Source organism: Halomicrococcus pelagicus, assembly GCF_050954125.1.
Genome location: NZ_JBPBWC010000003.1, coordinates 268961 through 324536 on the forward strand (window position 1 = coordinate 268961; position 55576 = coordinate 324536).

Sequence of the window (55576 nt, forward strand, 5' to 3'; positions counted from 1 at the left end):
CATCCTCATCTACGCGACGCCGGACGGCGGGCGGTACTTCCGGAAGGAGCGAGCCCTGCCGAGCTTCACGGGTGCTGCCCGGCCGACGCTGGCGGCGCTGAACGTGGCCCCGGAGCAGACGGGGCCCGTCGAGAACGAGGAGACGCGCGAGCGCTACGCCGCGGAGGCGTCCCGGATGGCTGACGAGCACGACCCCGACGACCCGATTTAGGCGACCGGTGGCGTTCTGGCCTCCGCCGAATCGCGACCGGCGGGCTCGATTTTCCCCGCTGGCTCTCGCCCCGCCGGGGTCGAACCGCGGCACGGACGGCGAGAGGGTCCCGTCTCCGACGAACCGCTCCGTCGTCTGAATCCGTCAGTGCGTGTCCGGTGCGGACACGCCCGAAGCTATTTTGCCCATTGACAACACTGCCCGTTCGTGACCGACCGACCGAACGTCCTGTTCGTGATGACCGACCAGCACCGCGGGGACGCCATCGGCGCAGACCCCGCGTGTCCGACGGACGACGGCTACTCGATCGTCCACACGCCGAACGTCGACCAGCTCGTGGGCGATGGCGCGCTGTTCTCGCGGGCGTACACGCCGGCGCCGTCTTCGATTCCGGCCAGGCGCTGTCTCTGGACCGGCCAGACTCCGGCCACCAACGGCTGTACGAACTGGACGACCGACGACTGGGAGTTCGAGAACCCGCTGCCGAGGCTGCTGCGTGACGCCGGTTACCAGACGCGCCTGACGGGGAAGACCCACTCGCTCCCGCAGCGTAATCACTTCGGCTTCGAGCAGATGGAACTCCACGCCGGACTCACCGACCCCGACGACTACTCCGAGTGGATCGATGGACGGAGCGACGGCGAGTACGGCGAAATCTCGCACGGCATCGGACGCAACTCCTGGGACCCGCGACCCTCCCACCTCGACGAACACGAACACCCGACCAACTGGACGACGAACCGCGCCCTGGAGTTCTTCGAGACGCGCGACCCGACCCGTCCGTTCTTCCACTGCGTCTCCTACGTCCGCCCCCACCAGCCGTTCGACCCGCCACAGCGCTACTGGGACATGTACGCCGAACGTGATCTTCCCGTCCCCTACGAGGGCGAGTGGTCCGAGGACACGTATCGCGAGTACGTCCCCGAGTACCCGAAGACGTCGGCGTGGTGTGCCGACCTCTCGCCGACGACGATCCGCCGCGCTCGAACAGGCTACTACGGCTCCATCACCCACGTCGACCACCAGGTCAACCGGTTGCTGCGGAAGCTCTCGCGCATCGGCGAACTCGCAGACACGCTGGTCGTCTTCGCCAGCGACCACGGCGATATGCTCGGCGACCACCTCCTCTGGCGGAAGACCTACGCCTACGAGGGGTCGGCCCGGATACCGCTAGTGGTACGGTTCCCCGACGAAATGGCGGTCGAACGCGGGCGAGTCGTCGACCGTCCCGTCGGTCTCGAGGATCTCATGCCGACGTTCCTCGACGCCGCCGGCGTCGATATCCCCGACACGGTCGAGGGCCGGAGTCTCCTCACGCTCGTCACCGGGGACAGCGACGACCCCGACTGGCGCGACTGCTATCACGGCGAGCACGGGCCGATTTACCACGACGAAAACGCGACGCAGTATCTCGTCGGCGAGCGCTACAAGTACGTCTGGAATCCAGTCATCGACGACGAACTGCTCTTCGACGTCCGAGCGGACCCCGGCGAGGAGGTCGATCTCTCGGACGATTCCGAGTACGACGAGACGGTCGAGTCCTTCCGCGAGCGATTGATCGAACGACTGGCGGACCACCCGGAGGGGTACAGCGATGGCGAAGCGTTACAGCCCCGGGGAGCCGACCGGCCGTCCGCGTAAGCGAGGCTCGGTGACGGGTCCTATCGAACGCAGATGTGTTCCGCGACCAAGCGAGGTGCCGTCGGTCAGGTCGGGGCGGTCGAGGCGAGATACAGGATTCCGCCGATGACGATGCTGGCGAGGACGGTGACGGTGACGTGGATGAACGTCACGAACCCGGCGGTGCGCCACTTCAACCGGTAGACGAGATGGAAGACGGTGGCGTCGAGCGCGACGGCGATGAAGACGACGAGCGGCGGAAAGTACCGCTGGAGGAGGAAGGGAAGTATCGCGAGCGCCGGGCCGACGACGAGCGCACGCGTGAACGGCACGTCACCGAGGACGTTGCGCGCGGCAATGTGGCCCGTCAGCGTGAGAAACCCCGCCAGCAGGAGATAGGTCCCGACGATGGGGGTCAGTTCGCCCAGCAGTGGCATGTGTAAGACTCGAGAGCGGGACGGCTTGGGCGTGCCGATTTACTCCAGGAGACCGAGTTCTTCGAGCCGGGAGACGATCTTGTCGACCGCCTGCTCGGCGTCCTCGGGCTTCTTGCCGCCGGTGATGACGAGTTTGCCGGAGCCGAACAGCAACGCGACGACTTCGGGTTCGTCGAGGCGGTAGACGAGGCCCGGGAACTGCTCGGGTTCGTACTCGATGTTCTCGAGGCCGAGGCCGATGGCGATGGCGTTGAGGTTGAGGTTCCGACCGAGGTCCGCGCTGGTGACGATGTTCTGGACGACGATTTCGGGGTTCTCGTTCACCTCGATGTTGAGTTCGCGGAGCTTGTCGAAGACGATTTCGAGACTCTCGTGGACGTCGGCGGTGCTCTTCGCGCCGGTACAGACTATCTTCCCGGAGCGGAAGATGAGCGCGGCCGACTTCGGGTTCTGCGTGCGGTAGACGAGGCCCGGGAACTGCTCGGGGTCGTAGTCCGCGCCTTCCAGGTCCATGGCGACGCTCTGGAGGTCGAGTTCCTGCCCAATGCCCGTCGAGGCGACCACGTTTTCAATGTTGATGGTTTCCTTGGGGTCGGTCATACGCGACTTAAATGACGTATTTAAGGTTTATAAAGGTTGGTAGTCCCCACTGACAGGTCACGGACGTCGTTTATCAGGGTTTCTGCGGCTGGTTTTCCGGCGTCTCCTTTATCAGGGGTCTCGCGCGCCACACGCTCTTGCCGGCTTCCGGCGTCCAGCGCGAAACTGCGGGTGATGCGGGCTGACGGCCGAATGGCGCAGACCTTAACAGTACGCCGCCCCAATCGAGCAGTAATGACCGACGAGAAGGACCACCAGTTCTCCGAGGGTGGCGGGTTCGACGACCCGTACGAGGAGTTCGACATCGACCCGCCGGAACTCGACGTGGATCCGGACCAGGTCGACCCCGTCGACTCCCGCGTGGTCACCGACCTGCTGGACGAACAGGCCATCCCCGACGACGAGGTCGACGTCGAGAGCCTCATCGACGTGGGGCTGAACTACATCAGCATCAACCGCTTCGAGCAGGCCGCCGAGACGTTCGAGCGCGCGGCCCGCTACGCCGAGGACGGAAGCAGCGAAGAGCAGGAGGCCTGGGTGAACAAGGGGACGGCCCACGCCAGACTGGAGGAGTGGGACGAGGCCATCGGCGCGTACCGCGAGGCGCTACACATCGACCAGAAGACCGAGATAGAGCGCGACCCGGACGCCGCCGAGCAGCGCCTGCCGTCGGGCGAGCACGCCGCTGACGCCGAGACGAACCTCGCGTACGCGCTCTGGGAGTCGGGCCACAGCGAGAAGGCGCTCGAACACGCCGAGCGCGCGGTCGAGATCGACGAACGCTTCCCGCAGGCGTGGTACAACCGCGGCTTCTTCCTGCTGGAACGCGGTCTCGCGGAGGAGGCGCTCGACTCCTTCGACAACGCCATCCGTCTCGGACTGCGCAGCGCCGAGGTCCTCGACGAGAAGGCCCGCGCGCTCGAAGAACTGGGTGAGTACGACGAGGCCGAAACGGTCGCCGAGGAGGCCGAGGAGATGCGCGAGCGCGTCGAAGAGGAACTCGTTCAGGAGTCCGAACGCGCCCAGCGATGATCCTCCGCGAGCGCGAGACGGAAGAGGGGTTGCTCGTCGCGGTCTGCGACGACGACGTGCTCGGGGAGACGTTCGAGAACGGCGAGGTGTCGCTGACCGTCACCGAGGAGTTCTACGGTGGCGAGCAGGTCGACGCGGCCGAGGTGATCGACAGCCTCTCGCGGGCGGCCGTGGCCAACATCGTCGGCACGGAGGCGGTCGCGCTCGCAATCGAGGAGGGGTTCGTCGACGAGGCGAACGTCCTCGACCTCGACGCGACTCGGCACGCCCAGTTCCTCCGGATGTAGCTAGTCCAGTAGCGCGACGACGTTGACCGCGACCAGTCCGAGGAAGCTGAAGCCGGCGACGATGATACCGATGGGGGCCAGGCCGGTGTCGAACGCGAAGGCGAGGACGGTGTGGGCGACACCGACGAACCCGACGCCTGCGAACAGCAGGCTAGCGACGATTCGTCGATTGGAGACCATGTAGACGGATGGACCTGGAACGGCTTAACCGTGTTCTCCGGTTCGACGGGCCACGAAACCGCTCGGCGGGTCGGTGGCGTCGCGTTCGCCGGCACGCTGCCCGGTTCGCCGGCGAGCGTAACCGGTTTCGGTTTCGCGAGTTCTGCCGGACCGAAGGAGTGTTTTGACTCGAACGCTTAGGTTCGCCTAATGGAAACTCAACAGTCCGACGCGCTCGACGTCGAGCAAATTCGGGAGGACTTCCCTATCCTTCAACGAGAGTTCGAGGGGAACCAGGTCGTCTACCTCGACAACGCGGCGACGAGCCAGACGCCCGACCCGGTCGTCGACGTCATCGCGGATTACTACCGGAAGACGAACGCCAACGTCCATCGGGGACTCCACCATCTCAGCCAGGAGGCCTCCATCGCCTACGAGGATGCCCACGACCGCCTCGCGGAGTTCGTCGGCGCGAGCGGCGGTCGCGAGGAGATGGTGTTCACGAAGAACACCACGGAGAGCGAGAACCTCGTCGCGTTCGCGTGGGGGCTGAACGAACTCGGTCCCGGCGACGAGGTCGTCCTCACGGAGATGGAACATCACGCCTCGCTCGTCACCTGGCAGCAGGTCGCGAAGAAGACGGGTGCGGACGTGAAGTACATCCCCGTCACCGAGGAGGGGTACCTCGACATGGACGCCGCGGCCGAGATGATAACCGACGACACCCAACTCGTCAACGCCGTCCACGTCTCGAACACCCTCGGCACCGTCAACCCCGTCTCCGACCTGGCCGACCTCGCCCACGACCACGACGCGCTCTTCTTCGTCGACGGCGCGCAGGCGGTGCCGAACCGCCCCGTGGACGTGGAGGAGATAGACGCCGACTTCTACGCCTTCTCCGGCCACAAGATGCTCGGACCGACCGGCATCGGCTGTCTCTACGGCAAGAAGCATCTCCTCGAGGAGATGGAACCGTACCTCTACGGCGGGATGATGATAGAGCGCGTCACGTTCGAGGAGTCGACGTGGGCCGAACTGCCCTGGAAGTTCGAGGCCGGGACGCCCGTCATCGCACAGGGCATCGCGCTCGCGGCGGCCGTCGACTACCTCGAAGACGTCGGCATGGAGCGCATCCAGCGCCACGAGGAGCAACTGTCGGAGTACGCCTACGACCGCCTCACGGAACACGACGACGTGACGGTCTACGGCCCGCCGGGCGACGACCGTGTGGGACTCGTCTCGTTCACCGTCGACGACGTCCACGCCCACGACCTCTCCAGCATCCTCAACGACCACGCCGTCGCCATCCGCGCCGGCGACCACTGTACGCAACCGCTGCACGACAAGCTGGGCGTTGCCGCGACGGCGCGCGCGTCGTTCTACATCTACAACACCCGCGAAGAGATAGATAAACTGGTCGCGGCCATCGACGACGCCCGCCAGCTGTTCGCGTAGCGACTCCGAACTCCTTTCTGGCGCGGCAGCACCGCCGACCGCGCGGCCGTCGAGAGAACGAGAGCGACGCCGTCAGTGCGACTCGCAGACCGCGAGGAAGTTCTCGAAGACCGCCTCGCCCTCCTCCGTGTGGGCGACCTCGGGGTGCCACTGGACGCCGTAGAGGTCGCGGTCCGCGTCGCTCATCGCCTCCACGTCGCAGACGTCGCTGGAGGCGACGCGGTCGAAGCCCGACGGAACCCGTTTCACCTCGTCGGCGTGGCTGGCCCAGACGCGCGTCTCGGGCACGAGCGAGCCGACGACGGGGTCGTCGTCGTCGTCGATGTCGACGGTCACGTCGGCGTAGCCGCCGTAGTCGCCCTCGCCGACCTCGCCGTCGAGGACTGCCGCCATCACCTGCATGCCGAGACAGATGCCGAGCACGGGCACGTCCATGTCGAGGTAGTCCGGGCAGTTGCCGATGTCGTCCATCGAGGGGCCGCCGGAGAGAACGAGGCCGTCGGCGTCGACGTCCGCCGGCGGCGTGTCGTTGTCGATGAGTTCCGTCTCGACGCCCATGTCGCGGAGCGCCCGATGTTCGAGATGCGTGAACTGGCCGTGGTTGTCCACGACGAGGATTCGGGTCATTGCCGGGGCGTAGGGATGGCTGTCGTAAAAAGGGCTCGTCGTCGCGCTCGCCGGACTGCCGACCGAAACCTACTTTCGTGGCTGTCGTCACGTCCCAGAAGTGAAAGGTTCAGAACGCGTTCGGTTGGTCGTCGTCGCCCTCGTCGCCACGGTCCTCGCCTATTTCTCCCTTCTCGCAGCGCCGGACGTCGGCGTCGGTGCGGCCGGTCCGCTCGGGGTCGTCTCCCGGGACAAGTGGTTCCACGCGGCGGGGTACGCCACACTCGGTCTGGCGCTGGCGGCCGCGTTCCGGCGGCGAAGCGCCGTCGGGACCGCCGCGCTCGCCGCCGGCGGCGCCGTGGCCTACGGCGTGAGCATGGAACTACTCCAGGGGCCGCTGTCGGCGCGGACTCTCGACCCGCTCGACGCTACCGCGAACGCCGCGGGAGCGGTGCTGGCCGTGGCCTGCTGGTGGGCGCTCGGTCGCCGTCGGTCCGCCGCGTCCCCGTTCTCGCGGTCCTGAGGGAGACGACGAACGCCCTCGTTCGGCCCGTTTCGACGGTCGGTCGCCGCGGACTTCCGACGGCGACGGGTTTTTATCGTGGTCACCCATAACGGTGGGTATCGACCACATGAACGGAAACACCCCCTACGCCGGCGCTCCCGACGTCTCCGACGTTTCACTCGACGATCTCACTGCCGACCAGAAGCGTGCCCTCCGCGACAACGTGGCCGACATCGCCACGCTGACCCGGGAGTTCCTCCCGGACGAGTACGTCGTCGGCTCGAAGGTGACCACGAACGCGACGGGACCACAGGCCACTGTCTCCGTCCAGCCCCCCGTCGGTCGCCCCGTCAGTGCCGGGTTCGAACCCGACACCGGCGACCTGGACGGCGAGGACGCGCTCATCGGTGCGGACGAGCGCGACGAGGTCGCTCGCGGACTCGCGGCCAGCGCAGCCCTTCAGGTCAAGCAGGCGATGCAGAACAAGATCACGCCGACTGCCCGTTGATCGGCGGGTTACGGAAGACGGCGTCTGCGACCAGCAGCGCAGACACCACGCCCGCCGTGGTCACGCCGACTCGCAGCGGAACCGACAGCGTGATACCTGCGAACAGTCCGACCAGGAACGGGAGTGGGACCAGCAACAGGACGAGGTCGTAGTACGAGAACGTCCGCGTCCACCGGGCGATGCGACTACTGAATTTCGTGCGACCCGTCATTGTCCACCACCGTCTCGTACTTCTACCGCCGTCCACAAAAATATCACCCCTTACTTAAAGAAAGCGAGCGGTCGGTGACTCAGCGTTCGAGGACGATTCCGCCGGCACCGACCGCGACGTCGGTGTCACCCCGCACGACCGCCTTGAGGTTCTGGCCGGTCGGCGTCCGGTCCTGCGCCCACGTTCCGTTCGTCTGGTCGAAGAGCTTTCCGCCGCCGCCGACGGTGAATCCGTCGCCGTTCTCCAACTCGACGTCCCTCAGTCCGGCGTCACCGAGGTCGGTCGACCTCCACTGCGCACCGTCGTAGTGGAACACCTTCCCGCCGCCGCCGGACACCCGGACGTCGTCGAGAGCGTCGCTGTCCACGCCGTAGAACGTGACGTTGGCGTCGCCGATGCCGACGCCGTTCCAGGTCACCCCGTCCGTGGTCTGGAACACTCGACCGTTCGTGTCGACGGCGTGCCCCGCGCGCACATCGTGGAAGTCGACGGCGGAGACGGCGGAGCCGCTACCGGGGGTGACGTACTCCCACGTCTGGTCCTCGCCGTTCTCGAAACTGTAGTAGATCTTTCCCGAGTCGCCGGCGACGTAGACGTTCGCCTCGCCCGCCGGGCCGGTGACGGCCACGTCGTTGAAGTTGTTCGTGCTGTCCGTGGGCGCGGAGTGGCTCCGGAGGTCGCCGGTTTCGACGTCGTACTCGCCGACCGCACCACTCGCGCCGACGACCCAGAGGCGCTCGCCGTCGTCGGTCACGTCCGCGCCGTACAGCGAGTTACCGTTGCCCGTCACGCCGCCGTCGAACGCCGTCCGCCAGCCCTCGCCGGTTCGATGGAGGGCGACGCCGCCGGCACCGACCGCGTACGCCCGTCCGCGGTGTACTCCACGTCGTAGAGAGTGCTCGCCGTGGGCGTCTCCACGGTGGACCAGTCGCACTCGCTCGCACTCGCTGCAGGGACTGCACCGGCCGCGACGGCCGTACTCGACACCTGCAGGAAACGTCGTCTCGTTACGTCGTGTCCGTTCATCGTTCCGGTCGGCGGCAAGCGACGGCACCCATTTCAAACTGGAGCACCGTTCGCACTCTTCACACCTTTTAGAACCGGGTCAGGAACGCTGACACGTCCGGCAATCGGATTTTTCTCCATTCGAGGACCAGAAACCGAGTTCGATACGGAACGATAGATAAAAAATTAAGGCTCGAGCGGAGGCACCGACCCGTCCGCCGGGGTCACTTCCCCCAGAAGGGGTCGCGCTTGCGCTGCTTGTCCAGATACATCTGGAGCGCTTCGAGTTCGTCGACGGGGATGTCGTCGTCAAGTTCCTGCTCCAGTATCTTGGCGTGCTTCTCGGGAATCTCGATCCAGAGCTCGTCGCCCTCCTCTATCTGGCGGCCGACGGTCGGGCCGTCGATGGCGACGCTGACGCGGTTGCCGCTCCGGGCCTCGTCGACGTCCTCGCCCTGCTCCTGGATGCCCTTGATGGAGCCGACGCGCGTCGGCTGGTTCCCCTCGAACTTGGCGACGTTCGCGTTGTTCCGGACGGTCCCCGACAGCACCTCGACGCCGACGACCGCGGGGTCGTTCTGGCGGAACACGTGGTCTTCGAGGATGCGGAACCGGGCGGGTCGCGTGATGTTGTCGAGGACCGTCTGCTGCTGTGCGCGCTCCAGTTCGTCGACGTACTCCTCGAACTCCTCGACGAGCCGGTATATCACGTCGCGCTGGAAGAGGCGGACGCCCTGCTGGTCGGCCGCGTCCTCGGCGTCGGGGAGTATCCCGACGTTGAACGCCAGTATCGTCCGGTGTTTGTCCTCGTCGGCGGTCGTGGCGACGCTCACGTCCCGGGGCGCGACGTCGCCGACCTCGGCGCGCATGACCGGAATCTCGGCCTCCTCCAGCGCGCTCACGATGGCCTCGAGGCTCCCGAGCGTGTCGGCTTTCACGACGATACCTTCGTCCTGGGTCTCGACCTCGACTTCGGCGAGTTCGGCGCTGACCTCCTCGATGACGGCGTCTATCTCGCGGTCGCGGACCACCCGTACGGGCGCGCCCGCCATCGCCGCGTCGAGGTCGGGGGCGGCTATCTTCACGCCGGACGCGGCCGCGATGGAGTCGACCTGTTCGAAGCGGTCCTCGGTCCGGATTTCGGCGAGCGGCCGCGGTTTCAACAGCGCCCGCACGTCGGTGACGATGGGCTCGTTCGCCCCGCCGACGACGATGGTCTCGTCGGCCTCGACGGTGCCGTCGTACAGCACGACGTCGATGGTCGTCCCGAAGCCTTTCTCCTCTTTGACCTCGAGGACGGTGCCGGCCCCGGGGCCGGCGACGTCTATCTCCATGTCCTCGCGCATGTAGCGCTGAGCGAGCCCCATCAGCACGGTGAGCACGTCCGGGACGCCCTCGCCCGTCTCGGCGCTGACCGGGACGACGCCGACGTTGTTCTGGAAGTCCTGGACCCGCCAGTAGAGGTCGGCGGAGAAGCCGGCGTCGCTGAGTTCGCCGATGAGTTCGTACAGGCGCTCGTCCAGCGTCGACCGGGCGCGGTCGCTCTGGTCGTCGTAGGTCTGCTGGATGGGTGCGTTCTCGTTCGGCTTCCAGCCCGGCACCGTGTCTATCTTGTTCGCCGCGACGACGAACGGCGTCTGCGACTGGGCGAGGATGTTTATCGCCTCCTCGGTCTGGGGCTGGAACCCGTCGTTCACGTCGACGACGAGGATGGCGATGTCTGCCAGCGCCCCACCGCGCGACCGGAGCGTCGTGAACGAGTGATGGCCCGGCGTGTCGATGAACAGCAGGCCCGGCAGGTCGAAGTCCTCCGGGTCGACGAGCTGTCCGGCGACCTTCGACACCACGTCCAGCGGTACCGCGGTCGCGCCGATGTGCTGCGTAATCGCTCCCGCCTCGCCCTCGATGACCGTCGAGCCACGGATCTTGTCGAGCAGACTCGTCTTGCCGTGGTCGACGTGCCCGAGGACCGCGACTATCGGCGTCCTGAGGGAGCGCGTGTCGTTCCGTGAGGGGTCGGTGTCAGACATAGCTACCACCCGGGAGAAGTTCTTATCGGAGAACAACCGCGCACGGCATTTAACTCCATCGTCACGAACCAGCGCGCTCCGGCGTGGACGGCGGGAACGTTCGTGCGCGACGAGATGTTCGACGCGGTTCGGCGGCGGACGTGGGCGTCCCGGCGAGATGCGGAAACCCCGTGGAGTTTATATATGAGCAATCGGTAACGGCACGTATGCCGGACATACTCGCGGAGAACCTCTCGGGGAAGGCCGTCATGGGGTCTGACGGTACGGAACTGGGAATGCTTTACAACATCACGGTGAACCTGAAGACGGGGAAACTCGCGGACCTCGTCATCGAACCCGACGAACGCATCGACGCGGAAAGCACCGACCTTGCCGTCGACGAGGAGGGGAACTTCGAACTCCCAGTCGAACGCGTCCAGGCGGTCAAAGATTACATCGTCGTCCAGCGGTAAATGTACGTTCTAGACGCCTCAGCTTTTATCAACGAGTACCACACCACCGAACAGACGGCCTCGATTCCGATGGTCCAGGAGGAACTGGAGGGCGAACACGCCTTCCGGTTCGACGCCATGGAAGGGTCGGGGATGCACATCCACATCCCCCAGGAGGCCGCGGTCGAGAAGGTCGGGCGGGCGGCCCGGGAGACCGGCGACTTCGACGAACTCTCGGACACCGACGTTCGCCTCATCGCCGCGACGTTCGAACTCGACGGGACGCTGGTCACCGACGACTACGCGATGCAGAACGTCGCCGAGCGCATGGACATCGCCGTGGAGGTGATCGCCCAGGACGGCATCGAGGAGCAACGCGAGTGGCTGTTCCAGTGCCAGGGCTGCGGGCGGGAGTTCGACGAGAACAAGCCTCGCTGTCCCATCTGTGGCAGCGAACTCTCGCGGAAGAACCCCTCGAACGCCTGAGAGCGGCGGAAATCAGACCATACTGACGTACATCGCGGCGAAGATGATAGCGTCGAAGGTGCCGTGGACGAGCGCGGACACCGTCAGGTTCCCGGTGCGCAGGTAGAGGAAGCCGAGGACGAGCGAGAGCAGGAAGATGATGACCAGCGTCCCCGCCGTCGCGGCGAGCGTCGACCCGATGGCGTACGCGGGGATGTGCGCCAGCGCGAAGATGGCGCTGGCGACGACCAGCGCACCGCGCTTGGAGAACGTGTCGTAGAGCGACTTCTGGATGATGTTGCGGTACAGCAGCTCCTCACCCGGGCCGATCAGCAGCCACGACGCCGGGATGAGGACGAGGAGCATCTGGGGGTTGCCCTGCTGGGCGGTCTGTTCGATGCTGTGGTCGGCGGTCTGGACGCCGACCTGGGTGAGGACGACGGCGACGGCGACCTGGAGGACGAACAGCGCGACGACGCCCCCGACCGCGTATCCGAGACCGCGCCAGTCCGGCACCCGGAAGTCGAGGTACGACAGCCCCATCCCCCGACCGAGCAGGAACAGGAGCGCGACCGACCCGGTTCCGAGCCCGAGCGCCACCGCCGACAGTCCGAGGCGCAGGTTCGGGCCGACGTCGCCGAAGACGCCGAGCAGTATCGTCGTCCAGACGGCGATAGCCAGCAGCCCCGACAGCCCCAGCGCGCCGCTCCGCAGGACGGCGAAGACCATACTGGCGACGCTTCGCGACTGGCGAGCGTCCCCGCTTGCCCCGGTCGCCGTGCCATCTGTCATGGTCGCAGCCACGGCCCCGTCGGCTAAAGTCCCTGCGACTGCTGCTCGACGCGATGACGACGCCGCCGTGGTCGATCGGGGGCCCGTCGGCGTCGAACCGTCCGGCGTCCTACTCCAGCGGCCCGTCCCAGGCCTCGTATCCGCCGGCCATGCTCGCCACGTCGGCGTCGCTGTAGTGGTCGATGAGGCGGGCGGCCTGCACGGAGCTCTCGCCGATGTAACAGGCGACGACGACCTCGTCGTCCCAGTCCCGCGTTTCGACGGCCCCCTCTATCTCGTCCAGCGGGACGTTCTCCGCGCCGGGGAGGTGGCCGTCTGCGTAGGCGTCGGGGTCGCGGATGTCCACGACCTGGAGGTCGTCGAGCCGTCCTCTGACTTCCTCGGTGGAGAGTTCGTCGACCATCACGACCTCCGGAGGAACACGCGATAGAAGCCGTCGCCGCGACGGAGAATAGACAGCTGTCTGACTCGTGGGGCGTCGAACCACGGTCGCTCTCGTCCCCTCGCGGGCGCTTCGTCGCTCGTCGCGCCGGACGGCCGCTCTCGCCGCCGAGCCGTCGTCGCTCGCCGTCCGCGGGTCCCGGCGAAACGTTTACCAGCGCAGTGACCTTACCGGAGGCCGATGACTGCTGGGACACGAGACGGGGGTGAGCCGTAGTGGAACTCATCGTCACCGAGAAGAACAACGCCGCTCGGCGAATCGCCGACATCCTGAGCGGCGACACCGCCGAGACCGAGCGACGCAACGGGGTCAACGTCTACAAGTGGGGCGGCAAGCGCTGTATCGGGCTCTCCGGCCACGTCGTCGGCGTGGACTTCCCCGAGGAGTACAGCGACTGGCGCAACGTCGAACCCGTCGAACTCATCGACGCCGACGTCGAGAAGAAGCCGACGAAGGAGAACATCGTCCGGACCCTGCGGCTGCTGGCCCGCGACGCAGACACCGTCACCATCGCGACGGACTACGACCGGGAGGGCGAACTCATCGGCAAGGAGGCGTACGAACTCGTCCGCGAGGTCAACGAGGACGTGCCCGTCCGTCGCGTCCGGTTCTCCTCCATCACCGACAACGAGGTCACGTCGGCGTTCGAGAACCCGGACGACATCGACTTCGACCTCGCCGCCGCCGGGGAGGCCCGGCAGGTCATCGACCTCGTCTGGGGCGCGGCGCTCACCCGATTTCTCTCCCTCTCGGCGCGACAGCTCGGCGACGACTTCATCAGCGTCGGCCGGGTCCAGAGCCCGACGCTGAAGCTCATGGTCGACCGCGAGCGCGAGATACAGGCGTTCGAGCCGGACGACTACTGGGAGCTGTTCGCCGACCTGCTGAAAGCCGACACGGAGTTCGAGGCGCAGTACTTCTACCGCGACGAGGACGGCAACGAGGCCGAGCGCGTCTGGAACGAGGACGACGCGAAATCGGCGTTCGAGACGCTGCAGTCGGCCGCCGAGGCGACCGTCGAGCGCGTCTCACGACGCACCCGGACCGACGACCCGCCCGCGCCGTTCAACACCACGCAGTTCATCCGCGCCGCCGGCAGCCTCGGCTACTCCGCCCAGCGCGCGATGAGCGTCGCCGAGGACCTCTACACCGCCGGGTACGTCACCTACCCCCGGACCGACAACACCGTCTACCCCGACGACCTGGACCCGGAGGAACTCCTGGAGACGTTTTCGAGCGACTACCACTTCGGCGACGACGCCGACTCGTTGCTCGACGCCGACGAAATCGAGCCGACCGAGGGCAACGAGGAGACGACCGACCACCCGCCCATCCACCCGACCGAGGACGTGCCGACGAAGGGCGAACTCGGCGACGACGAGTGGGAGATATACGAACTCGTCGTCCGGCGGTTCTTCGCCACCGTCGCCGACGCCGCGAAGTGGGAGCACCTGAAGGTCGTCGCCGACGCGTCCGGCCTCTCGCTGAAGTCCAACGGCAAGCGCCTGCTGGAGGAGGGCTACCACGCGGTCTACCCCTACTTCAACACCAGCGAGAACTACGTGCCGGACGTCGAGGAGGGCGAGCGACTGTCCGTCACCGACGCCCGGTTCGAGGAGAAACAGACCCAGCCGCCGCGCCGGTACGGCCAGTCGCGGCTCATCGAGAAGATGGAGACGATGGGCATCGGGACGAAGAGTACGAGACACAACACCATCCAGAAGCTGTACGACCGCGGCTACCTGGAGGGCGACCCGCCCCGCCCGACGCGGCTCGCGGAGGCCGTCGTGTCGGCGGCCGAGGACTACGCCGACCTCGTCGTTAGCGAGACGATGACCCGCGAACTCGAACAGGACATGACCGCCATCGCGGAGGGGGAGGCCGACCTCGACGACGTGGCCGACGAGTCCCGGGAGATGCTCGAACAGGTGTTCGACGAACTGGAGGAGTCCCGCGAGGACATCGGCGACCAGCTCCAGCAGTCGCTGAAGGAGGACAAGATTCTGGGACCGTGTCCGGAGAGCGGCGACGACCTGCTCGTCCGCCAGAGCCGCAACGGTTCGTACTTCGTCGGCTGCGACGGCTACCCCGACTGCACGTACACGCTCCCGCTCCCGAACAAGGGCAAACCGCTCATCCTGGAGGAGACCTGCGACGACCACGAGCTACGAGAGGTGAAGATGCTCGCCGGTCGTCAGACGTTCGTTCACGGCTGTCCGCTCTGCAAGGCCGAGGAGGCCGAGGAGGAGGAAGACGAAGTCATCGGCGTCTGTCCCGAGTGCGGGGAGGACGCTGGGTCGGAGGAGCAAGGAGGCGAGGGCGGCGAACTCGCCATCAAGCATCTCCAGAACGGTTCGCGGCTCGTCGGTTGCACCCGGTACCCGGACTGCGACTACTCGCTACCGCTGCCGCGCCGGGGCGACATCGAGGTGACCGACGAGCGCTGTGAGGACCACGACCTGCCGGAACTGGTCGTCCACAGCGGCGACGAGCCCTGGGAACTCGGCTGTCCCATCTGCAACTACCAGGAGTACCAGGAGCGCCAGAACGAGTCGGGCACCGACCTCGAAGCCATCGACGGCATCGGTGCGAAGACCGCCGAGAAGCTCTCCCAGGCCGGCATCGAGAGCGTCGACGACCTCAAAGACGCCGAAGTCGAGACCGTCGCGTCGGAAGTGAGCGGCGTCAGCGAGGACAGACTTCGGGGTTGGCAGGCGAAGGCGGACTGACTCCCCGTTCGCGGTCGTAGCGAAAGGTGGTTTCGAAGCTGTTATAGCCCGCAATTATGTACGGAGAGCTATGACCGCGCCCTGGAACGACTGGAACCACATCGTCAAACTGGACCCGGACAAGACGCTCGTCGAGGGGGAGACGTTCGAGGACGTCTGTGAAACCGGCACCGACGCGCTGGAGATCGGCGGCACGCTCGACATGACCGCCGACAAGATGCAGCGGGTCATCGACGCCTGCGCAAAGTACGACGTGCCGGTGTACCAGGAGCCGAGCAATCCGGCGGTCGTCGTGGACGACGACGCTCTCGACGGCTACCTCGTTCCCATCGTCCTCAACGCCGGTGAGGTGTCCTGGATTACGGGCGCTCACAAGGAGTGGGCCCGCATCGACGACGTCGACTGGGAGAAGACGACCACGGAGGCGTACGTCGTCATGAACCCCGACGCGAGCGTCGCCGACCTCACTGGAGCCAACTGCGACCAGACGCCCGAGGACGTCGCCGCGTACGCCGAAATCGCCGAACACATGCTCGGCCAGGAGATCGTGTACGTCGAGTACTCGGGCACGTTCGGCGACCCCGAGGTCGTCGCGGCCGCCCAGGACTCGCTCGACGAGGCGACGCTGTTCTACGGGGGCGGCATCCGGGATTACGAGTCGGCGCACACGATGGCGCAGTACGCCGACACCGTCGTCGTCGGCGACCTCGTCCACGACGAAGGCGTCGACGCCGTCCGCGAGACGGTCGAGGGCGCGCGCGACGCCATCCACGCCCCGGCCGAGTCCGCCTAGACGTCCCAGTGACCGACCCCCAGGGCCTTTTCCGACCGCCGTCTTCGCCCGGATCGGCCGCTCTTCGCCGCGTCGACCGGAGCGACGGGGAGCGGCGTCCGCGGCCGCTTGGTATTTGTCGCTCGCGAGCGCGCCCGCGACCGTGACGGTCGGCGTCGGGAGCCTCCGTCCGGGGACGGAAATGAGGGCGTTTAAGACCGCGCCGGAAGAACGACGCCGTATGCAGAACCGAACCTACACTGCCGACGCCGAGCCCGGCGAGACGGCGACCATCGCCGGCTGGGTGCACGAGATTCGCGACCTCGGCGGCATCGCCTTCCTCATCGTCCGGGACGCGACCGGCAAGATTCAGGTCAAGTTCGAGAAGGACGAGATGGACGACGAACTGGTCGAGACCGGACTGGACGTCAACCGCGAGAGCGTCGTCACGGTGACCGGCGACGTGGAGGAGGAAGAGCGCGCGCCGACCGGCGTCGAGGTCGTTCCGAGCGAACTCGAGGTCGTCGCCGACGCCGAACCCGAACTGCCGCTGGACCCCAGCGGCAAGGTCGACGCCGACCTCTCGACGCGGCTCGACAACCGCACGCTCGACCTCCGCAAGGAGGAGGTCAAGGCCATCTTCGAGATTCGCGCCGAACTGCTGCGCTCAGTGCGCGACCAGTTCCGCGACCTCGGCTGTACCGAAATCAACACGCCGAAGATCGTCGCGACCGGCACGGAAGGCGGTACGGAGCTGTTCCCCATCACGTACTTCGGCCGCGAGGCGTTCATGAACCAGAGCCCGCAGCTGTTCAAACAGCTGATGGTCGGCTCCGGTCTGGAGCGCGTCTTCGAGGTCGGCCCCATCTTCCGCGCCGAGGAGCACAACACGCCCCGGCACCTGAACGAGGCGACCTCCATCGACTTCGAGTCGGCGTTCTACGACCACGAGGACGCGATGGACGCCTGCGAGGCGGTCGTGAAGGCGGCCTACGAGGGCGTCGCCGAGAACTGCCAGCGGGAGCTCGAACTGCTGGGCTACGACGACTTCGGGGTACCTGACGGCGACTTCCCCCGGCTCTCCTACGAGGAGGCCATCGAGCGCATCAATGCCACGGGCGAACTCGACGAACAGCTCGTCTGGGGCGACGACCTGCCCACCGAGGGCGAGAAGGCGCTCGGCGAGGACGTCGGCAGTCACTACTTCATCACCGACTGGCCGAGCGAGATCAAGCCGTTCTATATCAAGGACCACGACAACGACGAGCAGCTCTCGACCGGCTTCGACCTGATGCACCCCCGGATGGAACTCGTCTCGGGCGGCCAGCGTGAACACCGCTACGACCACCTCGTAGACGGGTTCGAACAGCAAGGGCTCGACCCCGAGCAGTTCGACTACTACACGAAGATGTTCAAGTACGGGATGCCGCCCCACGCCGGCTGGGGACTCGGCGGCGAGCGCCTCGTCATGACGATGCTTGGCCTCGACAACATCCGCGAGGCCGTGCTGTATCCGCGGGACCGACAGCGGCTTTCGCCGTAGCCGCCGAGCGGACGCTCGTCACGAGCGTAGCGAAGCGACGGCGTACCCCCACGACCGCCGGCGTCTCTCGCCCCGCGAACTGACCCTTTCTCTCCGCGCTCTCGCCGTCGGACGCCTCCCTACGGCCGGTCGCGTGAGGGCCGTGGCGGTCGTTTTTCCGGACAATCGAACCTCTTAAACCGCCACGCGACGTAGCTAGAATGGCAGAGGGAGCCCGGTTCCCGCGGTGGACGCGGCCTCGCCGCGTCGTACGGTGTCGGCCTCGCCGGCACCCACGTGAGGAAAGTCCCCCCACCGTCTGGGCAGGCGACCGGGCGCAAGCCCGGAGTGGGAGACCACTGGCTCTGGAACAGAAACGAGACCCCTCCGCGCGACCGATGAGGTGCGCGAACCGACCCGCGAGGGAAGGGAGTCGACCCACCGAGGGCTCTTCCGCGTCTTCGACGCGGCGACCGCGGAGAAGGGATGGAACGGCGAATCCTCGCCGGTGCAAGTCCGCGCCACTATGGTAGCCCGGACGCCCGCCAGACGGCGGGCCTCCGTGGCGTTCGGCGACGCCGTCGGAACTCTCCGGCGAGTCTCCGGACGCCCGGAGACGGTGCGGACGCTCAGCCGAATGCCGGGCCGAACAGAAGGGGGCTTACTCCCCTCAGCCGTGTTTAGATGCCGAGCGCGAACGCGAGGAGCGCGACGCCTACCAGCAGTTCAAGTGCGACCACTAGAAGGGCTGCGCTGACTTTCACGGTCTTCAGACGGCCAGTTGCGGTGCTCATGTCTCGTCCATCGTTTCGACCGGACCATCAATAAGTGAGAACGATGGTTGACGACCGTTTCCTCTCCTAACACGAAGTTAACGATGTGAACAGAGCTGAACTGTCGCTGCTCGTCTCGTTCGAACTCGTTCCATCGTCCGTTACGTCCGGGTTGTTAAATAGGGGTCTCCTAATTATTAGAAACTCACATTCGAGGCCGGATTCGTGGTAGCGACATTAATAACTCCTCGGCGATTACGTTCGAATATGAGCGACACAGACGGAACGGAGACGGTTCGTCTCTCGGTTCCGGACATGGACTGTCCGTCCTGCGCCGGGAAGGTGACCGGGAGCGTCGAGTCCGTCGAGGGCGTCGCGGACGCCGACGCGCAGGTTACGGCGGGCCGACTCGTCGTCGGCTACGACCCCGACCGGACCGACTCCGCCGCAATCCGAGAAGCGGTCGAGAGCGCCGGTTACGCGGTCGAAAACGGCGGTGAAGAGACGCTCTCGGTGCCGGGCATGGACTGCCCCTCCTGCGCGGGCAAGGTCGAGAACGCGCTCGACGGCGTGGACGGCGTCGCCGGGTACGAGACGCGACCGGCGACCGGGACGGTGGTCGTCGAGTCCGCGGAGGCCTCCCGCTCGGACCTCGTGACGGCCGTCGAGGGTGCGGGCTACGAGGTGGCCGACCCGGCCGGCGACGACGCGAGCACGGCCGGCGTCGGGTCGCCGGACTCGGTGTGGACGAGTCCCCGGGCGCTGAAGACGTGGGCCGGCGCGGCGCTGCTCGTCGCGGCGCTCGTCCTGCACTTTTCCTCCCTCGCGAACCCGGAACTCTTCACTGTCGGCAGCGTCACGCTCACCGTCGCCGACGCCGCGTTCCTGCTGGCGACTGCCTCCGGCGGCCAGGCCGTGCTTCGGAACGGCTACTACTCCGTGAAGAACGCGAGCCTCGACATCGACCTGCTGATGAGCGCCGGCATCGTCGGCGCGCTTGCGGTCGGCCTCTACCTCGAGGCGGCGACGCTCGCGGTGCTTTTCAGCGTCGCGGAACTCCTAGAGCGGTACTCGATGGACCGCGCCCGCGACTCGCTGCGCGAACTGATGGAACTCTCGCCGGACACGGCCACCGTGGTCCGCGACGGCGAGGAGGAGACGGTTCCCGTCGAGGCGGTCCGGCCCGGCGAGACGGTGGTCGTCCGGCCCGGCGAGAAGGTGCCGGTCGACGGCGTCGTGCGGGAGGGAGCGAGCGCGGTCGACCAGTCGCCGATAACGGGCGAGAGCGTCCCGGTCGAGAAGAACGAGGGCGACGAGGTGTTCGCCGGCACCGTCAACGAGGAGGGGTACCTCGAGGTCGAGGCGACCGCGGAGGCCGACGAGACGACCATCTCGCGCATCGTCGAACTGGTCGGCGACGCCGAGCAGTCTCGCACCCAGCACGAGCAGTTCGTGGACCGGTTCGCCAGCTACTACACCCCCGCCGTGGTCGCGATGGCCGTCCTGACGGTCGCGGTGCCGCCCCTCCTCTGGAGCGCGCCGTTCGAGACGTGGTTCGTCCGGGGACTGACGCTGCTAGTCGTCGCCTGTCCCTGCGCGTTCGTCATCAGCACTCCGGTCAGCGTCGTCTCGGGCATCACCAGCGCGGCGCGCAACGGCGTGCTCGTGAAGGGCGGTAACCACCTCGAGGCGATGGGCGAACTCGACAACGTTGCGGTGGACAAGACCGGGACGCTGACGAAGGGCGAACTCGCGGTGACCGACGTGGTTCCGCTGAACGGCAACGACGAGGCGGACGTGCTCCGCTGCGCGCACGGCCTCGAACGGCGCAGCGAACACCCCATCGCCGAGGCCGTCGTCGACTACGCTACCGAGACGGTCGGCCGCGACGAGCGCCCGGTCGAGAACTTCGAGAACCTACCCGGCAAGGGCGTCAAAGCCGACGTCGACGGCGTCACCCACTACGTCGGCAAGCCCGGCCTGTTCGCCGACCTCGGTTTCGACCTCGGACACACCCACCTCACCACGGACGGCGGGGCGGTCGTCTCCGACGACCCGGCCGACGACGGACCGATCGTCGCGGCGGACGAGGCTGGCGGCATCTGCGAGGACCGCGACGACTGTCTGGACCTGCTCGGCGACGCCGTCCCGCGGCTCCAGCGGGAGGGCAAGACCATCGTGCTGGTCGGCACCGAGGAGGAACTGGAGGGCGTCATCGCCGTCGCCGACGAAGTGCGCCCCGGCGCGAGCGAGGCGGTCGCGCGCCTCCACGACCTCGGCATCGAGCGCGTCGTCATGCTCACGGGCGACAACGAGGGTACCGCTCGCGCCATCGCTGAGCGGGTGGGCGTCGACGAGTACCGCGCCGAACTCCTGCCCGAGGAGAAGGTCGAAGCGGTCGAGGAACTCGCAGACGACGGCGTGGCGATGGTCGGTGACGGCGTCAACGACGCGCCCGCGATGGCCGCCGCGACGGTCGGCGTCGCGATGGGCGCTGCCGGCACCGACACCGCCATCGAGACGGCCGACGTGGCGCTGCTCGGCGACGACCTCCGGAAACTGCCGTACCTCCGGGACCTCGCCCGGAAGGCCAACCGCGTCATCCGCCAGAACGTCTGGTCCAGCCTCGCGGTGAAGGCAGTCCTCGCCGCCGGCGCGCCGCTCGGCCTCGTCAGCGTCGCGGCCGCCATCGTCGTCGGCGACATGGGCATGAGCCTCACCGTCACCGGCAACGCGATGCGACTCGCCGGCGTGAGTCCCGACGACGAGTGAGGAAGGGGCCGTCTGCGGTCGCTCGTTCTCGGAATCAGTTCGAACTCGCCGCCCGGAGCTCAGGTATCGCCTCGTCGGGGTCGAACGCCTCGCAGAGGCTCGCTATCGCGCAGTCGGCGCACCGAACCGTCCCCGCCCCGTCGTACTCGACGAGACCGACGTCCTCCATCTTCGGCAGGTGGGCGTGGTGGAGTTCGGCCCTGATACGGGTGCGACGCTCCCCGGACCCCTCCCCCGCTTTCGATTCTCGCTTCGTAACTTGGTCGACGAGTTCCTCCAACGAGAACGCCGTCTTCTCCGTCTTCACGACGTGAAGGCAGAGGTGCCGCCGTCGCTCGTCGCTGAAGAGGCCGAACAACCCGTCGATGGTCTTCGAATCACTGGTCACTCGTTCTCACTATTCCGGGAGTGGGTCCTGGAGAGGATAACGAGTCGGCGTAAATATTCACGGTCTTTTTAACGTCGCAACGACAAATGTTACCACTCCACAAATAATTTTGGCCTCCGCGACCGTACTGTAGGTAACCACGATGATACTCGTCGAATTCGGACTCGACTACCCGATTCTCCGCGAAGCACTCGAACGGGCCCCCGAGATGGAAGTCACGTGGAAGCGGTCGGACAAGTCCGAGGGAGGGAGACACCGGATTCTCCTCTGGACGGAGGGTGGCGACTTCGAGGCGTTCGAGGAGGGCGCCGAAGACGACCCCACCGTCTCCACCGTTTCGCCTGTCGTCGAGGTCGGTTCGCAGCGGCTATACAGGACCGAACTGGGCGAGGAAGGGCGACGAAAGAGCGTGTATCCGCTCCTCGTCGAGCAGGCGAGCATCCTCCAGCACGTCACCGCGACCCACGAGGGCTGGGAGTTTCGCGTGGGGTTCCCCGACAAGACCGCATTCGGTCGGTTCCACGATTTCTGTCGAAGTAACGACCTGGGATGCGACGTGTATCGATTCTACGAGGAGCGAGGGAACGTCGACACGCCCCGGTTCGGGTTGACGGACGCCCAACGGGAGACGCTCGTCACGGCCGTCGACTGCGGGTATCTGGAGATTCCGCGGGAGAGTTCGCTCGCCGACCTCAGCGACCACTTCGACATCTCCGAGACCGCGGCCTCGGAGCGGTTCCGTCGCGGAGTAAAACGGCTCGTCGAGACCACGGTGTACACCGACGCCGGCTAGTCGCACGCACCGAGCGCCGGGTCGATAGCTCGCCCGGTAGTCGTACTGCGGTCGCGTTCTCGGGCGTCCGTTCCGGTTCTGGGGGCCGTGCCACCAACTACTGAAAGCCTCCGGCCCGTACTCCCGACGATGGCAGGTGACCGCGACGACGAGGAGACCCGTGACGCTGCCCACGGCCACCGCGCCGACGAACGCGACGCGGAAGAGGGCGCGGGTCACGCCCACGACTCGGGATTCCGCGAACTCGCGCTGGCCCTGGGCATCAACACCGTCTTCTTCGTCGTCGAACTCGTCGGCGCGCTGTACGCCGACTCGCTGGCCCTGTTCGCGGACGCGGTGCACATGCTCGCCGACAGCGCCAGCCTCGCGCTCGCGCTGGTCGCCGCGTGGGTCGCGGGACGGCCCGCCGATGCACGGCGGACCTACGGCTACCAGCGCGCGGAGGTGCTCGGCGCGTTCGCCAACGGCGTCCTGCTCGTCGCCGCCGTGGGATACGTCCTCTTCGACGCCGTTCGTCGGTTTCAGGACCCCCGGCCCGTGGACGCCCCGGTCGTCGCGGTCGTCGGCCTCGTCGGTCTCGTCGCCAATCTGGCGGCGGCGTGGGTGCTCGCGGACCGGCGCGACGTTCTGAACGTCGAAGGAGCCTTCCTCCACCTGCTCGCGGACGCCGCGGGCAGCGTCGCCGCCGTCGTGGTCGGCGTCGCGCTCGTCTACACCGACCTGTACGTGCTCGACCCCGTCGCCGCCCTGCTGGTGGCCGTGCTCGTCCTCTACTCGGTCCGCGACCTCCTCTCCGACAGCCTGAACATCCTCCTCCAGGGAGCGCCCGGAGACGTCCCCGTCGACGAGGTGCGGCGCTACATCGAGGGTATCGAGGGGGTTACGGACGCGCACGACGTCCACGTCTGGGCGCTCGGGTCGACCCAGTACACCCTCTCGGCGCACGTCGTCGTCGCGGAGGGCGTCGACTCAGACGCGGTGCTCCGGCGCTGCCAGTCGGACCTCGCCGACCGGTTCGGCATCGACCACGCCACCCTCCAGGTCGAGTCGCCCTCCTACGCCCACACCGTCGACTTCGACTGTTACGCCGACGAGCGCTGAGAAACGCCCGCTCGGTTCGGTCGATGCGCCGGTCCGACGGGCGACGGCCCTGCCGCAGGGACTCGCGGAACTGGCGTCGGCGAGGGCCGTCGCACTTAGGGACTTCACCGTCGTGGGCTAGAGCGAGGGATTCCATGCCAGTCAGTGACATCGCGGTCACGGAGGTCGTAACGGCAGACCGGAACACGGCGGTCACGGCCATCGCGGCCCGGATGGAGGAGGCGAACGTCGGGAGCGTGCTCGTCCTGGAGGAGAGCGACCTCGTCGGCATCGTAACGGACCGAGAGATAGCTCTCTCGCTCGCGGACGACCCGGACGCCACGGACCGCACCGCGGACGAGGTGATGACCGAGGACCCGGTGACGGTTCCGTCCGACGCGAGCGTCACCGAACTGGTCCGGCGGATGGAAGACGCGGGCGTCCGCCGGATGCCGGTCGTCGACGACGGCGACCTGACGGGCATCGTCACGCTCGACGACGTGCTGGTGTTGCTCACCGGGGAGTTCGACGACGTCGTCGAGGTCGTGAAACGCCAGTCGCCGCGGTTCTGAGACCGCCGGACGCGGAGTGCCGTCCCGGCGAGTCGCGTCACGCGTCGCTCGCACGTCCCGCCGAACCGGCGCAGGTCGATTCGTCGACCGTCGACGTTTTTTCGCGGCCACACGAGGTGGGGGTATGGACGAACGAATCCACGAGCACGCGGCGGTACTGGTCGACTGGAGCGCGCGCGTCGAGGCGGGCGACGACGTGGTGCTCTCGGTCGCTGAAGGGGCACACGACCTCGCGGTCGCCGTCGCGGAGAAACTGGGCGAACGCGGCGCGAACCTGCTGGCGACCTACGGTTCCGACGAGATGGCGCGCGCCTACCTCCGGGCGCACGACGGCGACTTCGCCGCCGATCCCGAGTTCGAACTGGCGCTGTACGAGAAAGCGGACGTAACCCTCGCGCTCGGCGGTAGCCGGAACGCGACGGCGAAGGCGGACGTGCCCGGCGAACGGCGGCAGGCGTACTCGAAGGCGCGCCAGGAGATCAGCGAAGCCCGCCTCTCGACCGACTGGGTAAGCACGCTCCATCCGACGCGGGCGCACGCCCAGCAGGCGGGAATGGCCTACGAGGAGTACCAGGACTTCGTCTACGACGCCGTCCTCCGCGACTGGGAGAGCCTGGCCGAGGAGATGGCGGAGATGAAGGAGATACTCGACGACGGTAACGAGGTTCGACTCGTCTCGGACGGCACCGACCTCACGATGTCGATCGAAGACCGGACCGCGGTGAACTCCGCCGCCTCGGTCGCGTACGACTCCCACAACCTGCCCAGCGGCGAGGTGTTCACCGCGCCGTCCGACCCCGCGGGCGAGGTCGTCTTCGACGTGCCGATGACCATCCAGGACCGCCGGGTGCGGAACGTCAGGCTCGCGTTCGAGGACGGCGAGGTAACCGAGTTCAGCGCCGAGACGGGCGAGGACGCGCTCGCCGACGTGCTCGAGACGGACGAGGGCGCGCGCCGCCTCGGCGAACTCGGCATCGGGATGAACCGCGGCATCAACAGGTACACGGACAACATCCTCTTCGACGAGAAGATGGGCGACACCGTCCACCTCGCCGTCGGCCGCGCCTACGACGCCTGCCTGCCGGACGGCGAGGCGGGCAACGACAGCGCGGTGCACGTCGACATGATAACCGACGTGAGCGAGAACTCCCGGCTCGAAGTCGACGGCGAAGTCGTCCAGCGGAACGGCACGTTCCGGTGGGAGGACGGGTTCGAGGAGGCGTAACGACGCGTCGAACCGCGAGCGAATGGACGGGCAGACGGTCCGACGCGAAAGAAAGCGAACTGCAGAGCTGAAAGATATTTACAGGATCGCTACTGGTCCCGTCTTCTCCTCCCGAACCGAAGTGAACAGAAAATTATAATAAGATAGATTATATTTATACTTTTATTGGAAGTAAAATCAGACCACTCGGGGAATCGTTTATTATAGTTCAGGGAAAGAATAGAGTGGCGGTAGCAAAAATGAACCAGAGCAGACGTACATTCCTGAAAGGCATCGCAGCGACGGGCGTGGCACTCACCGCGGCAGGGCAGGTGTCTGCCGGAGACGGCACTCGGTACATCGTCGTCGGGAGTGGCGAGGGAGCGGCGAAGCGAATCCGCGACGCCGGCTTCTCGGTCGAGCGAGAACTCGGCGGTAACGTACTCGTCGTCACCGCCGACGACCGGTCGGCGCTGGAGAGCGTCTCCGGCGTCTCCGAGGTGGTCGTCGACAGGAAGATGACGCTCGACGCGCCGAAACTGGAGGAGAAGAAGGAAACGACGACCGACGAGGACCTGTACCCCTTCCAGTGGGACAAGCAGGTGACCGACGTACCGGAGGCCCACGAGACGGCGACCGGGGATGGAACCCGTATCGCCATCATCGACACCGGCGTCGACGTCGACCATCCGGACCTCGCGGCCAACGTCAACGAGGACGAGGGAAAACTGTTCAAGTACGGCGAGATAAGCGACGACGCAACGGACGTGTACGGCCACGGTACGCACGTCGCCGGTATCGCGGCCGCGAGCGACGACGGCACGACGGGCGTCGTCGGCACCGCGCCGGACGCCGAAATCGTCTCGCTGCGGGTGTTCTACTACGATGACATCGACGACGACGGCGAGAAGGAACTGACGACCACCCGCGCCGACCTCTTCACCGCCATCGACCACGCGGCCGAAATCGGGGCGGACGCGGCGAACATGAGCATCGGCACGCCGCCCATCCCGCCGCAGGACAACGCCGGCGGCCTCAAGGTCGGCTACCAGCGCGTCATCCAGAGCGCCAGTCGACGCGGCACGCTGACCGTCGTCAGCGCGGGCAACAGCAGCGCCAACCTCCAGCAGGGCGGCTACTTCACGCTCCCGAACAGCGTCGCCGGCGCGATGAGCGTCAGCGCCACCGGGCCGAACGACGCACTCGTCTTCTACTCGAACTACGGCACGAACGAGGTGAGCGTGGGCGCGCCCGGCGGCGGGTACGAGACGCTGAAGAAGACGCTGTGTGCGGACTGGGACGGTGACGGCGACGGGGAAGCCCCCATCGACGAAGACGGCGACGGCGAGGAGGAGTGGGTCGACTGCGAAATCCCCGAGTGGCCGTACCCGACGAACCTCGTCCTCTCGTCGGTGCCGCCGGAGCTGTACGACGGAAAGTACTACGCCTACTTCGCCGGCACGTCGATGGCCGCGCCGCAGGTGACCGGCACGGCCGCGCTCGTGCGCGAACTCGCGTCGGACGCCAATCCGAACGAGGTCGAGCAGGCCATCGAGCAGGGTGCCGAGGGGACGTCGGGCAAGAGCGACCCCGAACTCGGCGCGGGTCGGCTGAACGCGAACCGGGCCCTCGACTCGATCTAAGTCCACCAGTCGCTTTTTCGCTGGTCGTCGTCCCGGAGCGGCGGCGGGAGTTCGGAGTCGTCGAGACCCATCCCGTAGCCGAACCAGTAGCCGACGTGCCAGCCGACGGCCTCGGTGTCGACGTCGCCGATGGAGATTACGAGGCGCTCGTATTCCTCCATCTTCCCGTCGCGGTCGGGGTCGACGCCGCTAACCCGGCCGCAGCTCGCCGTAGACTGACAGGGGAGGTCGTCGGGGAACCGAACGACGACGTCGGCGGTCGAGCGGCCGCGAGTGAACTCGAACGTCAGATTCGACGGAACGGTGCCGTCGGCGCCGCGGCCGTAGTACTCCAGCGCGTTGGTGACCTGCCGGCGAACCACGCTCCGGTCGCGGTCCGGCGTCGGCGCGAGATACACGGTGAATCCGGCGTCGGCCCACGGCAGCGCGCGCTCGTCGGCGTCCACTCGCTGCCGCGTCGCCAGGGCCGCAGAGTGGTTCATAATGGACTGCGGGGCCGCGCTGTGGTTCAGCCCCAGCGTGTGGCCGAGTTCGTGTTTCAGCACGAGGACGGTGGAGTTACTCGAGAACGACGCGTCGACCTCGACGTGCATCGGTCGGTCGACGTGGCCGGGTTCGGTGACGTACGGCGCACAGCCGGCGGCGTTCTCGATGCGCGGACAGCTCTCGACCTGCTCGACGAACCGGACGACGAGGTCCGGATTCTCCGCGTTCGGCGCGAGTTCGTAGTCGATGGGGTAGCCGGCGTACTGCTCGCTGTGGTTCTCCCAGTAACCTAGCGCTCGCTGCAGCTCCTGCGTGAAATCCCGTGACGGAGCGCCGGTGTTCTCGACGGCGACCGTCAGCGTCGACTCGCCCCAGGGATTCTCCCGGTCGGCCACCGTTCTCGCCGCGCTCGACTGTCGCGACTCTTCGTCCGCGGCCGTCGTGGTCGCGTCGTGGGTGGTCGTGTCGGGGGTGGTCGACGGGGTCGTCTCGGCGTCTATCTGCACTTGGGAACAACCGGCGAGGACGACGAGGGCGACGAGGACGAGCGCACGCCATTTCATGCGTCGTTAACTACGACGAGCGACGTATCAAACTTTCCGCCACGAAGTGACGATATACAGACCGATTCCGGTAACGTCCAATCCCGAAGGCAGCGGAAACGTAACTCGCGCGGCGGACGACCGCCGACGGCCAGCGTTTTAGTCGCTGGCCTGCCAGCGAGGAGTATGGACTACCGCGGACTCCTGCTGTTGTGGGCCGCACGCGAGACGGGCGTCCTCGACGCCGTCACCCTGCACGCCGGCACGCCGGCGGCGGTCGCCGACGAGGCTGACGTCACCGAGCGGGCCGCCCGCATCACCCTGCAAGCGCTCGAGGAGATGGGATTCCTCGAACGCGTCGGTAACGAGTACGAGGCGACGAACCGGGCACTCGGCTTCTTCGCCAAGACCGACGTGCGCTCCATCGGGTCGGTACCACACCGTCTCGACTGCGTCGACCGCTGGCTCGAACTCCCCGAGACGATGCGGACCGGCGACCCACCGGCGAAATCCGAGGACTGGGAGACGAACTTCGTGGGCGCGATGGCGACCGTCGACGAGGCGACGGTCCGTGCCTGCGTCACCGCAGCAGTTCACGCCCGCCCGGACGCCGAGCGCGTTCTCGACATCGGCGGCGGTCCGGGTTCGTTCGCCACGGAGTTCGCCCGCCGCGACTTCGAGGTGACGCTGTTCGACCGTCCCGCGGTCGTCGACCGCGTCGAGCGCTTGCTCGCCGACGAACCGGTCGAACTCGTCGCCGGCGACGCCACCGACGACCTCCCCGACGGGTTCGACGTCGCGTTCTGCTCGCGGGTCGCGCACGCGCTCGGTCCCGACGAGAATCGCCGACTCGTCGCGAACGCCTACGACGCGCTCGAACCGGGCGGCGCGATCGTGCTCGTCGACCGCGTCCGCGGCCGATCCGAGGGCGCGGCGTTGCTGGGCGCACACATGCTCGCACAGACCGAACGCGGCGACGCCTACACCGCCGAGACGTTCACCGACTGGCTGGACGACGCCGGTTTCCGGAACGTGGCGGTTCGGGACGTACCCGGCACGAATATGCAGGTAATCGCCGGACGCGTGCCGCGCGATTGAAGAACTTCCGGCGCGAATCGGTCGTATGGACCCCGCGGTGTTGCGCGACGACATGGTCGCCAGCCTGGAGCACGAGACCAAGGCGCTCGTGCGGAGCGACGACGTCAGCCAGGCGCTCAGGACCGTTCCGCGCCACGAGTTCGTCCCGGCCGACGCCGACCGCGGCGCGTACCTCGACCAGTCGTTCGACCACCGCGGCACTCGCGTCCTGTCGCCGAGCACGGTCGCGAAACTGCTCGAAGCGCTCGACGTGGAGGACGACGACTCCGTACTCGTCGTCGGGGCCGGCGTCGGCTACACCCCGGCCGTGCTCGCCGCGATGGTCGGCGAGCGCAACGTCCACGCGGTCGACATCACGCGCACGGTCGTCTACGACGCCCGGCGGAACCTCGAGTCTGCGGGCTACGGCGGCGTGTTCGTCGACTGCCGCGACGGCGCTGACGGCCTCCCGGAGTACGCGCCGTTCGACCGCATACTCGTCGAGGCTGCCGCCGTCGAACCGCCGCGTACGCTGGTCAAGCAACTCACCTCCGACGGTCGGCTGGTCATGCCGCTCGGCGGCCGCGAACAGCGACTGGCGGCCGTCGAACGCGAGACGCCGAACGACGTCGAGAGTTCCTCTGACGCTGGCGTCGCCCCCGACGCCCGGGTGGTCGAGCGGTTCGGTTCCGTCGCGTTCGCACCGCTGCTCGTCGAGGGCGAACAGTCCGGAGCTATCGAGCGCAACCGGACCGCGCGCGAGGACCGCGAATACGCCGAACGGCACGCTCAGACCCGGCGCGGCTGGGAGCACGAGTGGATCGACTGGGACGGCCGCTAGTCCTCGACCACCAGTATCTTCGTGTTCTCGCGCTTGTCGGTGTACTCGCTCCCCGCCGGCGGTTTGACGCCGATATTCAGCGTTCCTTCCCGCTGGTTCGGCCCCAGCTCCGGGTCGACCGAGACCGTTACCGTTCCGTCGTCGTCGGTCGTCGCAGTCCGCACCTCGTCGAGCGTCGCGGACCCGCTGCGCACGACGACGGTCGCGTCCGCGACCGGTTCGCCGTCGGCGTCGACGACGGTGATGTCGATTTGGTCGCTATCGGGCCCGACGACCTCCGGCGACGGTTTCGCGTCGAGTTCGCTCACGGACATCCCGTTCAGGCCCGAGAGCATGTTCATCATCACCGAGAGGCTGGCGACGCCGACGACGAGCGCGATGACGAGCCGAATCGGCAGTCCTTCGATACCGCGGTCGTCCGCGCGGAAGCGTTCGAGTGCACGCATGGCCCGGTCTGGTCCCGTTCCGGTTGATAAACCCTCGGACGGACGTTTATAACCGAAGGCGGGACCAGGGCCGGCTGTGACCCGAATACTCGGTCGGACGGACGGCGACGGCGAGACCGGCCACCTCGGAGCCTACCGAGCGCGGGACGGCAGCGAGGGCGCGCCCGTCCACGTGGACCTCGACGACCCCCACGCGGCGCTCGTGGTCGGCAAGCGCGGCTACGGGAAATCCTACACCCTCGGCGTGCTGGTCGAGGAACTCGCGCGAACGGAGGGCGTCGTCCCGGTGGTCGCCGACCCGATGGGGGCGTTCGAGACGTTCGCCGACCGCCGGGACGTCGCGGTCGAGGTCGTCGACTCTCCGCGCGCGTCGGCCGATGCCATCGCGCCGCGGGCATGGTGTGACCTGCTCGGACTGGACCGCGAGAGCGCGGCGGGGTCGCTCGTCTGGCGCGCCGCGAGCGAGACGTCGACGCTGGCGGGTATGCGCGAGTGGGTTAGTGGGGCGGACGTCCCCGCGGCGACGCGGCGAGCCGCCGAGAACCACCTCGCGCTCGCGGCGTCCTGGAACGCCTTCTCGCCCGACGGCCTGTCGGCGACCGATTTCACCACGGCGTCTGGCGTCGTGCTGAACCTGGCGGGCTACGACGCGGCGGCGATGAACGCCGTCGTCCGGGCGGTGGCGTCGGGGCTGTACGACGCTCGCGTCGCGGGGCGCGGGCCGCTGCCGTGGCTCCTCGTGGACGAGGCGCACGCGTTCTTCGACGGCGTCGCCGGCCCCGCGCTCCGGACGGTGCTCACGCGTGGGCGACGACCCGGCGTCAGTCTCGTCACCGCCACACAGCGACCGGACGCGCTCCCCGAGGTCGCCATCTCGCAGGCCGACCTGCTCGTCTCCCACCGGCTGACCTCGCGAGCCGACATCGACGCGCTCTCGCACGCCCGGCCGACGTACGCGCGAACGTCTCCCGCCGACCGGATGCCGGCAGCACTGGGAGAGGCGGTGGTCGTCGACGACGCCACCGAGAGCGTCCACTCGGTGCAGGTCCGGAAGCGCGAGGTTCCGCACGGTGGCGGGAGTCCGAGCGCGAGCGACGACGGGGGTGACTTCGAAAGCGATACGTGACGCCGCCGGCTGGGAACGGACGAGACACGCCGAGCATGTCGGTCGAGAACACGCACGCGCTGAAGCGCGCCGAACCCGTCCTGCTGGTCGCAGTCGGCGGGTTCGTCGGTGCGACGCTGCGCCACGCCGTCGCGGTCGCGCTCCCCGGTGGATTCCCCTGGGGGACGCTCGCGGTGAACGTCGCGGGAAGTTTCGCCCTCGGCGTCCTGCTGTACGAGGCCCGCCTCGCCGACCTGCTCTCAGCCGAGACGCGGCTGGTCGTCGGCACCGGCTTCCTCTCGTCGTTCACGACCTACAGCACCTTCGCGGTCCAGACGGCGTCGCTGTCGCCGACGCTGGCCGTCGCGAACGTCGCGGCGAACTACGTCCTCGGCCTGCTGGCGGTGCTCTCCGCCCGGCGCGTCGTCGGAGGTGTCGTCGCGTGAACCCGGTCCTGCTCGTCGGCGCGGGCGGCACGCTCGGCGCGCTCGCCCGCCACCTCGTCTCCGTCGCGTTCCCCGGCGATCGCGGGGACACGCTCGCGGTGAACGTCGCCGGGAGCTTCGCGCTCGGCGCGCTGACCGTCGGCGTCGCCGACCCGGGGGTGCTCGCGCTGTTCGGGACGGGGTTCTGTGGCGCGTTCACGACGTTCTCCAGTTTCACCTTCGAGACGGTGCGGCTGTACGAGCGCGGCGACCGGCGGGAAGCTGCGGGAAACGCGACGGTCCACCTGGTCGGCGCGCTGGTCGCGGTCGCGGTCGGCGGGGCGGTCGCCGCCGCCATCTGACCCGCCGTCACCCTGCGAACCGCTCCCACACGACGACGACGGAGGGCGTCAGTGCGACCGCCGTGAGATAGGAGTAGAAGACGCTCAGCGCGATGACGAGGCCGAACTGCCCGAGCACGGGCGTGATGGCGAGGACGAGGATGGCCGTCCCGGAGACCGTCGTCACCATGCTCCCCGTCAGCGCGCCACCGGTTCCGCGGACGGTCCGTTCGAGCGCGCGGACGACGTCGGCGTCCCGGTCGCCGCCCTCCCAGTCGTACTCGTCGGTGAACCGGTGGACGACGTGAGCCGAGTAGTCCACGCCGAGGCCGAGCGCGATGGCGAGCACCGTCGCAGTGAGCGCGTTGAACGGGATGTCGAGCAACCGCATCGTCCCGGCCAGCAGCGCGACGGCGACGACGATGGGGAAGAGGTTGATGACGCCGAACGCCGCCCGCCCGACGAGGACGCGGTAGACGATCGCGAGAAAGATGGCGGTGGCGACGAGCGCCGAGGTGAGACTGCGAACCGCCGACGCGAGGATGATAGCGGCCACCGACTGGAAGACGACGACTTCGCCCGTCGCGGTCGCTGCCAGGCGATAGCGGTCCGCGACGCGACGGGCGTCGCGAGTGATGGTCTCCTGGGAGGCGGTGCTTTTCACGGAGTAGACGACTCTCGCACTCCGGCGGTCCTCCGTGATGTACTGCAGCGCCTGCGCCCGGACCGGCGAGGAGAGCAACCGGTCGTAGATGCGGTCGAGGTTGTCGTCCGGGACGCCGTTGTCGTTCACGTCGTTGCGTTCGACGAGTCGCCGGAACTCGTCGGACTGCTCGCTGTACGACCGGATGACTTCGATGATGCTCTCGGCGCTGGCCCGACGGTCGGTCGCGACGAAGGAGTTCGGCGGGTTCCGGTTCGCTTGATAGATGGATTCGAGCGCGTAATCCTCCCGCAACGGCCCCTCGACGAAGACGGTCACCGTGTCGTCCTCTGCGGAGGCGAAATTCCCCTCCAGGAAGTTGATGTTCTGCGTGACGGTGTACGTCTCCGGCGCGAACGGTTCGGGAAGCGACCGGAGGTAGGACGGCGTCTCCTCCGGCGGGAGGAAATCCTCGTTCGAGAAGGAGGTGTCGATGCCCGTCGCGTAGTACCCGGAGGCGACCGTCGTCAGGAGCGCGACCAGGAGCACCACTCCGGCGCCGCGACGGGCGAGCGTGACGCTGCCCTGCAATGTCCGGCCCAGCAGCGACCCCTCCCGACCGAGCGGTCGACGACCCGGCAGCGCCAGCCCGGCACGCTCGCGGAGTCGGTCGGCCCAGACCTTCGCCGCCGGGAGGAAGATGCCGAAGATGAGGAACGTGAAGACGATGCCGATGGCCGCGACGACGCCGAACTCCCTGATGGGTTGCAGGCGACTCGTGGCGTTCGACGCGAACCCCACCACCGTGGTTCCGGTGACGATGGCGAACGCGACGAGCAACTGGTCGGTGGCGCTTCGCATCGCGGGTCGAATCTCCTGCCCGGTGACGCGCTCCTCGCGATAGCGGTTGATCGTGTGGATGCCGTAGTCGATACCGACAGCCAGCAGCAGCGGCGGGACCGCGACGAGCAGTTGCGTGAACGGAATCCCCACGAGGCCCGTGAACCCCAGCGTCCAGACGATGGTCATCCCCAGCGACGCGACGCCGAGCAGGAGGTCGACGGGGTCGCGGTAGACGACCAGCAGGAAGACGAAGATGAGGACCACGGCGGCCGGGACGACGATGACGAGCGAGTCGAAGGTGACGCTCGACAGCTCCGACGAGACGATGCCGCTTCCGAACACCCGGATGTCGCCGTCGACGGTCGCGACGACCGCCTGCGAGCGAAGCTGCAGGTCCGTGAGGGGGTCGTCTCCACCCTCGGCTTCCGCCCCCGCACCCGGGTCGACGCCGGTCGGAATCCGATGCTGGACGACGGCGATGGTCGCCGACGCCGACGCCGCTCGCCGGTTGAAGTCGTCGCTCAGGAGCCCCCTGAACCGGGGGTTCGAGGCCGCGGCCCGGACGGCGGCCGTTATCTCCGAAGGGGTCGACCGCTCCAGCGCCCGAATCTGTGCTTCGAGGGTCGTCGCGTTCGGGTCGAGTTGCTGTGCGACGATGCCGGCCGCACTCGTCGTGGAGACGACGCGCAGCCCCTCCCGACGTTCGAGTCGTCGTTCGGCAGTCAGCATCGCCAGCAGTTCGGGTTTCGAGAGCACGTTCCGGCCGCTCTGGATGAGTTGCGTGCTCCCCTCGTCGTTCCCGAACGTGGGCGTGAACTTCTGGTTGACGGCGTCGAACGCCTCGACCGCCGGCGTGTCCTCCGTGAACTGGCTCGTTCCCGCCTCGGTCGAGAGGCGCATCGACCCGACGCCGAACACGGCGGTCAGGACCAGGAAGACGACCAGCACCGTCCGCGACCGCTCGACGATCCACTCGTCCAGCCGGTCGATGGCCCACTGGTACTCGACCACTCACCGCCACCTCCGTATCGCGACGCCGCCGACGATGAGGGCAGCCGCGACGGCGATGGCCACCGGGATTGCACCGACGTCCGCGAACGGGAGCACCCCGTCTCCCTCCGACTCGGCGACGGCCACCGGAACCTGGTAGGTGTCGGAGAGCTTCGACTCGCCGTCGGGCGTCTCGTACTGGAAGTCGAGCGACAGCGGATACGTCGCCGCGAGCGCACCGCCGTCCGCGCTGACGCGAAAGCGAAGCGTCGCCGACTCGTTCGGTGCCAGTCGCGGGACGAACGCCTGGTCGTCCTCGACGCTCAGCGGACTGTCGACGAACGCTCGCGCGTCCACGTTCCGCAGCGTCCGGTCGTCGTTGTTCGTCACCTCGATCACCACGGCCGCAGTCTCGCCGGCCCCCACCGACGCGTTCCGCGCGTCGACGAGGAACTCGTCCTGGCGGGCACCGACGTCGACGCGGGCTTCCAGGGGTTTGCTCCGTCGCGAGTCACCGTCCTGGTTCTCGTACCGTACCGTGAACGAGAGCTGTCGCGGCCCCCGGTCGGCGCTGTCGCTCACGTCTATCCTGTACCTGAACGGGACCGACTCGTCCGGGGCCAGGTTCCCGAGCGCGAACTCCTCCTCCAGCGGGAAGATGTTCTCGCCCGACGATTCGAGGACCAGCACCGCGCTCGAGGCGGCCTGCGGCCCCTCGTTCGTCACCGTCCCCGTGACGTTGCCCTCGTCGCCGACGCGCAGCGTGCCGTTCAGGTCGCCGAGCGAGAACGTCTGCTCGGGGGCCGGAATCACTCCGAACCTTTCCAGTTGCGTCCGGTTGCGCGTTCCGTCCTCGCTGTAGGCGATGTCGATGGCGAACGGATAGCTCGTGACGACGGTGTCGTTGCCTGCCGTCGCCTCGAACTCGAACGTCACGTCCTCGTTCGACGGCCACTCCCCGACGAACTGGGTGGCGTTCTGGGTCCGTCCGAGCCGGATGCTGCTGCTCTGCGACCGCAGCGTGACGACGGCGTCGCTGACGTCACCCCCCGTGTTCTCGACCGTGACCGAAATCGTTCCCGAGTCGCCCGCCTGGACGTTCGAAGATATCGCGGTCACCTCGAACCGGTCGAGCAGGATGCGCTCGGACGGCTGGACGCCGAACGTGAACGGATTCGTTCGCACCCGGGAGCCGTTCGCCGCGGTGTAGGAGACGACCGCCTGGAACGGGTAACTGCGCGTTTCGGCGAACTCCTCGGCGACGAGGCCGAACTTCACGGTGCGGCGCTCGCCGCTGTCCCAGGCGCCGACCGACTGGGTGGCGTTCCGCGAGCGGCCGAATCGGACGCTGTCGTTGGGCGATTCGACGAAGACGCTGGCGTTCGTGACGGTGTCGCCGGTGTTGACGAACGTCAGCGAGAGGTTGCCCGCGCCGTCGACCGGCACGTTCGAGGCCGTCGAGACCAGTCGGAACTGGCCGCCCGGTTCCGCCGTCGTCGTCGCCGTCTGCTGAGCGGCGGCCGCGTGCGGGTCCGGGTTCGCCGCGACGGCCGCGACCCCCGACGAAACGACCGCGAGCGCGAGAAGCGCCGCGAGCCACCGGTCGGTCATCCCTCGCATCCGTCTCGGTTACCGCCGCACGTGCGCGTGACTGACGCCACCGTCCGCGAACGTGCACGCTTCGTCGCCCGTCCCCAACCGGTCGATGCTACTGCGTCGCGTGCCGGGAGGCGTCCTCCCGTCTCGAAAGCTGTCATCTGTTTCCCCCCCGTCACGCCACACGACGACGAGTCCTATAGGTCTGGCCTCCGTTTGTTCGTTCGGCGACAGTTGTGACTCCGCTCCAAATCCTGTACGACGACCGTGGCGCCACCGAACCCTCAGATGACGAGCCCCGAACGCTTGCGATACGTACGGACAATCAATCGAACAGTTCGCCGTTCAGTCCCTTATCGCCATCCCAGTACGAGCGGAGGTAGAGGTATCCAACGCCAAAGAAGACGCCGACCGTCACGGCTGTCGTTATCGCGCCCATATCTCGACCACTACTCACGGTTATAAACAATTACTGGTCAGTTGGAATACTCGTACTCGCCTTTTGTTAGCAGGCAGGGGCTTCAACAGAGCCACGACGTGAAGACGCGGTTGACGGCGACCTGCGGTGGAGAAGTACGGCGTAGCGAGTACTTGACGAAGTTGTTCTGTGAAAAGGACGCCCGAGGCGGGATTTGAACCCGCGTCACGACCGTGACAGGGTCGTATGATGGGCCACTACACCACCCGGGCTTTCACGTCCGTGTCCGCACTTCCGAACGCATCACCAACTTTCTCGGTAGTAACCTTAAGGCTTTCCAAACGATGCCCGTGTGCGGAACGGTGCCGTCCAGCGATTCGGTACGGGGCGTTCGACTCTTCCGGGGCTCCGACCGAGGCCCAAACGATTTATACCAGAATGGAGTAGATGATGGCGTCAAGGGAACTCCTCTGTCGAGGGGTGCGATAGCGTGGCGTCCGCACTCCAGTTAGCAAGTCTTAAATTGGTGCCCTGTGTAATACCCTGTAGTATCTCGTGATAGCCATTTCTCCCCCTGGCCAGAGGACCGCGCACACATGGTAGACGTAAGCCAACACGACATGGTTCCGGAGCACTCCGTACTCGACGAGGACGACGTATCGGACGTGCTTTCGGAGTACGACATCAAACGCACAGACTTACCAAAAATCAAGCGTTCCGACCCCGCGTTGCCCGACGACGCCGAGGTCGGCAACGTTATCGAGATCGTTCGTGACTCTCGAACGACCGACCGAGCGACCGTATACCGACTTGTGGTGGAATAATGCAACGGGATGACAGACGCAAACTATCGAAAGAGTACTTCTCCAAGGAACGACTCGCCGAACACCACTATCGCTCGTTCAACGCCTTCCTGAATCGCGGGATGCAGGAAGTCGTCGACGAGAAGGGGACCATCGACACGGACATCGGCGACAAGGAGGGCGAGGAGCCGGTGTACGTCGAACTCGGTGACATCCGCGTGGTCACGCCCCGCGTCCGGGAGGCGGACGGGAGCGAGGAACTCCTCTACCCCCAGGAGGCTCGCCTGCGCAACATCACCTACGCCGCGCCGGTGTTCATGGAGATGACCATCGTCAAGGGCGAGAACGACGACAAGCGAGTCGTCGACTCGACGGAGACGAAGGTGGGCCGGATGCCCGTCATGGTCGGCTCCGAGAAGTGTAACATCGCCGGTTTCGACGACGACGAACTCATCGAGATCGGCGAGGACCCCGCCGACCCCGGCGGCTACTTCATCGTCAACGGCTCCGAGCGGGTGCTGATGACGAGCGAGGACCTCGCACCGAACAAGATCCTGGCCGAGTACGACACGAAGTACGGCGACGAGATTCAGGTCGCCAAGACGTTCAGCCAGCGCCGCGGGTACCGCGCGCTGGTGCTGGTCGAGCGTTCCCGCGACGGCCTGCTGGAAGTGTCGTTCCCCTCCGTCTCGGGGAGCGTCAACTTCGTCACGCTTGTTCGCGCGCTCGGCCTCGAATCCGACGAGGAGATCGTCCACCGGGTCAGCGACGACCCCGAGATAGTGAAGTTCATGCTGGAGAATCTGGAGGCCGCGGACGTCCAGAGCCAGGAGGAAGCCATCGAGGCACTGGGCAAACGCGTCGCCTCCGGCCAGGGCAAAAACTACCAGCTCAAGCGGGCGAACTACGTCATCGACCGCTACCTCCTCCCGCACCTCCACGAGGAGGGCGTCGACGAGGAGGACGTCCGCATCAACAAGGCGTACTACCTCGCCCGGATGGCCGAGGCGTGTTTCGAACTCGCCCTGGGCCGGCGCGAGGCCGACGACAAGGACCACTACGCGAACAAGCGTCTGAAGGTCTCCGGCGACCTGATGAAGGACCTGTTCCGGACGGCGCTGAACAAGCTGGCCCGCGACGTGAAGTACCAGCTCGAACGCGCGAACATGCGCAACCGCCAGCTCTCGGTCAACACGGTCGTCCGGTCGGACGTGCTCACCGAGCGCCTCGAACACCCCATCGCGACGGGGAACTGGGTCGGCGGCCGCTCGGGCGTCTCTCAGCTGGTCGACCGCACCGACTTCATGGGCGTCCTGTCGCACCTGCGCCGGCTTCGGAGCCCGCTGTCGCGCAGTCAGCCCCACTTCGAAGCCCGGGACCTGCACGCGACCCAGTGGGGTCGCATCTGCCCCTCCGAGACCCCGGAGGGACCGAACTGTGGTCTGGTGAAGAACTTCGCGCAGGCGATGGAACTCAGCCAGAACGTCGACGACGAACAGGAACTCAAACGAGAGCTCTCCTCGATGGGTGTCGAGGGCATCCCCGGCATCGAAAGCATCGAGAGCAGCGCGGCAAGCGCGGACGACTAACATGAGTCAGGGACGAGAAGCGAAAGTTTACGTCAACGGTAGTCTGGTCGGGACCCATCCCGACCCCGAACAGCTCGCAGACCAGGTCCGAGAGGCGCGCCGCCGCGGCGACGTCAGCGAGATGGTCAACGTCTCGGTGAAAGACCGCACGCGCGAGGTCATCATCAACGCCGACGCGGGTCGCGCCCGGCGACCCCTGCTCGTCATCGAGGACGGGGAGCCGCTCGTCACCGAGGACGAGGTCGAGGCGCTGAAGAACGGCGACCTCGATTTCATGGACCTCGTCGACCGCGGCAAGGTCGAGTTCATCGACGCCGAGGAGGAGGAGGACGTCTACGTCGCCGTCGACGACGACGAACTCACCGAGGACCACACCCACCTCGAGGTCGACCCGCAGCTCATCTTCGGCATCGGCGCGGGAATGATTCCGTACCCGGAACACAACGCCAGCCCCCGCATTACGATGGGGTCGGGGATGATCAAGCAGTCGCTGGGGCTGCCGTCGGCGAACTATCGCATCCGGCCGGACACGCGCCAGCACCTGCTGCACTACCCGCAGCTATCGATGGTGAAGACCCAGACGACCGAACAGATCGGCTACGACGAACGACCGGCGGCCCAGAACTTCACCGTCGCCGTGATGAGCTACGAGGGGTTCAACATCGAGGACGCCCTGGTGCTCAACGGCGGGTCGGTCGACCGGGCGCTCGCCCGCTCGCACTTCTTCCGGACGTACGAGGGCGAGGAACGGCGCTACCCCGGCGGCCAGGAGGACCGCTTCGAGATTCCGGACGACGACGTGCGCGGTGCGCGCGGCGAAGAGGCGTACACCCACCTCGACGAGGACGGCCTCGTCAACCCCGAGACGCGCGTCGACGAGAACAGCGTGCTGCTGGGCAAGACGAGCCCGCCCCGGTTCCTCGAAGAGCCCGACGACATGGGCGGCCTCTCGCCCCAGAAGCGCCGCGAGACGTCGGTGACGATGCGCTCGGGCGAGTCCGGCGTCGTCGACACCGTCACCCTGATGGAGGGCGAGGACGGCTCGAAGCTGTCGAAGGTGTCGGTGCGCGACGAGCGCATCCCGGAACTCGGCGACAAGTTCGCGTCCCGCCACGGTCAGAAGGGCGTCGTCGGTCACATCGCTCCCCAGGAGGACATGCCGTTCACCGAGGAGGGCGTCGTGCCGGACCTCATCCTCAACCCGCACGCGCTCCCCTCGCGCATGACGGTCGGCCACGTTCTGGAGATGATCGGCGGCAAGGTCGGCGCGCTGGAGGGCCGGCGCGTCGACGGCACCGCGTTCACCGGCGAGGACGAGGAGGAACTCCGGGGGTCGCTGGAGGACCACGGGTTCAAGTCCTCCGGCAAGGAGGTCATGTACTCCGGCGTCACGGGCGAGAAGATCGAGGCCGAAATCTTCGTCGGGACCATCTTCTACCAGAAGCTCTACCACATGGTGTCGAACAAGCTCCACGCCCGCTCGCGCGGCCCGGTGCAGGTGCTCACGCGCCAGCCCACGGAGGGTCGTGCCCGCGAGGGTGGCCTGCGTGTTGGGGAGATGGAGCGCGACGTTCTCATCGGACACGGTGCCGCCCTGACGCTGAAAGAACGCCTGCTCGACGAGTCCGACCGGGAGTGGATCTACGTCTGTGCGAACTGCGGAATGAGTGCGGTCGAGAACGTCGAGCAGAACCGCGTCTATTGTCCGAACTGCGACGAGGAGACCGACATCCACGAGATAGAGATGTCGTACGCCTTCAAGCTCCTGCTCGACGAGATGAAGGCGCTCGGCATCGCTCCGCGACTCGAACTGGAGGACGCAGTCTAACATGTCAACAGGACAAACACCGAAGGAGATCGGCGAAATCAGCTTCGGGCTGATGGACCCGGAGGAGTACCGCGAGATGTCGGCGACGAAGATAATAACTGCCGACACGTACGACGACGACGGGTTCCCCATCGACATGGGACTCATGGACCCGCGGCTGGGCGTCATCGACCCCGGCCTGGAGTGCAAGACCTGCGGCAAACACTCCGGTTCCTGTAACGGGCACTTCGGCCACATCGAACTCGCCGCGCCCGTCATCCACGTCGGGTTCACGAAGCTCATCCGCCGACTGCTCCGGGGTACCTGTCGTAACTGTTCGCGACTCCTGCTCACGGAGGACGAGAAGGAGAAGTACCGGGGCATGCTCGACCGGACGAAGGAACTGGGCAACGACATCAACGACGTGACGAAGTCGGCCATCCGGGAAGCCCGCAAGAAGGACCGCTGTCCGCACTGCGGCGAGGTCCAGTACGACATCAACCACGAGAAGCCGACGACGTACTACGAGGTCCAGCAGGTCCTGACCAGCGAGTACAGCGAGCGGATCGCGGCCGCGATGCAGGGCGCCCTCGACGACGACGAGGAGCGCGAGCCGATGGCTCCCCAGGACCTCGCCGACCAGACCGGCATCGACATCTCGCGCGTCAACGACATCATGTCCGGCGAGTTCCGTCCGCGCGAGGACGACCGCAAGGCCATCGAGAAGGCGCTCAACGTGGACCTCACCGAGGAGGACATGAACAAGCTGATGCCCAGCGACATCCGGGACTGGTTCGAGGACATCCCGGACGAGGACATCGCCGTGCTCGGCATCAACCCCGACCGCTCGCGACCCGAGTGGATGATCCTCACCGTGCTCCCGGTGCCGCCGGTCACCGCCCGACCCTCCATCACGCTGGACAACGGCCAGCGTAGCGAGGACGACCTCACCCACAAGCTGGTCGACATCATCCGCATCAACCAGCGGTTCATGGAGAACCGCGAGGCGGGTGCGCCCCAGCTCATCATCGAGGACCTCTGGGAACTGCTGCAGTACCACGTCACGACGTTCATGGACAACGAGATTTCGGGCACGCCGCCGGCCCGACACCGCTCCGGTCGGCCTCTCAAGACGCTCTCCCAGCGCCTGAAGGGCAAGGAGGGCCGGTTCCGCGGTAGCCTGTCCGGCAAGCGCGTGAACTTCTCCGCCCGGACCGTCATCTCGCCGGACCCGACCCTCTCGCTGAACGAGGTCGGCGTCCCCGAGCGCGTCGCCCGCGAGATGACGCAGACGATGAACGTTACCGACCGGAACGTCGAGGAGGCCCGCCGCTACGTCCGCAACGGACCCGAGGGGCATCCGGGCGCGAACTACGTCAAGCGCCCGGACGGTCGCCGCCTGAAGGTGACCGAGAAGAACTGCGAGGAACTCGCGACGAAGGTCGAGGCCGGGTGGGAGGTCAACCGCCACCTCGTCGACGGCGACATCGTCATCTTCAACCGCCAGCCCTCGCTGCACCGGATGTCCATCATGGCCCACGAGGTGGTCGTGATGCCGTACAAGACGTTCCGCCTGAACACCACGGTCTGCCCGCCGTACAACGCCGACTTCGACGGCGACGAGATGAACATGCACGCGCTCCAGAACGAGGAGGCTCGCGCGGAAGCGCGCGTCCTCATGCGCGTGCAGGAACAGATTCTCTCGCCGCGCTTCGGCGAGAACATCATCGGGGCCATCCAGGACCACATCTCCGGGACGTACCTGCTGACCCACCAGAACCCCGAGTTCAACGAGACGCAGGCGCTCGACCTGCTCCGTGCGACCCACGTCGACGAACTGCCGGAACCGGACGGCACCGACGAGGTCAACGCACCGTTCTGGACCGGTCGGACGCTGTTCTCCGAACTGTTGCCCGACGAACTCGACCTCGAGTTCAGCAGTTCCGCCGGCGACACCGTCGTCATCGAGGAGGGCCAGCTGACCGACGGTACCATCGACGAGGACGCCGTCGGCGCGTTCGGCGGCGAAATCGTCGACACCATCTGCAAGGTGTACGGCGAGACGCGCGCTCGTCAGTTCATCAACGAGGTCGCGGCCCTGGCGATGCGCTCCATCATGCACTTCGGGTTCTCGCTGGCCATCGACGACGAGACCATCCCGCCGGCGGCCCAGGAGCAGATCGACGAGGCCATCGACAACGCCTACGAGCGCGTCGAGAACCTCATCGACACGTACGAGGCGGGCGAACTGGAGTCGCTGCCGGGCCGCACCGTCGACGAGACGCTGGAGATGAAGATAATGCAGACGCTCGGCAAGGCCCGCGACTCCGCGGGTGACATCGCCGAGGACCACTTCGACGACGAGAACCCGGCCGTCATCATGGCCGAGTCCGGCGCGCGTGGTTCGATGCTCAACCTGACCCAGATGGCCGGCTGCGTCGGCCAGCAGGCGGTTCGCGGCGAGCGCATCAACCGCGGATACGAGGACCGCACGCTCAGCCACTACAAGCCCAACGACCTGTCGGCGGACGCCCACGGCTTCGTGGAGCACTCCTACACCGGCGGGCTGACGCCGCTGGAGTTCTTCTTCCACGCGATGGGCGGCCGCGAGGGTCTGGTGGACACGGCGGTCCGGACCTCCAAGTCCGGCTACCTGCAGCGTCGGCTCATCAACGCGCTGTCCGAACTGGAGACCCAGTACGACGGCACCGTCCGGGACACGAGCGACACCATCGTCCAGTTCGAGTTCGGCGAGGACGGCACGTCGCCGGTGCAGGTCTCCTCGAGCGAGGAGAACCCCATCGACGTGGAGGACATCGCCGACCGCATCATCGAAGAGGAGTTCGACGACTCCACGCGCAAGGAGGAGTTCCTCGGCGAGCGGACGCCGCCGACGAACCTCTCCGAACACGCGGACGCACGGCAGGTGAGATCCGATGACTGAGCTATCCGACGAAATCGAGGCCGTCGTGGAGGATACGGAACTCCCGAAACGGCTCAAAGACGAGGTGTACGAGACCATCGAATCGCGCGACGGCGTCACCGTCGAGCAGGCCGACCAGATTGCACGCGCCGTCGAGAATCGCTATCTGAACACCCGGGTCGACCCGCTCGACCCCGTCGGCACGGTCAGCGCCCAGTCCATCGGCGAACCCGGCACCCAGATGACGATGAACACGTTCCACTACGCGGGCGTGGCGGAGATCGACGTCACCCAGGGGCTGCCGCGACTCATCGAGCTGGTGGACGCCCGGAAGACGCCGGACACGCCGATGATGACCGTGTATCTCGAGGACGAGTACGCGACCGACCGCGAACTCGCCCACGAGGTCGTCTGGCAGATAGAGGCGACGAAGATACTGGCGCTCGGCGACATCTCGACGAACGTCGCCGACATGATAGTCTCCATCGACCTCAACGAGGACACTCTCGAGGAGCGCATGATAACGCCCGACGAGGTGTCCGAGATAATCGAGGACGAACTCGGCGTCCAGACGAACCAGAAGGGGACGGTCATCGAGTTCGGTCCCGAGCAGCCGAGCTATCGCCAGCTGCTCCAGCTCGTCGAACAGCTGCGCGAAATAGTGTTCAAGGGCATCGAGGACATCACTCGCGTCGTCATCCGCAAGGAACAGCTCGAGGAGGGCGAGCAATTCGTCCTCTACACCGAGGGGTCGTCGTTCGGCGACGTCATCGACATCGAGGGCGTCGACGCCTCCCGGACCACCTCGAACAACATCCACGAGATTCGCAAGAACCTCGGCATCGAGGCGGCCCGCGAGGCCATCATCGAGGAGACGATGGACACGCTCGAAGAACAGGGCCTGGACGACGTGAACGTCCGCCACCTCATGCTCGTCGCGGACATCATGACCAACCGCGGCGAGATAGAGTCCATCGGCCGCCACGGCATCTCCGGTAGCAAGGAGTCGGTCCTCGCGCGGGCCGCGTTCGAGGTGACGGTCAACCACCTCCTCGACGCCGCCATCCACGGCGAGGTCGACGACCTGAACGGCGTCACGGAGAACGTCATCGTCGGCAAGCCGATCAAGCTCGGTACCGGTGACGTCGACCTCCGGATGGGGTCGGTTAGTCGCGGCGCGGAACCGTCGGACTGATGACAGTCACCCTCTCGGACGCCGCCCGCCAGTACATCGCCCTCTTCGAGGAGGAGACGGGGGCGACGGCGCGGGACTGCGTCGTGTTCGACGAGGACGAGAAGCGCGTCGTCTTCGTCGTCAAACCGGGCGAGATGGGGCAGGCCATCGGCCCGGGCGGCCGGACGGTCGAGCGCGTCGAGGAGAGCATCGGCGCGGACGTGGAACTCGTCGAGGACGCCGACACGGCCGAGGACTTCGTCGCCAACGCGCTCGCGCCCGCCGCGGTGTACAACGTCACCATCAGCGAGAACGACGACCTGCTCGCCTACGTCGAGGTGGCCGAGGAGGACACTGGCGTCGCCATCGGTGCGGACGGTCGTAACATCGAGACCGCGAAACTGCTGGCCGACCGTCACTTCGACGTCGACGACATCCAGCTTACGTAGTCGCGCTCGTCGCCGCTCGTTTTTTCGTCCAATTCCCACGTTCCGGTCCCGAAGGCGGGTCGTCGGCACCGCCCCGAACCGTCCGAGCGAACAGATAACATATTTTAAATAATCCCAGTGATACTGAGACTCAATGACGTTCGAACAGCGACGACGGCGATTTCTTCGGTGCGTCGGCGCGGCGGTCGGGGTCGGTGCCGTCGGGTCGACGGCGAACGTGTCGACGGCGAACGCTACGGCCGTCGGGTCGACTCGCGGCGACTGGCCGATGGTGGGCCACGACGTCGGAAGCAGGCGGTACGCGAACGTCGACGCCCCGGTGGCAGATCTGCGCGCGACGACGCGAGTGTCGGTCGGCGGTTATCCGGGCGTCGCAGTCGTGGACGACGTCGTCTACGTCGGCGGGCGGTCCCTCTCGGCGCGGCGTCGGGACGGGACGGTGAAGTGGAAGCACGGCGAGACAACGACTGGGGAGTGCCAGCGGTCGTCGACGGCACCGTCTACTCGACCACCCAGGGCCAGGTCAGGGCGCTGGACGCGGCCGACGGGGAGCGGGAGTGGTCGTTCCGGACGGGGACGCGGTTCACGGTCGTTCTGCCGACCGCGGAGGCGGTGTACCTGGTGGCGACCGACTACCTGCCCCGTCAGTCGGACGAGGACGGCACCGTCTACGCCCTGGACCCGGCCGACGGGAACGTGCGGTGGAAGCGCTCGGTACCGAAGCTCTGGACGACGTCGGTCGCCGACGGGAGCGTGTACGCCTCCAGCGGCGAGAACAGGGTTTACGGCCTCGACGCGGCCAGCGGCGAGCGGCGGTGGGTCCGGGACGTCGACCGACGACCGAGCGCGCTCCACGCCGACGCCAGCCGCGTCTACATCTCCCAGGACGGACGTCTGACCGTGCTCGACGCGGACTCGGGCGGGAAGCAGTGGCGGTACGTCGCGCCCAGCGACGGGTACTGCTCGCTCGCGGTCGCCCCGGACGCCGTCTACCTGGTCCGGCAGGCCGCCGAGTTGACCGTCTTCGACCCCAGGACCGGGGTGGAACGGTGGTCGACCAGGAGGACGGACGGCATGCCGATGGCGGTCACGGACGACGCGCTCTACCTCCGGGACAGGCGTTCGCTGAACGTGGTATCGACCGAGGACGCGAGCACGCTCGGCCGGTTCGTCGCGGACGCGCGGATATACCTCGCGGCAGTGACCGACGACGACCTGTTCGTCACGGACGTCGAGGGCAACCTGTACCGGGTCGTCGAGCGGGGTGACGGGACGACGGCGGGCGGCGACGCCGGCGGTTCGGCGGCCCCGACCGTCGGGGTCGGCCCCGACGGCTCGTCTTCGCGCCCGAGACGGTGACGGTTCCGGCCGGGACGACCGTGGAGTGGGTCTGGTACTCCAATGGTCACGGCATCGCCGTCGACAGCCAGCCCGACGGTGCCGACTGGCGCGGGACGCCGGGCGACGAAGAGCAAACCTTCGACCGCGGGTTCAGGTACGCACACACCTTCGCCGTTCCCGGCACGTACGAGTACCGATGCCCCGCCCACGACGTCGCCGGCATGACGGGCACCGTCGTCGTCACCGACTCGACGAGCACCACGCCCGGACCGTCGACGACCCCGGCGACCGTGGTCGCCGGCACGTCCCGCCCGGACGGGACGACGGCGACGACCGGGTCGATGTCCGGCGGCCTCGCCGACACGTCGGACGCTCCGGAGGGCACCACCGACAGCGGCGGCCCGCCCGGGATGGGACTGCTCGCCGGCCTGGCCGGCGTCGCGGGTGCTGGATACCTGCTCGGGCGGTCCGGCGACGAGTAGCGGGGGCCGGTCGTCCGCGACCGTCGGACGGGACCGAAACCGATTCTCAGGGGCGCTCTGGTTCTCACCGTGCCAGAAAATCAGTGAGGCGGAGCGCTGAAACGCCCTCAGATTCCTCCTCGGCCCCCGTTACGCGACGCTGCGTCCGTTTCGACGACGACGAAAGGGGACGCTTAAGTAGCTCCGTCGGGAACTCAACTGCATATGGCGAACGGCAAGTACGCAGCTCGCAAGCTGAAGAAGGACCGCCAGAAACACCGGTGGTCCGACTCCGAATACGCCCGACGCGAGCGCGGCCTCGGGGAGAAGTCCGACCCCCTCGAAGGCGCGCCGCAGGGTCGAGGTATCGTCCTGGAGAAGGTGGGCATCGAGGCCAAACAGCCCAACTCGGCCATCCGGAAGTGCGTCCGGGTCCAGCTTATCAAGAACGGCAAACAGGTCACTGCCTTCTGTCCCGGCGATGGTGCCATCTCGTTCATCGACGAGCACGACGAGGTCACCATCGCGGGCATCGGCGGCGCGAAGGGTCGCGCGATGGGCGACCTCTCCGGCGTTAACTACAAGGTCGTGAAGGTCAACGGCGTGAGCCTCGAAGAACTCGTCCGCGGTAACGCGGAGAAGCCGGTGCGATAACCATGTCTGCCGACGAACAACCCGAACCCGACAAGCACGTCGGGACCGAGGGCGAGGACGCCGTGGCACAGCTGTTCGGCAAGTGGGACGTGACGAACATCGAGTACGGCGACCCCAGCACGGAGCGGTACATCTCCGTCACGCCCGTCGCGCACACGATGGGCCGTCACGCCAGAAAGCAGTTCCAGAAGAGCGAGGTCAGCATCGTCGAGCGCCTCGTCAACCGCCTGATGCAGACCGAGGAGAACACGGGCAAGAAACAGCAGACGATGCGCATCACGCGCGAGGCGTTCGACATCATCCACGACCGCACCGAGGAGAACCCGGTGCAGGTGCTGGTCACCGCCGTCGAGAACGCCGCACCGCGCGAGGAGACGGTCCGCCTGAAGTACGGTGGCATCTCCGTCCCGAAGGCCGTCGACGTCGCGCCCCAGCGCCGCGTCGACCAGGCCCTGAAGTTCCTCGCCGAGGGCGTCTACAACGCCTCGTTCAAGTCGCCGACCGACGCCGAGGAGGCGCTGGCCGAACAGCTCATCGGCGCGGCCGACTACGACGTCCAGACGTACGCCATCAACCAGAAAGAAGAGAAAGAGCGCGTCGCCGCCGCGGCACGCTAACTCGGCCCTCTCCTCTCGTTTCTCGCTGGCTGCAAGCCACGGCTATACCGGCGCTGGACGGACGACTCACCTCCGCCCGTCCGGCTCGCGCCGGAAGCCGTCCAGTCCGCCCACACAAGTCGTCAGGACTATACCGTACTGATTGAAACCGGCCTGAGAGTAGCCAGACGGCTACCCCGCACCATGCTTGGAGACGACGAACGCCGAATACAGGGCCGCAGGCGGTCGGTACTGGCCGGAATCGCTGGAGCGGCGTCGGTCGCGACTGCCGGCTGTCAGGAGTTCCGTAGCATCGCCAACCGCACTTCCTCGAAGCAGGTGGAGCTGGAGGTGAAGACGGTGCCCGCCGACGTCGACCCGCGAGCGACCCACATCGCGCGCACCGTGACGGACCACCTGCAAGCTGTCGGCGTCGACGCGGCGGTCACCCCGATGACCGAACAGGAACTCCTCCGCGACGTGCTCATCAACAACGCGTTCGACCTGTACGTGGCCCGTCACCCGGGCTACGACGACCCCGACTTCTTGCGGCCGCTCCTCCACTCCCGCTTCGCCGAGGAGCCGGGCTGGCAGAACCCGTTCGGCTTCACCGACCTCGACGTGGACGAACTCCTCGACGCCCAGCGACGGGTCCAGGACGGTCAGCGTAGCGACCGACTGGCGGCGCTCCAGCGCCGCGTCGCTCGACACCAGCCGCTCGCGGTCGTCGCCTTCCCAGACGACATCTGGGGAGTTCGGACCGACCGGTTCGTCGGGTGGGAGCGATTCGGACTCGGACGCTCGCTCGGCTATCTCGCGCTCGACGACGTGGACGGACGGGACCGACTCACCGTGGTGGTCACCGACGACAGGCTGACGAAGAACCTGAACCCGATAGCGGCCGAGTTCCGCGGCCGCGGGACGTTCACCGGCCTGCTGTACGACTCCCTCGGGCGGCGCTACGGCGGCGGCGTCGAACCCTGGCTCGCCGAGCGGTGGGAGTGGCTCGACCGAGACGAACACGACGGCCTGACGGCGCGGGTGCATCTCCGCGAAGACGCGCGATGGCACGACGGTCCCCCGGTCACCGCCGAAGACGTGGCGTTCACGTACGAGTTCCTCACCGACACGTCGCTCGGCCGCGAGGAGGGACCAGTGCCGGCTCCGCGGTTCCGCGGGCGCGTCTCGCTCGTCGACCGGGTAACGCCGGTGAACGACCGCACCGTGGAGGTCGCTGTCGCGGCCGGGTCGCGGACGGTCGCCGAGCGGGTGTTCACCGTACCGATACTGCCGCGGCGCGAGTGGGAGTCGAAGGCGGCCCAGGCGGCGGTCGCGGGTATCGGGTTCGACGACCGGACGACGGAGGCCGTCGTCTGGAACAACCCACAACCGGTGGGGAGTGGTCCGCTCCGGTTCGAGGAGAAGGAGGCCGAAGAGCGGGTCGTCCTCTCGCGGTTCGACGACCATTTCCTGCACGCCGACCGGCCCGGCGAAACGTCGTTCGGGGCCGCCTTCGAGCAACTCTCCGTTCAGGTCGCGCCGTCCGACTCCGCGGCGGTCGAGCTCCTCGGCGCGGGGCAGGCGGACGCTACGGCGTCGGCGCTCTCGCAGCGCCTCGTCCCGGAGATAGCGCGCCGCGCCGACGTCAACCTCGTCGCCGAGACGTCGCGGTCGTTCTACCACCTCGGGTTCAACGTCCAGCGGACGCCGCTCGGAAATCCGCGGTTCAGGCGAAACGTCGCCCGACTCCTGGACAAGGAGGCCATCGTCGCCGAGGTGTTCGACGGCTACGCGACGCCGGCCGCCACCCCTCTCGAAGTCACTGACTTCGCGGCCGCCGACCTCGTGTGGGAAGGCGAGGACCCGGTGTTGCCGTTCTTCGGCTCGGACGGTGACCTCGCCGTCGAGCGAGCCAAGGAGGCGTTCCGCAAGGCTGGCTACCGGTACAGCGACAGCGGAGAACTGGTCAGTCGGTGAAATCCATCACATGATCGCCGTCAACGTCATTGCCCGGGTGATGCTCGTCGTCTTCGCAGCGGTGGCCGTCGCCACCCCGGTGTTCGTCGGGTGGGAACGCGTGCGTCGCTTGCCGCGGTCGGTCGTGCGTCGCGGCCGTGCCGTCGGCCCGCAGCTCGTCGCGCTGGTCGTCCTCCTGCTGGTCAACAGCGTCGTTCGCGACTTCGGCCCGGAGCTCTCGTGGATACTCGGCTGGAACGTCACCGGCGTCATCCACGCCATAGAGGGGACGTTCGTCGCCCAACTCCAGTCGACGCTCGCCACCCCGGCGCTCACGCTGTACTTCTCGCTCGTCTACGTGTACGGGTACGCCTTCCTGCTCGTCTTTCCGCTGATCGCCTACGTCTCGCTCGACGACCCGGGGCCGCTACGGCGGACCGTCGTCGCCTACGGCGTCAACTACGGCGTCGGGGTCGTCTGCTATCTCCTGTTTCTCGCGTACGGTCCCCGGAACCTCATGCCCGAACTGGTCGATTCGCTGCTGTACGTCAACTATCCACAGTACCAGCTGCTGACGACGGAGGTGAACAGCAACACCAACGTCTTCCCGTCGCTCCACACCTCGCTGTCGGTCACGGTATGTTTGCTCGCCGCCCGGACACGGGATGTCTACCGCGCGTGGTGGTACGTCGCGACGGCGCTCGCGGGTAGCGTCGCGGTTTCGACGATGTACCTCGGCATCCACTGGGGAGTGGACGTCGTCGCGGGAACCGCGCTCGGTGCCCTGAGCGTCTACCTCGCCGGCCACCCCGTCTTCGAACCGGAGTGACGGCGTCAGTCCGCTGCCTGCCCGTCGCTCCCGAGGACGTACTCCTGGGTGGCGTCGACGAGGGCCTTCCGGTACTCGCTCTCGCCGGGGTCGTCGCCCAGCGCGCGGAAGCGGTACTTGAACGTCTGGACGTCGACGTCGGGGGCGTCGTCGGCCGCGGCGTGCGCGAGGTCGTAGAGGCGGTGGTCGCGGTCGGCGAGGTCGTGGCGCTCGACCAGCGCGAGGGCGAACGCGGCGTTGACCGCCGTTATCTCCGGGTCGGCGGTTGCGGTGGTGCGGCGGCCGCGCGCGTCGTCGGCGCGGTCAGCGAGCGCGGCGGCCAGTTCGGACTCGAGGAAGGCGACGAGCTTGTCGCTCGGGCCGACGTCGAGGGTGATGTCGTCGGCGTAGATGTCCTTCATGTGGTTGGCGATCTGGTAGCAGTGGGTGAGCTTGCGGCGCTCGACCGACCGACCGGCCAGCGCGAGAAAGAGGGCCTCCTCGGTCGACTGGGTGTGTGAGGGGTGGGCCTGCTCGTGGCGCGCCATGTGGGCGTACTCGTGAAGCGCGAGCTCGCGCGCCATCGCGCTGGTCGCGGCCTGCTGGGAGATGTTGAGGACGTGGTGGTCGTCGGGGTGGGCGGTCCACGTGCGCTCGTCGGGGTCCTGGCGGACCCTGACGTGGACCGGCCGGTCGAGGTCGCATTCGGTCTCCAGGAGGTCGGCTGCCCCGAGAAACGGCGTCGTGGGCGCGGGGCCATGCACTCGGATGTCCATGCCTGTCGTTGTCGGCTCTCCGCGGCTATTACTCTTGTGCCCTGTGTGACCGTTTCACAGAGAGACGAACCGTTTCCCGGCGGTTTCGGCTCCGGCGAAACACTATGCTTTTCAACCTCGTGCGGGTAGGAGTAGCCATATATGGGCAGACGAAAGAAGATCGTCGAACAGTGCGAACGGCTGATGGACAAGCCGGAGCAGATCCGCAACATCGCCATCGCCGCGCACATCGACCACGGCAAGACGACGCTCACCGACAACCTGCTGGCCGGCGCCGGCATGATCTCCTCCGAGACCGCGGGCGAACAGCGCGCGATGGACACCGAGGAGGACGAGCAGGAACGCGGCATCACCATCGACGCCGCGAACGTCTCGATGACGCACGAGTACGAGGACACCGACTACCTCATCAACCTCATCGACACGCCGGGACACGTCGACTTCGGCGGTGACGTGACGCGCGCGATGCGCGCCGTCGACGGTGCGCTCGTGGTGGTCGACGCCGTGGAGGGGACGATGCCCCAGACGGAGACGGTGCTGCGCCAGGCGCTCCGCGAGGGCGTCAAGCCGACCCTGTTCATCAACAAGGTCGACCGTCTCATCAACGAACTCCAGGAAGGTCCCGAGGAGATGCAACAGCGGCTCATGGACGTCATCCGCGACGTCAACGAGCTCATCCGCGGGATGAACGAGGAGAAGTACGAGGAAGGCTGGAAGGTCTCCGTCGAGGACGGGACCGTCGCCTTCGGGTCGGCGCTCTACAACTGGGCGGTCAGCATGCCGTCGATGCAGCGCACGGGCATCGACTTCGGCGACATCATCGAGATGAACCGCGGCGACAACGTCGACGAACTCAAAGAGCGGTCGCCGCTCTCGAACGTCGTGCTCGACATGGTCGCCGAGCACTTCCCCAACCCCGTCGACGCTCAGCCCGAGCGCATCCCGAACATCTGGCGCGGCGACGCCGACACCCAACTCGCCGAGGACATGCAGCTGGTGAACAAGGACGGCGAGGTCGTCCTGATGGTCACCGACATCGGCATCGACCCCCACGCCGGCGAAATCGCCGCCGGACGCGTCTTCTCCGGCACGCTGGAGAAGGGCCAGGAGCTGTACGTCTCCGGCACTGCCGGGAAGAACCGACTCCAGAGCGTCGGCATCTACATGGGTGGCGAGCGCGAGGAGGTCGAGCGCGTCCCCGCGGGTAACATCGCGGCAGTCACCGGCCTGAAGGACGCCATCGCCGGCTCCACGGTGTCCAGCGTGGAGATGACCCCGTTCGAGTCCATCGAACACATCTCCGAGCCGGTCATCACGAAGTCCGTCGAGGCGAAGAACATGGACGACCTGCCGAAGCTCATCGAGACGCTCCGTCAGGTGTCCAAAGAGGACCCGACCATCCAGATCGAGATCAACGAGGACACCGGCGAACACCTCATCTCCGGCCAGGGTGAGCTTCACCTGGAGGTCATCACCCAGCGCATCGAGCGCAACCAGGGTATCCCGGTGACGACCGGCGAACCCATCGTCGTGTTCCGCGAGTCCATCCAGCACGCTACCGACACGGTCGAAGGCATCTCGCCGAACCGCCACAACCGGTTCTACCTGACCGCCGAGCCGCTCGAGCAGGAGATCGTCGAGAAGATCAAGCTCGGCGACGTGTCGATGGACATGCCCGAGCAGGACCGCCGCGAGGAACTGCAGGAGGCGGGCATGGACAAGGACACGAGCCAGAACGTCGAGGAGATTCACGGTACGAACATCCTCATCGACGACACGAAGGGTATCCAGCACCTGAACGAGACGATGGAACTCGTCGTCGAGGGTCTCGAAGAGGCGCTCGACGAGGGGCCGCTGGCCGGCGAGCCCGTCGAGGGCACCCTCATCCGGCTCGAGGACGCCCGGCTCCACGAGGACACTATCCACCGCGGTCCGGCGCAGGTCATCCCCGCCGTCCGCCACGCCGTCCACAGCGCGCTGGTCCAGGGCGAGGTCAAACTGCTCGAACCCATCCAGGACGTGCGCATCGACGTGCCGAACGAGCACATGGGCGCGGCGTCCGGCGAGATTCAGGGCCGCCGTGGTCGCGTCGACGACATGTACCAGGAAGGCGACCTCATGGTCGTCGAGGGTATCGCACCCGTCGAGGAGATGATCGGATTCGCGTCCGACATCCGGAGCGCGACCGAGGGTCGGGCCTCCTGGAACACGGAGAACGCCGGCTTCCGCGTCATGGCCGACAACCTGCAGCGAGAACAGATCATGGACATCCGCGAGCGCAAGGGCATGAAGCTCGAACTGCCCGAAGCGGTCGACTACATCTGACGCTCGCGTAGTCTCTCCTCTTCGATTCTTTCTCTCGACGGCGGAGTGCCGACCGACGCGTTCCGGGTCAGCGCTCGCCGCGCAGAACTATTTTGGCGTCGCAGGACGGGCAGACGCGCTCGCTGCTGTCGAACACCGTCTGACAGAACGCACAGACGTGGTCTGCGCGGTCGTCGCTCCGTCCGGTCGTTTCGGTGGGGTCGTCGACTGTCATGCTGTCACCTGCTTCCACGTGCTCCGTCCAGTGGTATTACTACGCGCCGACTAACGCCGCGAGATGGCCGCGCGTACCCGAGGTTGTTCAGTGCTAACAGTTGGCGTAGTGCGTGGCCGCCGTTTACCGGATTCCTACCGGGCGTCCGACGGCGGGCCGCGGACGAATCGTCGGCCACGTGCCGTCCAGCGGACAATGTTGCGCTCGGGTGAACACTTATACCCGCCCGACCCGGAATCGTTCCATCATGACTGACCACGGCGACGGATCCGTGCAGGCGTACACCGTCCGCCTGGAACTCGCGGACGAACCTGGCGAACTGCTGGCTGCCCTCGAACCTATCGCGGCTCGCGGCGGGAACCTCCTCTCCGTGTTCCACGAGCGCGGGTCGCTCACGCCGCGGGGCCACATCCCGGTCGAGGTGGATCTGGAGTGTCCGCCCGACCGGTTCGACGCCATCGTCTCCGCGCTCCGGGACGCCAGCGTCAACGTCACCAGAGCCGGCGCGGAACGCTACGACGAGGAGGTGACCGTGCTGCTGACGGGCGCGGTCCTCGAGGCGGACGTCTCCGGGACCGTCGCGCGCATCGAGGACGAGACGGGCGCGTCGGTGGTCGACCTGTCCATCTCGGCTCCCGCGGGCGAACCCGCGAGCGCGCGCCTCCGACTCGCCACGGCGTCCGACCGCGTCGACGACGTGCTGGCGTCGCTCCGGTCGGTCGCGGCCGAGAAGGAACTGTGTCTCGTCGAACCGCTCACGGAGGTCGAGGCGTGAGACTCGCCGTACTCGGTGCCGGCGCGGTCGGGCGCTCGGTCGCCGAACTCGCGAACGAGTACGGCCACGCGGTCACGGCGCTCGCCGATTCGACCGGCGCGGTCGTCGACTCCGAGGGAGTGGACGTC

General features: G+C 67.1%; 54 protein-coding genes, 1 tRNA gene, 1 other RNA gene and 1 pseudogene (2 of these 57 cut by a window edge). 39 read left to right on the forward strand and 18 right to left on the reverse strand.

Annotated elements, in window-relative coordinates:
* On the forward strand, positions 1-211 hold the 3' portion of the coding sequence (locus ACRYA2_RS09050) for a DUF7967 family protein (RefSeq protein ID WP_433626737.1). The gene continues 83 nt to the left of window position 1, outside the view; only the last 211 of its 294 coding nucleotides appear in the window; its start codon lies off the left edge, out of view; the stop codon is at positions 209-211.
* 207 nt (positions 212-418) lie between these two features.
* Positions 419-1852, forward strand: coding sequence for an arylsulfatase (locus tag ACRYA2_RS09055; protein ID WP_433626739.1), 1434 nt, complete (start codon positions 419-421; stop codon positions 1850-1852).
* A gap of 65 nt (positions 1853-1917) precedes the next feature.
* Here the strand turns inward: ACRYA2_RS09055 and ACRYA2_RS09060 are convergent, their stop codons facing one another.
* Both ACRYA2_RS09060 and ACRYA2_RS09065 read right to left on the reverse strand, forming a co-directional pair.
* Positions 1918-2268 carry a DUF7473 family protein gene (locus tag ACRYA2_RS09060; RefSeq protein ID WP_433626742.1) on the reverse strand — a complete coding sequence of 117 codons (351 nt, stop codon included), beginning with the start codon at positions 2266-2268 and terminating at the stop codon, positions 1918-1920.
* Between the two features lie 39 nt (positions 2269-2307).
* A complete protein-coding gene (locus ACRYA2_RS09065; RefSeq protein WP_049969372.1) occupies positions 2308-2868 on the reverse strand; it encodes a TATA-box-binding protein in 561 nt (186 codons plus the stop codon).
* Between the two features lie 234 nt (positions 2869-3102).
* Here ACRYA2_RS09065 and ACRYA2_RS09070 point away from each other — a divergent pair, with 234 nt between their 5' ends.
* The gene (locus ACRYA2_RS09070; protein WP_433626745.1) at positions 3103-3900 is read left to right on the forward strand and encodes a tetratricopeptide repeat protein; all 798 of its coding nucleotides are present in this window, start codon (positions 3103-3105) and stop codon (positions 3898-3900) included.
* Complete coding sequence (locus tag ACRYA2_RS09075; RefSeq protein ID WP_433626747.1) at positions 3897-4187, forward strand: DUF424 domain-containing protein; 291 nt, start codon at positions 3897-3899, stop codon at positions 4185-4187. The genes ACRYA2_RS09070 and ACRYA2_RS09075 overlap by 4 nt, the downstream gene beginning before the upstream one ends.
* On the opposite strand, the gene ACRYA2_RS09080 is transcribed toward ACRYA2_RS09075, so the two are convergent.
* Entirely contained in the window at positions 4188-4367 is a 180-nt protein-coding gene (locus ACRYA2_RS09080; RefSeq protein WP_113274931.1) for a hypothetical protein, read from the reverse strand.
* A gap of 189 nt (positions 4368-4556) precedes the next feature.
* Here ACRYA2_RS09080 and ACRYA2_RS09085 point away from each other — a divergent pair, with 189 nt between their 5' ends.
* Positions 4557-5801 (forward strand): aminotransferase class V-fold PLP-dependent enzyme, encoded by a 1245-nt coding sequence (locus ACRYA2_RS09085; RefSeq protein WP_433626750.1) that lies wholly within the window; start codon positions 4557-4559, stop codon positions 5799-5801.
* Between the two features lie 72 nt (positions 5802-5873).
* On the opposite strand, the gene ACRYA2_RS09090 is transcribed toward ACRYA2_RS09085, so the two are convergent.
* A complete protein-coding gene (locus ACRYA2_RS09090) occupies positions 5874-6428 on the reverse strand; it encodes a GMP synthase subunit A (RefSeq protein WP_433626753.1) in 555 nt (184 codons plus the stop codon).
* 100 nt (positions 6429-6528) lie between these two features.
* Between ACRYA2_RS09090 and ACRYA2_RS09095 the strand changes: the two genes are divergently transcribed.
* Together ACRYA2_RS09095 and ACRYA2_RS09100 are read left to right on the forward strand one after the other, a co-directional pair.
* The gene (locus ACRYA2_RS09095; RefSeq protein WP_433626756.1) at positions 6529-6930 is read left to right on the forward strand and encodes a VanZ family protein; all 402 of its coding nucleotides are present in this window, start codon (positions 6529-6531) and stop codon (positions 6928-6930) included.
* 109 nt (positions 6931-7039) lie between these two features.
* Positions 7040-7420 carry a DUF5811 family protein gene (locus ACRYA2_RS09100; protein ID WP_433626759.1) on the forward strand — a complete coding sequence of 127 codons (381 nt, stop codon included), beginning with the start codon at positions 7040-7042 and terminating at the stop codon, positions 7418-7420.
* Here ACRYA2_RS09100 and ACRYA2_RS09105 read toward each other — a convergent pair.
* The 3 genes and pseudogenes from ACRYA2_RS09105 to infB all read right to left on the reverse strand — a co-directional run bounded on the left by ACRYA2_RS09105 (position 7401) and on the right by infB (position 10666).
* Entirely contained in the window at positions 7401-7631 is a 231-nt protein-coding gene (locus tag ACRYA2_RS09105) for a DUF8015 family protein (RefSeq protein WP_433626761.1), read from the reverse strand. The two genes, ACRYA2_RS09100 and ACRYA2_RS09105, sit on opposite strands and share 20 nt — an antisense overlap.
* 79 nt (positions 7632-7710) lie before the next feature.
* Positions 7711-8657 (reverse strand): annotated as a pseudogene (locus ACRYA2_RS09110) (WD40/YVTN/BNR-like repeat-containing protein).
* 203 nt (positions 8658-8860) lie between these two features.
* Positions 8861-10666, reverse strand: coding sequence for a translation initiation factor IF-2 (gene infB, locus ACRYA2_RS09115; RefSeq protein WP_433626764.1), 1806 nt, complete (start codon positions 10664-10666; stop codon positions 8861-8863).
* A gap of 206 nt (positions 10667-10872) precedes the next feature.
* Here infB and ACRYA2_RS09120 point away from each other — a divergent pair, with 206 nt between their 5' ends.
* Together ACRYA2_RS09120 and ACRYA2_RS09125 are read left to right on the forward strand one after the other, a co-directional pair.
* Positions 10873-11118 (forward strand): PRC-barrel domain-containing protein, encoded by a 246-nt coding sequence (locus ACRYA2_RS09120; RefSeq protein WP_113274938.1) that lies wholly within the window; start codon positions 10873-10875, stop codon positions 11116-11118.
* Positions 11119-11583 carry an NOB1 family endonuclease gene (locus tag ACRYA2_RS09125; protein ID WP_113274939.1) on the forward strand — a complete coding sequence of 155 codons (465 nt, stop codon included), beginning with the start codon at positions 11119-11121 and terminating at the stop codon, positions 11581-11583. It abuts the gene before it with no gap.
* Positions 11584-11595: 12 nt separating this feature from the next.
* Here the strand turns inward: ACRYA2_RS09125 and ACRYA2_RS09130 are convergent, their stop codons facing one another.
* Together ACRYA2_RS09130 and ACRYA2_RS09135 are read right to left on the reverse strand one after the other, a co-directional pair.
* Positions 11596-12354, reverse strand: coding sequence for a CPBP family intramembrane glutamic endopeptidase (locus tag ACRYA2_RS09130; protein WP_433626767.1), 759 nt, complete (start codon positions 12352-12354; stop codon positions 11596-11598).
* A 109-nt stretch (positions 12355-12463) separates the two neighbouring features.
* Complete coding sequence (locus tag ACRYA2_RS09135) at positions 12464-12757, reverse strand: rhodanese-like domain-containing protein (protein WP_433626770.1); 294 nt, start codon at positions 12755-12757, stop codon at positions 12464-12466.
* Between the two features lie 254 nt (positions 12758-13011).
* Here ACRYA2_RS09135 and ACRYA2_RS09140 point away from each other — a divergent pair, with 254 nt between their 5' ends.
* From ACRYA2_RS09140 to ACRYA2_RS09160, 5 genes are all read left to right on the forward strand, one after another.
* Positions 13012-15525 carry a DNA topoisomerase I gene (locus ACRYA2_RS09140; protein WP_433626773.1) on the forward strand — a complete coding sequence of 838 codons (2514 nt, stop codon included), beginning with the start codon at positions 13012-13014 and terminating at the stop codon, positions 15523-15525.
* A 70-nt stretch (positions 15526-15595) separates the two neighbouring features.
* The gene (locus ACRYA2_RS09145; RefSeq protein WP_433626776.1) at positions 15596-16318 is read left to right on the forward strand and encodes a phosphoglycerol geranylgeranyltransferase; all 723 of its coding nucleotides are present in this window, start codon (positions 15596-15598) and stop codon (positions 16316-16318) included.
* 220 nt (positions 16319-16538) lie between these two features.
* Complete coding sequence (gene aspS, locus ACRYA2_RS09150) at positions 16539-17840, forward strand: aspartate--tRNA(Asn) ligase (protein ID WP_433626779.1); 1302 nt, start codon at positions 16539-16541, stop codon at positions 17838-17840.
* A gap of 202 nt (positions 17841-18042) precedes the next feature.
* Positions 18043-18495, forward strand: an RNA gene (rnpB, locus tag ACRYA2_RS09155) — RNase P RNA component.
* A 364-nt stretch (positions 18496-18859) separates the two neighbouring features.
* On the forward strand, positions 18860-21364 hold the full coding sequence (locus ACRYA2_RS09160) for a heavy metal translocating P-type ATPase (protein WP_433626782.1): 2505 nt from the start codon (positions 18860-18862) through the stop codon (positions 21362-21364).
* Between the two features lie 34 nt (positions 21365-21398).
* Here the strand turns inward: ACRYA2_RS09160 and ACRYA2_RS09165 are convergent, their stop codons facing one another.
* Complete coding sequence (locus ACRYA2_RS09165; protein WP_433626785.1) at positions 21399-21752, reverse strand: DUF7344 domain-containing protein; 354 nt, start codon at positions 21750-21752, stop codon at positions 21399-21401.
* Between the two features lie 142 nt (positions 21753-21894).
* Here ACRYA2_RS09165 and ACRYA2_RS09170 point away from each other — a divergent pair, with 142 nt between their 5' ends.
* From ACRYA2_RS09170 to ACRYA2_RS09190, 5 genes are all read left to right on the forward strand, one after another.
* Positions 21895-22545 carry a helix-turn-helix domain-containing protein gene (locus ACRYA2_RS09170; protein ID WP_433626788.1) on the forward strand — a complete coding sequence of 217 codons (651 nt, stop codon included), beginning with the start codon at positions 21895-21897 and terminating at the stop codon, positions 22543-22545.
* A 129-nt stretch (positions 22546-22674) separates the two neighbouring features.
* Positions 22675-23646: a cation diffusion facilitator family transporter gene (locus tag ACRYA2_RS09175; RefSeq protein WP_433626790.1), complete on the forward strand. Its 972-nt coding sequence runs from the start codon at positions 22675-22677 to the stop codon at positions 23644-23646.
* Between the two features lie 134 nt (positions 23647-23780).
* Entirely contained in the window at positions 23781-24197 is a 417-nt protein-coding gene (locus tag ACRYA2_RS09180) for a CBS domain-containing protein (protein WP_433626793.1), read from the forward strand.
* Positions 24198-24321: 124 nt separating this feature from the next.
* Positions 24322-25422 carry an aminopeptidase gene (locus ACRYA2_RS09185; RefSeq protein ID WP_433626795.1) on the forward strand — a complete coding sequence of 367 codons (1101 nt, stop codon included), beginning with the start codon at positions 24322-24324 and terminating at the stop codon, positions 25420-25422.
* Between the two features lie 239 nt (positions 25423-25661).
* On the forward strand, positions 25662-27044 hold the full coding sequence (locus ACRYA2_RS09190; RefSeq protein ID WP_433626798.1) for a S8 family serine peptidase: 1383 nt from the start codon (positions 25662-25664) through the stop codon (positions 27042-27044).
* On the opposite strand, the gene ACRYA2_RS09195 is transcribed toward ACRYA2_RS09190, so the two are convergent.
* A complete protein-coding gene (locus ACRYA2_RS09195; RefSeq protein ID WP_433626801.1) occupies positions 27041-28093 on the reverse strand; it encodes a matrixin family metalloprotease in 1053 nt (350 codons plus the stop codon). The genes ACRYA2_RS09190 and ACRYA2_RS09195 overlap by 4 nt on opposite strands.
* Positions 28094-28258: 165 nt before the next feature.
* Between ACRYA2_RS09195 and ACRYA2_RS09200 the strand changes: the two genes are divergently transcribed.
* Both ACRYA2_RS09200 and ACRYA2_RS09205 read left to right on the forward strand, forming a co-directional pair.
* Positions 28259-29170 carry a class I SAM-dependent methyltransferase gene (locus ACRYA2_RS09200; protein ID WP_433626804.1) on the forward strand — a complete coding sequence of 304 codons (912 nt, stop codon included), beginning with the start codon at positions 28259-28261 and terminating at the stop codon, positions 29168-29170.
* A 25-nt stretch (positions 29171-29195) separates the two neighbouring features.
* A complete protein-coding gene (locus tag ACRYA2_RS09205) occupies positions 29196-29990 on the forward strand; it encodes a protein-L-isoaspartate O-methyltransferase family protein (protein WP_433626807.1) in 795 nt (264 codons plus the stop codon).
* Here ACRYA2_RS09205 and ACRYA2_RS09210 read toward each other — a convergent pair.
* Positions 29987-30436, reverse strand: a complete 450-nt coding sequence (locus ACRYA2_RS09210; RefSeq protein ID WP_433626810.1) for an Ig-like domain-containing protein — start codon at positions 30434-30436, stop codon at positions 29987-29989. The genes ACRYA2_RS09205 and ACRYA2_RS09210 overlap by 4 nt on opposite strands.
* Positions 30437-30512: 76 nt before the next feature.
* Between ACRYA2_RS09210 and ACRYA2_RS09215 the strand changes: the two genes are divergently transcribed.
* From ACRYA2_RS09215 to ACRYA2_RS09225, 3 genes are read left to right on the forward strand one after another with little or no spacing between them, the layout of a single operon-like run.
* Entirely contained in the window at positions 30513-31562 is a 1050-nt protein-coding gene (locus tag ACRYA2_RS09215; RefSeq protein ID WP_433626813.1) for an ATP-binding protein, read from the forward strand.
* Between the two features lie 35 nt (positions 31563-31597).
* Positions 31598-31987 carry a fluoride efflux transporter CrcB gene (crcB, locus tag ACRYA2_RS09220; RefSeq protein ID WP_433626816.1) on the forward strand — a complete coding sequence of 130 codons (390 nt, stop codon included), beginning with the start codon at positions 31598-31600 and terminating at the stop codon, positions 31985-31987.
* A complete protein-coding gene (locus ACRYA2_RS09225) occupies positions 31984-32328 on the forward strand; it encodes a fluoride efflux transporter FluC (protein WP_433626819.1) in 345 nt (114 codons plus the stop codon). The genes crcB and ACRYA2_RS09225 overlap by 4 nt, the downstream gene beginning before the upstream one ends.
* 7 nt (positions 32329-32335) lie before the next feature.
* Here ACRYA2_RS09225 and ACRYA2_RS09230 read toward each other — a convergent pair whose 3' ends face one another.
* The 3 genes from ACRYA2_RS09230 to ACRYA2_RS09240 all read right to left on the reverse strand — a co-directional run bounded on the left by ACRYA2_RS09230 (position 32336) and on the right by ACRYA2_RS09240 (position 37069).
* Positions 32336-34804 (reverse strand): efflux RND transporter permease subunit, encoded by a 2469-nt coding sequence (locus ACRYA2_RS09230; protein WP_433626821.1) that lies wholly within the window; start codon positions 34802-34804, stop codon positions 32336-32338.
* Positions 34805-36394, reverse strand: coding sequence for a COG1361 S-layer family protein (locus ACRYA2_RS09235; RefSeq protein WP_433626823.1), 1590 nt, complete (start codon positions 36392-36394; stop codon positions 34805-34807). It abuts the gene before it with no gap.
* Positions 36395-36996: 602 nt separating this feature from the next.
* A tRNA-Asp gene (locus ACRYA2_RS09240) sits at positions 36997-37069 on the reverse strand.
* A gap of 324 nt (positions 37070-37393) precedes the next feature.
* On the opposite strand from ACRYA2_RS09240, the gene ACRYA2_RS09245 reads away from it, so the two are divergent.
* From ACRYA2_RS09245 to ACRYA2_RS09270, 6 genes are read left to right on the forward strand one after another with little or no spacing between them, the layout of a single operon-like run.
* Complete coding sequence (locus ACRYA2_RS09245) at positions 37394-37621, forward strand: DNA-directed RNA polymerase subunit H (RefSeq protein WP_113274964.1); 228 nt, start codon at positions 37394-37396, stop codon at positions 37619-37621.
* A complete protein-coding gene (locus ACRYA2_RS09250; RefSeq protein ID WP_433626827.1) occupies positions 37621-39189 on the forward strand; it encodes a DNA-directed RNA polymerase subunit B'' in 1569 nt (522 codons plus the stop codon). The genes ACRYA2_RS09245 and ACRYA2_RS09250 overlap by 1 nt, the downstream gene beginning before the upstream one ends.
* Before the next feature lies 1 nt (position 39190).
* Positions 39191-41017 carry a DNA-directed RNA polymerase subunit B gene (gene rpoB, locus ACRYA2_RS09255; protein WP_433626830.1) on the forward strand — a complete coding sequence of 609 codons (1827 nt, stop codon included), beginning with the start codon at positions 39191-39193 and terminating at the stop codon, positions 41015-41017.
* Position 41018: 1 nt separating this feature from the next.
* The gene (locus ACRYA2_RS09260; protein WP_433626833.1) at positions 41019-43940 is read left to right on the forward strand and encodes a DNA-directed RNA polymerase subunit A'; all 2922 of its coding nucleotides are present in this window, start codon (positions 41019-41021) and stop codon (positions 43938-43940) included.
* Positions 43933-45114, forward strand: coding sequence for a DNA-directed RNA polymerase subunit A'' (rpoA2, locus tag ACRYA2_RS09265; protein ID WP_433626835.1), 1182 nt, complete (start codon positions 43933-43935; stop codon positions 45112-45114). The genes ACRYA2_RS09260 and rpoA2 overlap by 8 nt, the downstream gene beginning before the upstream one ends.
* Positions 45114-45542 carry a NusA-like transcription termination signal-binding factor gene (locus ACRYA2_RS09270; RefSeq protein WP_433626838.1) on the forward strand — a complete coding sequence of 143 codons (429 nt, stop codon included), beginning with the start codon at positions 45114-45116 and terminating at the stop codon, positions 45540-45542. Before rpoA2 ends, ACRYA2_RS09270 begins: the two co-directional genes overlap by 1 nt.
* Before the next feature lie 130 nt (positions 45543-45672).
* On the opposite strand, the gene ACRYA2_RS09275 is transcribed toward ACRYA2_RS09270, so the two are convergent.
* Complete coding sequence (locus ACRYA2_RS09275; protein ID WP_433626840.1) at positions 45673-45996, reverse strand: hypothetical protein; 324 nt, start codon at positions 45994-45996, stop codon at positions 45673-45675.
* Between ACRYA2_RS09275 and ACRYA2_RS09280 the strand changes: the two genes are divergently transcribed.
* The 6 genes from ACRYA2_RS09280 to ACRYA2_RS09305 all read left to right on the forward strand — a co-directional run bounded on the left by ACRYA2_RS09280 (position 45987) and on the right by ACRYA2_RS09305 (position 51379).
* Positions 45987-46901, forward strand: a complete 915-nt coding sequence (locus tag ACRYA2_RS09280; protein ID WP_433626842.1) for an outer membrane protein assembly factor BamB family protein — start codon at positions 45987-45989, stop codon at positions 46899-46901. The two genes, ACRYA2_RS09275 and ACRYA2_RS09280, sit on opposite strands and share 10 nt — an antisense overlap.
* Entirely contained in the window at positions 46898-47365 is a 468-nt protein-coding gene (locus tag ACRYA2_RS09285; protein ID WP_433626845.1) for a plastocyanin/azurin family copper-binding protein, read from the forward strand. Before ACRYA2_RS09280 ends, ACRYA2_RS09285 begins: the two co-directional genes overlap by 4 nt.
* Before the next feature lie 204 nt (positions 47366-47569).
* Entirely contained in the window at positions 47570-47998 is a 429-nt protein-coding gene (locus tag ACRYA2_RS09290) for a 30S ribosomal protein S12 (protein ID WP_113274971.1), read from the forward strand.
* Positions 47999-48000: 2 nt separating this feature from the next.
* A complete protein-coding gene (locus ACRYA2_RS09295) occupies positions 48001-48615 on the forward strand; it encodes a 30S ribosomal protein S7 (RefSeq protein WP_433626849.1) in 615 nt (204 codons plus the stop codon).
* Positions 48616-48798: 183 nt separating this feature from the next.
* Positions 48799-50571 carry an ABC transporter substrate-binding protein gene (locus ACRYA2_RS09300; protein WP_433626851.1) on the forward strand — a complete coding sequence of 591 codons (1773 nt, stop codon included), beginning with the start codon at positions 48799-48801 and terminating at the stop codon, positions 50569-50571.
* 10 nt (positions 50572-50581) lie between these two features.
* The gene (locus ACRYA2_RS09305; protein WP_433626854.1) at positions 50582-51379 is read left to right on the forward strand and encodes a phosphatase PAP2 family protein; all 798 of its coding nucleotides are present in this window, start codon (positions 50582-50584) and stop codon (positions 51377-51379) included.
* Positions 51380-51384: 5 nt separating this feature from the next.
* Here the strand turns inward: ACRYA2_RS09305 and ACRYA2_RS09310 are convergent, their stop codons facing one another.
* Positions 51385-52134, reverse strand: a complete 750-nt coding sequence (locus tag ACRYA2_RS09310; protein WP_433626856.1) for a DUF5781 family protein — start codon at positions 52132-52134, stop codon at positions 51385-51387.
* A 141-nt stretch (positions 52135-52275) separates the two neighbouring features.
* Here ACRYA2_RS09310 and ACRYA2_RS09315 point away from each other — a divergent pair, with 141 nt between their 5' ends.
* Positions 52276-54459 (forward strand): elongation factor EF-2, encoded by a 2184-nt coding sequence (locus ACRYA2_RS09315; protein ID WP_433626858.1) that lies wholly within the window; start codon positions 52276-52278, stop codon positions 54457-54459.
* A 67-nt stretch (positions 54460-54526) separates the two neighbouring features.
* Here ACRYA2_RS09315 and ACRYA2_RS09320 read toward each other — a convergent pair whose 3' ends face one another.
* Complete coding sequence (locus ACRYA2_RS09320) at positions 54527-54673, reverse strand: hypothetical protein (RefSeq protein WP_433626861.1); 147 nt, start codon at positions 54671-54673, stop codon at positions 54527-54529.
* Between the two features lie 247 nt (positions 54674-54920).
* On the opposite strand from ACRYA2_RS09320, the gene ACRYA2_RS09325 reads away from it, so the two are divergent.
* A complete protein-coding gene (locus ACRYA2_RS09325; protein ID WP_113274975.1) occupies positions 54921-55448 on the forward strand; it encodes an amino acid-binding protein in 528 nt (175 codons plus the stop codon).
* Positions 55445-55576, forward strand: partial view of a homoserine dehydrogenase gene (locus tag ACRYA2_RS09330; RefSeq protein ID WP_433626863.1) — the 5' portion only. The gene runs 816 nt beyond the window's last position; the window shows 132 of its 948 coding nt (coding positions 1-132); it begins with the start codon at positions 55445-55447; its stop codon lies beyond the right edge, outside the window. Before ACRYA2_RS09325 ends, ACRYA2_RS09330 begins: the two co-directional genes overlap by 4 nt.

What these genes read in the sequence shown, in the direction of transcription:
- ACRYA2_RS09060 (WP_433626742.1), bottom strand. Translation starts at nt 2,268, where the DNA reads ATGCCACTGCTGGGCGAACTGACCCCCATCGTCGGGACCTATCTCCTG.
- ACRYA2_RS09065 (WP_049969372.1), bottom strand. Translation starts at nt 2,868, where the DNA reads ATGACCGACCCCAAGGAAACCATCAACATTGAAAACGTGGTCGCCTCG.
- ACRYA2_RS09070 (WP_433626745.1), top strand. Translation starts at nt 3,103, where the DNA reads ATGACCGACGAGAAGGACCACCAGTTCTCCGAGGGTGGCGGGTTCGAC.
- ACRYA2_RS09075 (WP_433626747.1), top strand. Translation starts at nt 3,897, where the DNA reads ATGATCCTCCGCGAGCGCGAGACGGAAGAGGGGTTGCTCGTCGCGGTC.
- ACRYA2_RS09080 (WP_113274931.1), bottom strand. Translation starts at nt 4,367, where the DNA reads ATGGTCTCCAATCGACGAATCGTCGCTAGCCTGCTGTTCGCAGGCGTC.
- ACRYA2_RS09085 (WP_433626750.1), top strand. Translation starts at nt 4,557, where the DNA reads ATGGAAACTCAACAGTCCGACGCGCTCGACGTCGAGCAAATTCGGGAG.
- ACRYA2_RS09090 (WP_433626753.1), bottom strand. Translation starts at nt 6,428, where the DNA reads ATGACCCGAATCCTCGTCGTGGACAACCACGGCCAGTTCACGCATCTC.
- ACRYA2_RS09100 (WP_433626759.1), top strand. Translation starts at nt 7,040, where the DNA reads ATGAACGGAAACACCCCCTACGCCGGCGCTCCCGACGTCTCCGACGTT.
- ACRYA2_RS09105 (WP_433626761.1), bottom strand. Translation starts at nt 7,631, where the DNA reads ATGACGGGTCGCACGAAATTCAGTAGTCGCATCGCCCGGTGGACGCGG.
- infB (WP_433626764.1), bottom strand. Translation starts at nt 10,666, where the DNA reads ATGTCTGACACCGACCCCTCACGGAACGACACGCGCTCCCTCAGGACG.
- ACRYA2_RS09120 (WP_113274938.1), top strand. Translation starts at nt 10,873, where the DNA reads ATGCCGGACATACTCGCGGAGAACCTCTCGGGGAAGGCCGTCATGGGG.
- ACRYA2_RS09125 (WP_113274939.1), top strand. Translation starts at nt 11,119, where the DNA reads ATGTACGTTCTAGACGCCTCAGCTTTTATCAACGAGTACCACACCACC.
- ACRYA2_RS09130 (WP_433626767.1), bottom strand. Translation starts at nt 12,354, where the DNA reads ATGACAGATGGCACGGCGACCGGGGCAAGCGGGGACGCTCGCCAGTCG.
- ACRYA2_RS09135 (WP_433626770.1), bottom strand. Translation starts at nt 12,757, where the DNA reads ATGGTCGACGAACTCTCCACCGAGGAAGTCAGAGGACGGCTCGACGAC.
- ACRYA2_RS09145 (WP_433626776.1), top strand. Translation starts at nt 15,596, where the DNA reads ATGACCGCGCCCTGGAACGACTGGAACCACATCGTCAAACTGGACCCG.
- aspS (WP_433626779.1), top strand. Translation starts at nt 16,539, where the DNA reads ATGCAGAACCGAACCTACACTGCCGACGCCGAGCCCGGCGAGACGGCG.
- ACRYA2_RS09160 (WP_433626782.1), top strand. Translation starts at nt 18,860, where the DNA reads ATGAGCGACACAGACGGAACGGAGACGGTTCGTCTCTCGGTTCCGGAC.
- ACRYA2_RS09170 (WP_433626788.1), top strand. Translation starts at nt 21,895, where the DNA reads ATGATACTCGTCGAATTCGGACTCGACTACCCGATTCTCCGCGAAGCA.
- ACRYA2_RS09175 (WP_433626790.1), top strand. Translation starts at nt 22,675, where the DNA reads ATGGCAGGTGACCGCGACGACGAGGAGACCCGTGACGCTGCCCACGGC.
- ACRYA2_RS09180 (WP_433626793.1), top strand. Translation starts at nt 23,781, where the DNA reads ATGCCAGTCAGTGACATCGCGGTCACGGAGGTCGTAACGGCAGACCGG.
- ACRYA2_RS09185 (WP_433626795.1), top strand. Translation starts at nt 24,322, where the DNA reads ATGGACGAACGAATCCACGAGCACGCGGCGGTACTGGTCGACTGGAGC.
- ACRYA2_RS09190 (WP_433626798.1), top strand. Translation starts at nt 25,662, where the DNA reads ATGAACCAGAGCAGACGTACATTCCTGAAAGGCATCGCAGCGACGGGC.
- ACRYA2_RS09195 (WP_433626801.1), bottom strand. Translation starts at nt 28,093, where the DNA reads ATGAAATGGCGTGCGCTCGTCCTCGTCGCCCTCGTCGTCCTCGCCGGT.
- ACRYA2_RS09200 (WP_433626804.1), top strand. Translation starts at nt 28,259, where the DNA reads ATGGACTACCGCGGACTCCTGCTGTTGTGGGCCGCACGCGAGACGGGC.
- ACRYA2_RS09205 (WP_433626807.1), top strand. Translation starts at nt 29,196, where the DNA reads ATGGACCCCGCGGTGTTGCGCGACGACATGGTCGCCAGCCTGGAGCAC.
- ACRYA2_RS09210 (WP_433626810.1), bottom strand. Translation starts at nt 30,436, where the DNA reads ATGCGTGCACTCGAACGCTTCCGCGCGGACGACCGCGGTATCGAAGGA.
- crcB (WP_433626816.1), top strand. Translation starts at nt 31,598, where the DNA reads ATGTCGGTCGAGAACACGCACGCGCTGAAGCGCGCCGAACCCGTCCTG.
- ACRYA2_RS09235 (WP_433626823.1), bottom strand. Translation starts at nt 36,394, where the DNA reads ATGACCGACCGGTGGCTCGCGGCGCTTCTCGCGCTCGCGGTCGTTTCG.
- ACRYA2_RS09245 (WP_113274964.1), top strand. Translation starts at nt 37,394, where the DNA reads ATGGTAGACGTAAGCCAACACGACATGGTTCCGGAGCACTCCGTACTC.
- ACRYA2_RS09250 (WP_433626827.1), top strand. Translation starts at nt 37,621, where the DNA reads ATGCAACGGGATGACAGACGCAAACTATCGAAAGAGTACTTCTCCAAG.
- rpoB (WP_433626830.1), top strand. Translation starts at nt 39,191, where the DNA reads ATGAGTCAGGGACGAGAAGCGAAAGTTTACGTCAACGGTAGTCTGGTC.
- ACRYA2_RS09260 (WP_433626833.1), top strand. Translation starts at nt 41,019, where the DNA reads ATGTCAACAGGACAAACACCGAAGGAGATCGGCGAAATCAGCTTCGGG.
- rpoA2 (WP_433626835.1), top strand. Translation starts at nt 43,933, where the DNA reads ATGACTGAGCTATCCGACGAAATCGAGGCCGTCGTGGAGGATACGGAA.
- ACRYA2_RS09270 (WP_433626838.1), top strand. Translation starts at nt 45,114, where the DNA reads ATGACAGTCACCCTCTCGGACGCCGCCCGCCAGTACATCGCCCTCTTC.
- ACRYA2_RS09290 (WP_113274971.1), top strand. Translation starts at nt 47,570, where the DNA reads ATGGCGAACGGCAAGTACGCAGCTCGCAAGCTGAAGAAGGACCGCCAG.
- ACRYA2_RS09295 (WP_433626849.1), top strand. Translation starts at nt 48,001, where the DNA reads ATGTCTGCCGACGAACAACCCGAACCCGACAAGCACGTCGGGACCGAG.
- ACRYA2_RS09300 (WP_433626851.1), top strand. Translation starts at nt 48,799, where the DNA reads ATGCTTGGAGACGACGAACGCCGAATACAGGGCCGCAGGCGGTCGGTA.
- ACRYA2_RS09305 (WP_433626854.1), top strand. Translation starts at nt 50,582, where the DNA reads ATGATCGCCGTCAACGTCATTGCCCGGGTGATGCTCGTCGTCTTCGCA.
- ACRYA2_RS09310 (WP_433626856.1), bottom strand. Translation starts at nt 52,134, where the DNA reads ATGGACATCCGAGTGCATGGCCCCGCGCCCACGACGCCGTTTCTCGGG.
- ACRYA2_RS09315 (WP_433626858.1), top strand. Translation starts at nt 52,276, where the DNA reads ATGGGCAGACGAAAGAAGATCGTCGAACAGTGCGAACGGCTGATGGAC.
- ACRYA2_RS09320 (WP_433626861.1), bottom strand. Translation starts at nt 54,673, where the DNA reads ATGACAGTCGACGACCCCACCGAAACGACCGGACGGAGCGACGACCGC.
- ACRYA2_RS09325 (WP_113274975.1), top strand. Translation starts at nt 54,921, where the DNA reads ATGACTGACCACGGCGACGGATCCGTGCAGGCGTACACCGTCCGCCTG.